Below are 55,221 nucleotides of genomic sequence, written 5' to 3'. Positions count from 1 at the left end.
AGATCGCCAACACCGGAGCGCCTTTGGCCGCGGCCTCCTGCAGACCGGGATACCGCGTCAGGTGCCGTGTCGCGAGGCGCTGCGCATAGTCCTCGGCGCCGCCGAGCGTGTACAGGTCCAGCGTCGACGGCACCGGGTCATCGAGCGTGATGTTGACGACCTCGGCGTCGATACCCCGCAGCCGCAACCGTTCTCGCAGCACCACCGAATTGCCGCCGTCGCCGTAGGTGCCCATCACGTCGGGCAGCACCAGCCCGATCCGCACCGCCGATTCACGCACGCGACATCGTCCTGTTCGACACCCGCGACAGGGCCCTGTTCAGTTGCAGGAACGCGGTGTAGTTGGCGACGACCTCGACCCGCCCCGGCGGGCACGACTTGATCGCGTCAATCGCGCTGTGCACCAACGTGTGCGCCACTCCCGCATACCCCAGCCGCACGGCCAGATCGGTGCCGCGCTCACCCGAGGCCACCACCGGACGGCTCTTCGAGTGCTCCACGAAATGCTCGAAGTCGACGTCCCACAACCACGACAGATCCTCGCCGTCGGGCACCTGACCGTTCACCGCGATCACCACAGAACCCGCGTCGGTGTCGACCATCGACAGCGCTTCCTGCCAGCCTGCGGGGTTCTTGGCCAACAGCATCCGCACAGTGTGCTCGCCGAGCCGTACGGTGCTGTATCGCCCGGCGACCTCGTCGACACCTGCGGCCGCCGCCACCGCAGCAGCGGGGTCGGCGCCCATCGCCACCGCGGCGGCCACCGCCTGAGTTGCGTTGCCGCGGTTGACCTTTCCCGGTAGCGTCAACTGCATCGGCAGCGAAAGCCCGTCGGGCCCACAGATGTTGGTGTCGTCGTACCACCACTGCGGGGTGGGCCGCTTGAAGTCCGTTCCCGTCGAATGCCAGTGCGTGCCGTCGCGCACGATGATCTCGCCGCTGCGGGGACAGCTCACCGAATCCATCGCCCAGCTGCCACCCGCGGCGACCCACACCACATTCGGGCTGTCGTATGCCGCCGACGTCATCAGCACGTCATCGCAGTTGGCGACGACGACGGTGTCGGGGTGCCGCGCGAGTCCGGCGCGCAGCGTGCGCTCGATGTGGTTGATCTCGCCCACCCGGTCGAGCTGGTCGCGGGACAGGTTCAGCAGCACGATGACCTTCGGGTTGACCGCGTCGGAGACGTGCGGCACATGCATCTCGTCGACCTCGAGCGCCGCCAACTCCGCGTCGCGGGCGGCCGCCAGCGCGGAGACCAGACCCGCGTCCATGTTGGCGCCTTCTGCGTTGGTGGCCACGGCCTGCTGCGGGCCGAGCGTGCTGAGCGCGGCGGCCAGCATGCGGGTGGTCGTGGACTTGCCGTTGGTGCCCGTGACGATGGCCGTGCGGCGGCCCTCACCGAGTTGGCGCAGGATCGATTTGTCCAGCGTCATCGCGACGAGGCCGCCGATCATCGCGCCTGCGCCGCGGCCGGTCACCCGCGACGACCAGCGTGCGGCGGATCCGGCCGCAAGCGCGATTCGTCCGCGTGCGGTGACCATTCCCGGCATTTTATGTGCCCGACACGCGGAGCCATCGGCCGAGCCTTGTCGGATGCCCGTGCGATTCTGACCCTTGTGAGCCATACCGGGGCCGACAGTAGCCAGCCGAGCGGCTCCTGGGGCAGGCCCGCCGCGGAGCCCGGCGCCGGCTGGGCCGTCGTCGACGTGGAAACCTCTGGATTCCGCCCCGGCCAGGCCCGCATCGTCAGCGTCGCGGCGTTGGCCCTCGGGGACGACGGCAACGTCGAACACAGCGTGTCCTCGCTGCTGGACCCCGGCGTCGACCCCGGGCCGACGCACGTGCACGGCCTGACCGCCGACATGCTGGCCGGTAAGCCCACATTCGCCGACATTGCACCGGCGCTCGTCGACGTGCTGCGCGGCCGCACCCTGGTCGCGCACAACGTGGGCTTCGACTACGCGTTCCTGGCCGCAGAGGCCGAACTGGCCGCCGTCGAACTGCCCGTCGACAGCGTCATGTGCACCGTCGAACTGGCCCGCCGGCTGGATCTCGAGGTCGAGAACATGAGACTGGAGACGCTGGCCAAGCACTGGGGCATCAGCCAGATGAAGCCGCACGACGCGCTCGACGACGCGATGGTGCTTGCGCAGATCCTCAAGCCTGCGTTGGTACGGGCGCGCGAGCGCAGGGTGTGGCTGCCGTTGCGGCCGGTGCAGCGGCGCCGCTGGCCCAACGGGCTGGTCACCCACGACGAGGTGCGCCCGCTGAAGATGATCGCCGCGCGGCTGCCGTGCCCGTACATGAACCCCGGCCGTTTCGTGCGGGGCCGTCCGCTCGTGCAGGGCATGCGGGTGGCGCTGTCGGCCGAGGTCACGCGCACCCACGAGGAGCTCATCGAGCGCATCCTGCACGCCGGCCTGGCCTACACCGAGGCCGTGGACCCGGAAACGTCGTTGGTCATCTGCAACGACCCCGCCCCCGAGCAGGGCAAGGGCTATCAAGCCCGCGAGCTGGGCATTCCGCTCTTGCCCGACGCCGAGTTCATGGCGAGCCTCGACCGCGTCATCGGCGGCACCGGCATCGAGGAGTTCACCGACCACACCCTCACCGGCGGGCAGTACGCGCTGTTCTGACCGGCCGTTGTCAGCAATACGCGATAAGGCCGAACTCCAGGCGGCCGCAGTGAAGTCGGCGACACTCATGTTCGAGGCCGCCGGCTTCACCGCGGCGCCGGAGAGGATTAACGTATTCAGCAGGCTGCTCAACGGCTTTGTGTTCAGCAACCTCACCCTGCCGCCCGAACCGGGCGCGCAGAATGCCGCCGGTCTTGTGGACCGACTGCTGAGCGTCTTCCTCGATCGGGGGGCTAGCGCGACGCGCGATTGACCGCCGACACCACCGCTCGCAGCGACGCAGTGGTGATCGACGTCGCGATGCCGACGCCCCACACGGTCTTACCGCCGACGGACGCCTCGACGTAGGCGGCCGCCTGCGCCTCTTCGCCCGCCGACAACGCGTGCTCGGAGTAATCCAGCACGGAGATGTCAAAACCGATGGCGCCCAACGCATCGACGAATGCGGCGAGCGGACCGTTGCCCGCCCCGACGATCTCGCGTTCCTCGCCGTTGACTTTGACGACGGCCTCGATTCTGTCGGTGCCGCCGTCGACCTCCGAGGCGGTCACCTTCTGCCGTACTCGCTCCAGCGGCCGCACCGGGGCGAGGTACTCCTCGAAGAAGACGTCCCACATCTCCTTCGGCGAGATCTCGCCGCCCTCGCCGTCGGTGATCCGCTGGATCGCCTGGCTGAACTCGATCTGCAGCCGACGCGGCAGCGCCAGCCCGTGGTCGGCCTTCATGATGTAGGCGACGCCGCCCTTGCCGGACTGCGAATTCACCCGGATGACGGCCTCGTACGTGCGGCCGACGTCTTTCGGGTCGATCGGCAGATACGGCACCTGCCAAACGATGTCGTCGACGTCCTTGCCGATGGCGTCGGCGTCGACCTTCATCTGATCGAAGCCCTTGTTGATCGCGTCCTGATGGCTGCCGGAGAACGCGGTGTAGACGAGATCGCCGCCGTACGGGTGGCGTTCGGGTACCGGCAGCTGGTTGCAGTACTCGACGGTGCGCCGGATCTCGTCGATGTTGGAGAAGTCGATCTGCGGGTCGACACCGCGGGAGAACAGGTTCAGCCCCAGCGTGACCAGGCAGACGTTGCCGGTGCGCTCACCGTTGCCGAACAGGCAGCCCTCGATGCGGTCGGCGCCGGCCTGGTAGCCCAATTCGGCTGCGGCGACGGCAGTTCCGCGGTCATTGTGCGGGTGAAGGCTCAGGATGATGGAGTCGCGAGGGGTCAGATGCCGGTGCATCCACTCGATCGAGTCGGCGTAGACGTTGGGCGTGGCCATCTCGACGGTGGCAGGCAGGTTGACGATCAGCGGCACCTCGGGGGTGGGCTGGATGATCTCGGCGACCGCGTTGCAGACGTCGACGGCGTACTCCAGCTCGGTGCCGGTGTAGGACTCGGGGCTGTACTCGAACCGCCACTTCGTGTCGGGGTACTTCTTGGCCTGCTCGACGCACATGCGCGCGCCGTCGGTGGCGATCTTCTTGACCGCCTCGCGGTCGGCGCGGAACACCACGCGCCGCTGCAGGATCGACGTCGAGTTGTAGAAGTGCACGATCGCCCGCGGCGCACCCTCGCAGGCCTCAAAGGTCCGCTCGATCAGCTCGGGCCGGCACTGCGTCAGCACCTGGATCGTGACGTCGTCGGGGATGACGCCCTCAGTGATGATCTCGCGGACGAAGTCGAAGTCGGTCTGGCTGGCCGACGGGAAGCCGACCTCGATCTCCTTGTAGCCCATGCGCACCAGCAGTTCGAACATGCGGCGCTTGCGGGCCGGGCTCATCGGGTCGATCAGCGCCTGGTTGCCGTCGCGCAGGTCCACGGCACACCACAGCGGCGCACGGTCGATGACCTTGTCCGGCCAAGTGCGGTCGAAAGGAACCGGCCCTGTGCTGAACGCCGGGCTTCCGCCCGGCACCTCGTCGGCGAAACTGCGATAACGGCTGACCGGCATCGCCGATCCGCGCTGGGTGTTCCATGCAGGCTGGCCGGGGTTCGGCGGGCCAGCGGGCTTGGTGATCTGGCGTACGGACGCGAAGGCGTCGGGGGAATCCGGGGTTGATTTCGAGAAGGTGGTCACGATGGTTGCTCCGGGAGTAAATGGGACCTCGACCGGCGCATTACGACTACCCGCGACGGGAAGCCGGTCTGGATCAGACCCCGCCGCGGCTGTCGAGGAGGAGCACCCGCTGCACGCGGCCAACTGTACTCCGCACCCCCGCGCCCCACAAAATGCGGGTCACCATGCGCCCTATCTGGGCTTTTGCCTGGCCGCCCTGCCGCGAGCGCTCACCTGTGTACGGTTCGGGGCCCGAATTCTGTACCTAGCTCAGCGCTCACCGGGGCTAAGAAGCTAGATCTGCGAATCCGGGAACGCGATCACCGACAGGAAGCGGATCGGCACCTCGATGAGGTCGACCGGGCCGTGGGCGCCCTCGCCGTCGATCTGCAGCGAATCGCCCGGCTCCAGGCGGTACACCGAGCGGCTGTGGCTGTAGTCCATGACGCCCTCGAGCATGTAGATGAACTCGGTGCCGGGATGCTGAAACAACGGGTAGGTCTTGCTCTTCGCCGACAGCGTGACCTGCAGGCATTCCAGCCGCTTGTGCTCGCCGCGCAGCGACCCCAGCAGCTGGTACTCGTGGCCCTCCTTGGTCCCGTTGCGCACGATGCGCGCGCCCGTGCCCGCCTTCACGAACGCCGCAGGCCGTTCCACCTCGGCGCCGCGGAACAGGCTGGTGACCGGCACGTCGAAACCCTTCGCCAGCAGCGCCAGCGTGGACAGGCTGCACGACGTCTGGGCGTTTTCGATCTTGCTCATCATCGCCTTTGAAATGCCCACGCGCGCAGCCATTTCCGCGACGGTCAGACCCTGCTGCAACCGCAGCTGACGCACGTTGCGGCCGATCGCGGCCTCGAACTCGAGGTCCTCCACCGGCGCGTGCGGATCCCGGTCGCGGGCGATGCCGGACTGGTTGCGCAGCAGCGGGATTTCACTCATGACCGCTTGTCTACCGCATCTGGCCCGCGCCGACATACGGGTACGGCGTCGTGAGCAGGTCGTTTTCGGCGAACCGGGACAACCGGAAGTCGGTCTCCGGGATCCGCGGGTCGGTGCTGTGGCCGTCGATGACCAGGTCGGCGACCAACTTGCCGACCGCGGGCGAGATCTTGAAACCGTGGCCGCTGAAGCCGGCCGCGACGATCAGCCCGTCTAGCGGGGTCCTGCTGATCACGGGGTTCCAGTCCGGCGTGACGTCGTAGCAGCCGGCATAGCTGGTGCGGATCGCCGCGCCGGTGAACCCAGGGAAGCGGGTGCTGACCTTGTCGACCGTGAGGTCGACGAACGCCTCGGTCGCGCGGTTGAGGTAGTTGTCCGGGTCAGCCTCCTCGACGTCGGACAGGTCGCTGTTGCCGAACAGGATGTCGCCGCCGACCTCGGGTCGGAGGTACTGCAGCGAAACCAGGTCGGAGAACACCGGCACGCGGCCGATGTCGACGCCCGGTGCGATGGTGACGATCTGCTCGCGGACCACGCGGATCGGCACGTCGATGTCGTAGGGGGCGAGCAGCGGCCTGGTCCACACGCCGGCGGCGACGACGACGGTGCCCGCCGAGACCACGCCGCCGTCGGCCAGCCGGACGCCCGTGACCGCGTCGCCGTCGACCAGCAGTCCGTTTACGGTGGCGCCCTGCCGGATCTGCACCCCCGCCGCGCGCGCCGCGATCGCGAACGCCTGCGCGGTCTGATAGGCGTCGCCGTAGCCGCCGCGGGCCTCCCAGCCGAACGCGGCGAACGGCGACAGGTCGGCGAACGGCCACATCTTCGCGACGTCAGCGCGGTCGATCTCCTCGGTCTGCACGCCGACGGCTCGTTGTGCGGCAAGGCTTTTGCGCATCTCTTCGACATTGGGCTCGCCGACGCCGACGACGTAGCCGGTCTGGCGGAAGCCGATATCGTCGCCGAAGATCTCATGCGCCTGCTCGAAGACCTCCAGCCCGACCGTGGCCATCGCGGCCAGCGAGCTGACTCCGTAGTGGCAGCGCACGATGCCGCTGGACTTTCCCGTCATGCCGGATGCGACGGTATTGCGTTCGGCGACAATAACATCGGTGACGCCGCGCCGACTCAACGCCCACGCCGCAGCGGCGCCCTCGATGCCGCCGCCGACGACGACGACATCGGCTGTTTCGCTCATCGCGACCCTGGAATCCAGTCGGTGCCCGCCAGAGGAACCCGGGCCATCGCGGCCGCCTCGATCGTCACGGCGACCAGATCCTCCGGCTCGAGGTGGCACACGTGGGCCTTGCCGCAGGCGCGCGCGATGGTCTGTGCCTCCATCGTCAGCACGCGCAGATAGTTGGCCAGCCGCCGCCCGCCCTCGACAGGATCGAACCGCGCGGCCAGCTCCGGGTCCTGCGTGCTGATGCCCGCCGGGTCGGTGCCGTCCTGGAAGTCGTCGAAGAAACCCGCCGCGCTGCCGAGCTTTTGGTATTCGGCCTCGTATCGGGGGTGGTTGTCGCCCAACGCGATCAGCGCGGCCGTGCCGATCGCGACAGCGTCGGCGCCCAACGCGAGTGCCTTGGCGACGTCGGCGCCGCTGCGGATGCCGCCCGACACGATCAATTGAACGGATTTCTTCCCCGTCCCTTCGCTCGCCCCGGCCCGATGCACCCCGAGCTCGGCCAGCGCCTGCACCGCCTGCGGGACCGCGGCCAGCGTCGGGATGCCGACGTGTTCGATGAACACCTCCTGCGTCGCAGCGGTGCCGCCCTGCATGCCGTCGACGACGACCACGTCTGCGCCCGCGTGCACGGCCAGTTTCACGTCGTAGTAGGTGCGGGTTGCGCCGACCTTGACGTAGATGGGCTTCTCCCAGTCGGTGATCTCGCGGAGCTCGTTGATTTTGATGGTCAGGTCGTCGGGTCCGGTCCAGTCGGGATGCCTGCACGCCGAACGCTGATCGATGCCTTCGGGCAGCGTGCGCATCCCGGCGACGCGCGGCGAGATCTTCTGGCCGAGCAGCATGCCGCCGCCGCCCGGTTTGGCGCCCTGGCCGAGCACCACCTCGATCGCGTCGGCCTTCCGGAGGTCGTCCGGGTTCATGCCGTAGCGCGACGGAAGATATTGGTACACCAGGTATTTGCTCTGGCCGCGCTCCTCCGGAGTCATCCCGCCGTCGCCGGTGGTGGTCGACGTGCCAACCTCGCTCGCACCACGGCCCAGCGCCTCCTTGGCGGGGCCGGACAGCGCGCCGAAGCTCATGCCGGCGATCGTGATCGGAATATCCAGGTGCAGCGGATGTTTGGCGTAGCGATCGCCGAGGACAACGTCGGTGTCGCAGCGCTCGCGGTACCCCTCCAGTGGGTAGCGCGACATCGACGCACCCAGGAACAGCAGGTCGTCGAAGTGGGGGAGTGGGCGTTTGGCGCCCCATCCGCGGATGTCGTAGATGCCGGTTTCGGCCGCGCGCTGTATTGCCGCGATGGTCGGCCGGTCAAAGGTGGCCGATTCGCGCAGTCCCAGGCGGGCGCGGTCATCGATCGAATAGCTCATCAGTAGCTCGCAGCGTTGTCGACGTGGAAGTGGTACAGGGCGCGCGCTGATCCGTAGCGGGTGTAGGCGCTGGTGTCGTCGTCCTCGAAACCGGCTGCCTTCAACAGGTATTCGAGCTCCTGGTGATGCTCGGCGGTCATCTCCTTGGCGACACAGTCCGCGCCGAGGGAGGCGACTTCGCCGCGCACGTAGATGCGCGCTTCGTAGATCGAGTCGCCCAGCGCCTCGCCCGCATCACCGCGGACCACCAGCCGGCCCGCCTGCGCCATGAAAGCGCTCATGTGTCCGACGTTGCCGCCGACGACGATGTCGACCCCTTTCATCGAAATCCCGCACCGCGCAGCGGCATTGCCTTCGATAACGAGCAGTCCGCCGTGGGCGGTGGCACCTGCCGACTGCGACGCGTTGCCTTTCACCCACACCGTGCCGCTCATCATGTTCTCGGCGACGCCGGTGCCCGCATTCCCGGTGATGGTGACCTCGGCCTGCTGGTTCATCCCCGCGGCGTAGTAGCCGACGTGACCGTCCACGGTGATCTTCACCGGCGCGTTGACGCCGACGGCGACGTTGTGTGCGCCGTCGGGATGGCCGATGAGGAAATCGCCGGACAGGTCTGGCGCATGCAGTGCCGCGTTGACGTCGCGCAGCGGCATCCGGCGCAGGTCGTAGCCGACTACCGTGTCCATGCGTAGACCACCTCCGGTTCCGGCTCCCAGATCACGGCGTCCTCGACTCCGGGAAGGCCTGCAAGAGCGCGGTATTCGCTGCCGACGGCCACCCAGTTGGCGGTTTCGGCGATCACGGCCGGTTTGCATGCGATCGCGTCGCGCACCACCGCGAACGAGTCCCGGTTGGACACCAGCAGCGTGTAGAAGCCGTCGAACGTCGCGCAGAGTTCCTTCAGCGCGGACTCGACGTCGCGGCCGTCGGCCAACTGCTTGGCGACGAACCGCGCGCCGACTTCGGTGTCGTTCTCACTGTCGAATTCGACGCCGGCCGCACGCAATTGACGTCGGATCGTGGCGTGGTTGGCGAACGAGCCGTTGTGCACCATGCATTGCTGCGGGCCCACGGTATAGGGATGGCAGCCCGCCGGGGTCACCGCCGACTCGGTGGCCATCCTGGTGTGGCCGACGCCTTGCCAGCCCTGCGCCTTGGTCAGGCCCCACGCCTCGGTCAACGCGCGCGGATGGCCGACGCCCTTGAGCACGGCCATGTCCGCGCCGAAGCCCGCGATCAACGCGGTCGGGTAGGCGGCCCTGACTGCGGCGAGCAATTCGGCGGAGTCCGCGTCGGCGGTCAACAAGTACGCAGCGTCGACGGCAGAAACCGACACATCGCAGCCGGTCTGCGCGCTGACGGTGGCCGCGACGGTTTCGGCGTCGTCGGCGACGTCGACCACCGAGACGCAACCGCGCCCCGGCGGCGACCAGGTCGGGTCGCCGTACACCGCGACTCCGGTCGAGTCGCTGCCGCGGTTGCCCATCTCGCAGAGCATCCCCGTCAACAGTTCACCCAGCCTCGGGTAGAGCTCAGGGTTGCGTAGATGCAACCCAACGATCCCGCACATGAATTGACTCCTCAAGTGTTTCGCGTCTTTAGAAGGCGGTGAGGTAGGTGTCGATCTCCCACGGCGTCACGGCGCTGTGGTAGTCGAAGAACTCCTCGCGTTTGACCTTGACGAAATAGGCGGCCACGCCGTCGCCGACAGCGTCGAGCACGCCGGTGATGACTGGGTCGGCCTCCAACTCGTCGACGGCGTGCAGCAGGGTGGGCGGCAGCGGTCGTGCCGTCGTTGCCGCGCCCACGGCGCCGGGGTCGGCGCTGCGTTTGATCCCGTCGATGCCCGCACCCAGCGCGGCCGCGATGGCAAGGTATGGGTTGGCCGACCCGTCGCTGCCGCGCAGTTCGATGCGGGTGGAGTCAGGAACCCTGATGTAGTGGGTGCGGTCGTTGCCGCCGTACGTCGGCGTCCGCGGCGCCCACGACGCGCCCGACGACGTGGAGGTGGCGCCGGTTCGCTTGTAGGAGTTGACCGTTGGAGCCACCACCGCCTGCAGGGCGCAGGCGTGCTCGAGGATGCCGCCGACGAAGCCGTACGCGGTGTCGGACAGGCCGAGGCCGCGCGAGTCGTCGTCGGCGGGGAAGACCGGTGTGCCGCCGCTGGTCAGCGACAGGTGCAAATGCAGTCCGCTGCCGGTCTTCTCGGAGAACGGCTTGGGCATGAAGGTGGCCACCATGCCGCGTTCGGCGGCGATCACCGACAGCAGGTAGCGCAGTGTCACCACGCGATCGGCGGTGGTCAGCGCGTCGGCGAACTGGAAGTTCTGCTCGAACTGGCCGTTGCCGTCCTCGTGGTCGTTGGCGTAGTTCGACCAGCCGAGCTGGTTCATCGCCGCGGAGATCGCGGTGAGGTGGTCGTACATCCGCGTGACGCCGCGCGCGTCGTAGCAGGGTTGCGCGGCGGTGTCGGCGGCGTCGGCGACCGCAAGGCCGCCGTCGCCGTTGCGGCGCAGCAGGAAATACTCCACCTCGGCGCCCACCCACGGTTCGAAACCGGCGTCGGCGGCCTGCTGGATCAGCGCCTTGAGGATGACTCGCGGCGCGTACGGCCACGGCTTGCCCTCGACGTGCGGATCGCAATGCACGATCGCGAGGCCGTCCTTGATGAACGGGATGGGCAGAAACGAGGCCGGATCCGGAATCGCCATCATGTCAGGGTCTTTCGGCTCCTGACCCATCGCCCCGACGGCATAACCGGCGAACCCGACGCCTTCGGTGGCGAGCAGGTCGACGGCCTCGACGGGAACCAGTTTCGCGCACGGCTTTCCGCGCAGGTCGACGAACAACGCGAGGATGAATTTCGTTGCTGACTGCTCAGCGAGTGTGGCGAGGTCGGTGGACATCACTGCACCTTGTCTCGAGTTCGGAATTGATCGCGGCCTCCCGACGGCCGATCACTGGCAGTAGACGCTGTTTCTGTTACGTAGACTGCGTCGCCGTGTTGCGGGCACGTTACGACTCGGCGGCGGCCCGCTAGAGTGGCCGCGATGAGACTGGATCGGCGCTGGTGGGTCGCCATTGCCGTGGTGGTGGTCGTGCTCGTGGCGCTCGGGGTGTCGCAGACCGGCCTGTTCGGGCGCTCGTCGCAGGAGTGCGCACCGGTGAAGGACATGCTGGCCTTCAACCGCGAACAGTCCCAGCAGATCGAGTCCAAATTCGGTGACGCCGAGGGAGTTCCGACGCCCGCCGAGGACATCGCCTATCAGGCGTGGGCGGACGGCCTTGCCGAACGCGCGGGCAAGATCACCGCGCCCGACCTCGCCGGAACCGCGACGCAACTGGCCTACCTGGCCAACGAGTTCGTCGGGACGCTGCCCGAGATTCGCGCTCAGTCCGCGTCGCGGGCACCTGGCGCGCCGGCCCCGCCCGCTGCCTACGAGGCGATGGCGCTCAACGGCCAGATCCTCGAGAAGATCAAGGCGCTGGCCGACGCCTGCAAATGACCGGCGGTAAGACCGCTTACAGTGCATCTCATGTGCACACGTGTGGTCTATCTGGGCACCGGTGAGCGAATCGTCACCGGCCGGTCGATGGACTGGAAATACGAGATCGCAACCAACCTGTGGGCCTTCCCGCGCGGAGTGAAGCGCACCGGCCAGGCCGGTCCCGATTCGGCGGAGTGGACCGCGAAGTACGGCAGCGTGGTGGCGACGGGCTACGACATCTGCACGACCGACGGCGTCAACGAAGCCGGCCTGGCCGCCAACCTGCTGTGGCTGGCCGAAAGCCAGTACCCCGCCAACACCGGCGACCGGCCCGCGATGGCGCTGTCGCTGTGGGCGCAGTACGTGCTGGACAACTTCGCCACCGTCGCCGAGGCGGTCGCCGCGCTGACGGCCACGCCGCTGCGCGTGGTAACGGCGCAGGTGCCGGGCGAGGACCGGTTGGCCACTCTGCATCTGGCCATCTCGGATGCCGGCGGCGACAGCGCCATCGTCGAGTACATCGACGGCGAGCAGGTCATCCACCACAGCCGCGAATACCAGGTGATGACGAACTCGCCGACCTTCGACAAACAGCTGGCGATCAACGAGTACTGGCGCGAAATCGGCGGCACCGTGATGCTACCGGGCACCAACCGCGCCGCCGACCGCTTCGTGCGGGCGTCGTTCTACGTCAACGCCGTGGAGCAGACCGCCGACCCGGTGCTGGCGGTCGCGGCGGTCTTCTCGGTGATGCGCAACGTGTCGGTGCCCTACGGGATCTCGACGCCCGATGAACCCAACATCTCCAGCACCCGGTGGCGCACCGTCGTCGATCACACTTCGCTGCGCTACTTCTTCGAATCGGCGTTGGCGCCCAACACGTTCTGGGTCGATCTGAAGAACCTGGATTTCACCGAGGGCGCGCCGGTGAAGAAGCTGGACCTCGGCGACGCGGAGCGCACGATCTACGCGGGCGACGCCAGCGCAGCGTTCGAGGTGGCCGAACCGTTCACCTTCATGGCCGTGGCCTGATCACTACAGCGCCAGCGGCTTGCCCCAGCCGCCGGAGAACGCGACCTCCTCGAGCGGCAGTCGCTGTCGGCCGCGGGCGTCGCGTTCGACGATCTCCTGCGGCGCGTTGTCGTAGTCGCCGAGCGAGCCGACGGCGACGACGGCCACCGGCCGCACACCGGCCGGGATGCCGAACGCCTCGACGGCGCCGTCGGCGTTGAACCCGGCCATCGGGTGCGCGATCAGGCCCCGCGACACCGCCTCGATGCTCAACTGCGCGATCGCCGCGCCCGCGTCGACCGCCGCATACCGGGCGGTGCGCTCGTCTTCGCCCTCGTCGATGCAGACCAGGATCAGCGCGCCCGCGGCATGGGCGTAGCGGTTGCCCTTCTTCAGCAGTTCGGTGATCGCGGTGAACGTCGCATCGCCGCGCCGCCCCACGATGAACCGGACCGGCTGCCGGTGCCCCCAGGTCGCCGCCCACCGCGCGGCCTCCAGGACGGCCACCAGCTGCTCGGTGTCCAGCACCGCGTCGGGGTCGAACATCCGCGGACTCCACCGCGCGGCGATGGGCGGGTGAATCGGCACCCGGGTGGTGGCGTGCCGACTGGTCGGGCTATCGGTCACGTGACGACGCTACCGGCCGAAAAATTCGAGTGCGCGCAGCCCTTATCCTTGGTGGGATCTTCTCCAATACCCGAAAGGTTTCTTACAGTGGCGCTCGTCGTACAGAAGTACGGCGGATCCTCGGTGGCCGACGCCGAGCGGATCCGCCGCGTCGCTGAGCGCATCGTCGAGACCAAGAAGCAGGGCAACGACGTCGTCGTGGTCGTCTCCGCCATGGGCGACACCACCGACGACCTGCTTGACCTGGCCAAACAGGTGTGCCCCGCGCCACCTGCCCGGGAAATGGACATGCTGCTCACCGCCGGTGAGCGAATCTCCAACGCGCTGGTTGCGATGGCTATCGACTCGCTGGGCGCCCAGGCCCGCTCGTTCACCGGGTCGCAGGCGGGCGTGATCACCACCGGCACCCACGGCAACGCCAAGATCATCGACGTCACGCCGGGCCGGTTGCAGTCGGCGCTGGACGAGGGCCAGATCGTGCTGGTCGCCGGGTTCCAGGGCGTCAGCCAGGACAGCAAGGACGTCACCACGCTGGGCCGCGGCGGCTCGGACACCACGGCGGTCGCGCTGGCGGCCGCGCTGAAGGCCGACGTGTGCGAGATCTACACCGACGTCGACGGCATCTTCAGCGCCGATCCGCGCATCGTGCCCAACGCGCGCCACCTCGACACCGTCTCGTTCGAGGAGATGCTCGAGATGGCGGCTTGCGGGGCGAAGGTGTTGATGCTGCGCTGCGTGGAATACGCCCGCCGGTACAACGTTCCGATTCACGTTCGGTCGTCGTACACCGATAAGCCAGGAACAATCGTCAAAGGATCGATCGAGGACATCCCCATGGAAGACGCCATTCTGACCGGAGTCGCGCACGACCGCAGCGAGGCCAAGGTCACCGTCGTCGGGTTGCCCGACGTTCCTGGCTATGCCGCGAAGGTGTTCCGCGCGGTGGCCGACGCCGACGTCAACATCGACATGGTGCTGCAGAACATCTCGAAGGTGGAGGACGGCAAGACCGACATCACCTTCACCTGCTCCCGCGACAGCGGACCGGGCGCGGTCGAGAAGCTGACCTCGCTGCAGGAGGAGATCGGCTTCACCAAGGTGCTCTACGACGATCACATCGGCAAGGTGTCGCTGATCGGCGCAGGCATGCGCAGCCACCCTGGCGTCACCGCGACGTTCTGCGAGGCGCTCGCCGAGGTCGGCGTGAACATCGACCTGATCTCCACCTCCGAGATCAGGATCTCGGTGCTGATCAAGGACACCGAACTGGACAAGGCCGTCGCGGCGCTGCACGAGGCGTTCGGCCTCGGCGGCGACGAGGAAGCGGTCGTGTACGCGGGCACGGGACGGTAGGAGCGAGAATCAATGGTCAACATCGGTGTCGTCGGCGCGACCGGACAGGTCGGCCAGGTGATGCGCACGCTGCTCGAGGAACGCGACTTCCCCGCCACCTCGGTGCGGTTCTTCGCGTCGGCCCGCTCGCAGGGCAAGAAGCTGTCGTTCCGCGGGCAGGAGATCGAGGTCGAGGACGCCGCGACCGCCGACCCGTCCGGGCTGGACATCGCGCTGTTCTCCGCGGGCGCGACGATGTCGCGGGTGCAGGCGCCGCGGTTCGCCGAGGCAGGCGCCGTCGTCATCGACAACTCGTCGGCGTGGCGCAAGGACCCCGACGTGCCGCTGGTGGTGAGCGAGGTCAACTACGAGCGCGACGCCCGTAATCGACCAAAGGGCATCATCGCCAACCCGAACTGCACGACGATGGCCGCCATGCCCGTGCTCAAGCCGCTGCACGACGAGGCGCAGTTGGTGCGCATGGTGGCCTCGACGTATCAGGCCGTCTCGGGCAGCGGAATCGCCGGTGTGGAAGAGCTTTTCAGCCAGGCCTCCGCGGTGGTCGGCGACAGCAAGCAGTTGGTGGCCGACGGCAGCGCGCTGGCGTTCCCGCCGCCGAACAAGTACGTCGCACCCATCGCGTTCAACGTGGTGCCGCTGGCCGGCTCGCTCGTCGACGACGACTCCGGCGAGACCGACGAGGACCAGAAGCTGCGCAACGAGAGCCGCAAGATCCTCGGCATCCCAGAGCTTTTGGTGAGCGGCACGTGTGTGCGGGTGCCGGTGTACACGGGCCATTCGCTGTCGATCAACGCCGAGTTCGCGCAACCCCTGTCGCCGCAGCGGGCCCGTGAACTGCTCGCCGATGCGCCCGGCGTGAAGCTTGTCGACGTGCCCACGCCGCTGGCCGCCGCCGGCGTCGACGAGTCGCTCGTCGGCCGCATCCGCCAGGATCCCGGCGTGCCCGAGGGCTGCGGCCTCGCGCTGTTCGTGTCCGGCGACAACTTGCGAAAGGGCGCCGCGCTGAACACCATTCAGATCGCCGAATTGCTGGCCGCCGAACTCTGACCCGCATCCTGCCTTGCCGCGAAACGGAATCTACGCAGGCCGTTACTCGCAGTTTCTCTGCTGGAATGCCGTTTCGGCGCTGGTTGCGACGTGTTTGACGGCGGCACCCGTCGCGCACGCGGAGCCGTCGCCGATACCCGCACCGGTGCTGCCGCCGCTCGCGCCTGGGCAGGTGCTGCGCATCGGGCCTACGGCCGGAACCGGCACGCCGACACGGGATTACGGCATCGGTGCCACCGACTTGTGCGAGTTCATGGAGTTCCCCAGCGGCATCCTGCAGGTGTGCGGGGACAGTTTCGCCGGCCAGGGCGTCGGGTTCGGCGGCTGGTACTCGCCGATCGCGTTGCACGTGGAGACCGACTCCATCGACGACCCCGCCGGAGTGCGCTACGACGGCGTGTTCGGCATCGACAAGCCGTTGCTGGCCGATCCGGCGGAGCCCGGCGCCTCGCAGCTGCCCGCGGGCGTGGTGCAGATCAACCGGGAGAACTACATGTTGGTGACGGTCGCGAAGGATCTGCGGCCGCTGAACTCGCGGTTGGTCAAGCCCGACCCGGCGCGCGGCGGGTGGCCGACGGTGCCGGGTTCGCTGCGCGACGCGTCGTACGAAGGCGGCAGGCAGAGCCAGATCAGCGGCTACTACGACCCGATCCCCGCGCCGGATTCGGAGACCGGATGGGTCTATATCGTGGCCAACAACTTCGACCGCAGCGGCCCCGTCGTGCTGTATCGCGCCAAGCGCGAGACGTTCACCGACCGGTCCACCTGGCAGGGCTGGAACGTCGAGAGCGGCTGGGACAACCCCCCGACTCCGCTGTGGCCGGACCGGATCGGCGAGATGAGCATCCGCCAGATCGACGGCAAGACGGTGCTGTCCTACTTCAACGCCACCACCGGCAACATGGAGGTGCGGGTGGCGGAGAATCCCACTCAACTGGGCACCGCGCCGGTGACCACCGTCGTCTACGCCAGCGACTGGCCCGAACCCGCCGAGGTGCTGCCGCCGCCGGAGGTCAACCGATTGGCCCAGCCCTACGGCGGCTACATCTCGCCGGGGTCAACGCTCGACGAACTGCGCGTGTTCATCAGCCAGTGGAACACCGGGCCGCGCGCCAACGCGCCGTATCGGGTCATCCAGTTCGCCGTCAACCCGCTCAAGCCCTGGGACTGACGCGTCAGCGCCAGCGCGGCGGCTGAAACTCGGTGCGGCCGTCGGCCGCTACCGCGGTGAAGGCCTCCCGGGCCAACCGCAGCCACTCACCGAAATCGTCGGCGGTGGCGTTCGTCAAAGCGTTCTGCGCTTCCATGGGATCAATCGTCATGATCACGAGGCGCTGGGGTAATAGCCACCAAGCCACAACTGCCCGACCGCGGGACAGGTTTTCCTATCCGTGCGGTAAGTCCGTGCGGTAAGTCCGTGCGGTGAGCCGCTCCGCGGAAAGCCCCCTTACGATTCGGGCACCGAATCCCGGCCCGCCGCCTTCGCCCGCACCCGCTGGTGCACGGTCAGCAGCAACCGGTCGAATGTCGAACGCGGCGGCAGTGTCTCGTCGTAGTGCAACGTGCGCACGTCGGCGACCAACTGCTCTGCCAACGCGCGCAGCTTGACGTTGGTCTCCTGGGAACGCCACTTGAGCAGGTCGAACGCGGCGTCGGCGTGAATCCGGTAGACGAGCATGAGGATGCCTTTGGCCTGCTCGATGGTCGCGCGGTTCTCCGTGATCTCGGCGACCGCCTCGGTAATGATCGCCGCGCGCGTTTCCTCTGACGGCGTGACATCGATGAAGAAGCCCTGGGTGCCGATCACCTGTCCGGAGTTGTCGTGCATGCGTTCGCCGATGACGACGACCTCGCGGGTGTCGCCGGACACGGTGACGATGCGGTGTCTGGTGCTGAACGGCTTGCGGGTGCGCCGGATCTCGTCCAGCGTCGCGGCCACGTGCTCGTAGTCGTCGGGATGCTTGTGCGACAGCACAAGTTGGGTCGTCGGCGTGACGGTGCCTGGTTCATAGCCGTAGATGCGGGCCACCTCGGGCGACCATTCCCAACGTTCGTCTTCGAAGTAGAAGCGGTACCAACCGAAACGCTGAGGAGCCCCGCCGGTAAGCGCCTGTTCGACCAGCGAATCCTCGCTCATGGCTCCCCCACCGCAATGGTCATGATCAGATTTTTACACGGCGGGTCTTTCATAGCTGATTCATAAGTAATTCAAGAGAAGCGCATCGAATGCCTTTGCAGGCTTTGAGGTATGAGCGAACCAACCGGAACACCTGACGAATCGACAACCCAGCCGACCCCGGCTACCACCGCCCCGCCGCCACCACCGCCCGCCTACGTCGCACCCGAGCTGCAACCGCGGCGCTCACGACTGACCGCCGTCGCCGCGTGGGTCGGCATCGTGGCCGGGATCGTGTTCATCGTCGCCGTCATCTTCTTCAGCGGCTTCGTGCTCGGCACGCACTCGGCCAAGGGTGGCGGCCACCATCGTGGCGATCGCGACTTCGCGATCATCCATCGCGGCGGACCGCCGATGTTCCCGATGGGACCGGGGTTCGGCCACCACCGACGCGACTTCGGCCCAGGCTTTGAACGCCCAGGCCCCGGCTTCGAACGGCCCAGCCCCGGCGCCTCCGAGTCGCCGCAGTCGCCCACCCCGTCCACAACGGCGCCAAGGCCCTGATCAAGCGCACCACAGGGCGGTTTTCTTGACCGATTCCAGAATGCGCGGATACTGGACAATGTGACCGCCGCGCGTGAAACCGATCCTCAGACGATGCTGCGAGCCGCGGGGTTGCGGGTCACCGCGCCGCGCGTCGCGGTGTTGGAAGCTGTTGCGGCAAAACCACATTCGACTGCTGACGACGTGGCGGGCATGGTCCGTCAGACATTGGGGTCGGTGTCGACGCAAGCCGTCTATGACGTGCTGCGGGCATGCGTCGACGCCGGCCTCATCCGCCGTATCGAACCCGCAGGGTCGTCGGCCCGCTACGAGACCCGAATCGCCGACAACCACCACCATGTGGTGTGTCGCAACTGTGGCCGCATCGCCGACGTGGACTGCGTCGTCGGCGAATCACCCTGCCTTCACCACACAAAAGTCGACGGCTTCGAAGTCGACGAGGCAGAGATCGTGTTTTGGGGTACTTGCAATGAGTGTCGTGCGGGCGGAACCGCCTGACCGGCCGCCCAACCACAGTACCAACCACAGTGAGGAGAAGGGGAGGATGGCTGAGAATCCCACGACGAATCCCGCGACGAAGTTCACGACGACCGATTCCGGTGCCCCGGCCCCCAGCGCCGAGCACTCGTTGACCGTAGGGCCGGACGGTCCGATCCTGCTGCAGGACCACTACCTGATCGAGCAGATGGCCAACTTCAACCGGGAACGCATCCCGGAGCGCCAACCGCACGCCAAAGGTGGCGGTGCCTACGGCGTGTTCGAAGTGACTCAGGACGTCAGCCAGTACACGCGAGCGGCGTTCCTGCAGCCCGGCGTGAAAACCGAGATGGTGGCGCGGTTCTCGACGGTGGCCGGCGAACGCGGCAGCCCAGACACGTGGCGTGATCCACGCGGTTTCGCGCTGAAGTTCTACACCAGCGAAGGCAACTTCGACATGGTGGGCAACAACACCCCGATCTTCTTCGTGCGCGATCCGATGAAGTTCCAGAACTTCATCCGCAGCCAGAAGCGCCTGCAGAGGTCGAACCTGCGTGACCACCACATGCAGTGGGACTTCTGGACGCTGTCGCCGGAGTCGGCGCACCAGGTGACCTGGCTGATGGGCGATCGCGGCATCCCGAAGACGTGGCGCCACATGAACGGCTACTCCAGCCACACCTACAGCTGGATCAACGCCAACAACGAGTTGTTCTGGGTCAAATACCATTTCAAGACCGACCAGGGCATCGACTTCCTGACACAGGAGGAAGCAGATCGCCTCGCCGGTGAGGACGCCGACTACCACCAGCGCGACCTGTACACGGCCATCGAGGAGGGCAACTTCCCGAGCTGGACGCTGTATGTGCAGATCATGCCGTTCGAGGAGGCCAAGACCTACCGGTTCAACCCGTTCGACCTGACCAAGGTGTGGCCGCACGGCGATTACCCGCTGCACGAGGTTGGCAAGATGACGCTGAACCGCAACGTCACCGACTACCACGCCGAGATCGAGCAGGCCGCGTTCGAGCCGAACAACCTGGTGCCCGGCACCGGTCTGAGCCCGGACAAGATGCTGCTGGCCCGCGGGTTCTCCTACTCCGACGCGCACCGCGCCCGGCTCGGGGTGAACTACAAGCAGATCCCGGTCAACGAGCCGCGCGTCGAGGTCCGCGCCTACTCCAAGGACGGCGCGATGCGCATCCGCAACGTCACCGACCCGGTGTACACGCCGAACTCGATGGGCGGGCCGGAAGTCGACCCGAGGCGCGCCGCCGAGGTGCACTGGGCATCCGACGGCGACATGGTGCGCGCCGCCTATTCACTGCGCCGCGACGATGACGACTGGGGTCAGGCGGGCACCCTGGTCCGCGAGGTGCTCGACGACGCTGCGCGAGATCGCCTCGTGCACAACATCGTCGGCCACGTGTCGAAGGGTGTGCGCGAGCCCGTGCTGTCGCGGGTGTTCGAGTACTGGCGCAACGTCGACCCCGATCTGGGCAAGAAAGTCGAGGAAGGTGTGCGCGCGAAACTCGACGGCAACGGCGCGTAGCCGATTACCTAGGCCAATTATCTAGGCCAACCGACGGACGCCCCGGTCATCCCCGCAGCCCATGGTGACCGGGGCGTCTTGCCGTCTGGCCGTCTGCTGGCATGATCAAGCCCATGAGCATCGAAGTCATTTTCACGTCAGAGTCCACCGCAACCGGAGGTGGCCGCGACGGCCACGTGAAGTCTTCGAGCGGCCGCATCGATCTGGACACCCGGCCGCCCAAGGAGGCGGGCGGCAGCGGCGAAGGCACCAACCCCGAAGAGCTGTTCTCGGCCGGCTACGCCGCATGCTTCCTCGGCGCGCTGCGCCTCGTCGCCCGCAACGAGAAGATCGATCTCGACGACGCCACCGGCATCACCGCGCAGGTCGGCTTCGGCAAGGATTCCGACGGCGGCTTCGGCATCAACGCGCACCTGATCGGCTATCTGCCCGGGCTCGAGCAGAGCCAGGCCGAGGAGCTGATGAAGAAGGCCCACGAGGTCTGCCCATACTCGAAGGCCACCCGCAACAACATCGACGTCAAGCTGTCCGCGAAGGTCTGACCACATGCGAACCGCCGCCCTCGCCGGCGTCGGTCTGGCGGTCGGCCTCGCTGTGGCCGCCCCCGCGGACGCCCGGCCGTCTGATCCCGGCGTGGTGAACTACGCCGTGCTCGGCAAGGGATCTGTCGGCAACATCGTCGGCGCGACAATGCGGTCCGAGTCGATGATGGACGACCCGGTCCAGACGTTCTGGGTCGACAACCCGGTGTGCAACAACTGGGCCGACATCGGCTTGCCGGAGGTCTACCTCGACCCCGACCTGGCGTCGTTCAACGGCGCGGCGACGCAGGAGTCGCCGACCGATCAGACCCACTTCGTCAAGCAGGCCGTCGGCGTGTTCGCCACCAACGAGGCCGCCGAGCGAGCATTCCACCGCGTCGTCGACCGCACCGTCGGATGTTCGGGTCAGACCACGGCCATGCATCTGGACAACCTCACCACACAGGTGTGGTCGTTCACCGGCGGTCCGGCGACGGCCACCGAGGCCGACTGGGTGAAGCAGGAAGCCGGCACCGACCGGCGCTGCTTCAACACCACCCGGCTGCGGGAGAACGTTCTGCTACAGGCGAAAGTGTGTCAGCCCGGCAACGGCGGACCCGCGGTGAACGTGCTGGCAGGCGCGATGCAGAACACATTGGGCCAATAGCTCGCGGCGATTTCGGCCAGACGTCATCGTCTCGTCACCGAAAATGGACGGGAAATTGTCAGTGGGCTCGCCCAAGATGGACGAAAGGCCGCGATCGTCCAGACCCGGGAAGGGTGGCTGGCATGACCCACACCGTCTCGACCGACCTGGCCGAAGGTCACGGTCCTGACGTCGATCAACTCGAGCTGACCAGCGCCAACAGTGCGGCCCGCCAGATCGGCGAGATGTGTCTGGCCGACGGTCCGGTCGGCCGGGTGGGCCTGGAGGTCGAGGCGCATTGCGTCGACCTGAAAAATCCCGCGCGCCGCCCTGACTGGGCCGAGTTGACCGCCGCCATCGCCGGTGTCGGACCACTGCCCGGCGGCAGCCGCATCACCGTCGAGCCCGGCGGCGCCGTCGAACTGTCCGGCCAGCCCGCCGACGGCGCGCTGCCCGCGATCAAAGCGATGGCCGCCGACCGGGCGGTGCTGCGCGCGGCGTTCGCCGAGGCGGGCCTGGGCCTGGTGCTGCTGGGCGCCGATCCGCTGCGCCCGGCCAAACGCGTCCATCCCGGCGACCGCTACTTCGCGATGGAGAAGTTCTTCGCCGCCAGCCAGACCGGCGCCGCGGGCGCGGCGATGATGACCTCGACGGCCTCGGTGCAGGTGAACCTCGAGGCAGGCCCGCGGGAGGGATGGGCAGCCCGGGTCGGGCTTGCCCATGCTCTCGGCCCGACCATGGTGTCGCTGGCGGCGCACTCGCCGCTGCTCAGCGGGCGGTTCACCGGCTGGCGCAGCTCGCGCCAGTGGGTGTGGAGCCAACTCGACGCAGCGCGGTGCGGGCCGATCCTCGGCGTCGGCGACGACCCGGCCGGCGACTGGGCCCGCTACGCGATGAAGGCGCCGGTGATGCTGGTGCATCCCACGCCGGAGGTCGACGCGGTCGCCGTCACCGACTGGGTGCCGTTCGCCGACTGGGCCGACGGGCGGGTGTTGCTCGGCGGCCGCCGACCCACGCCTGCCGACCTCGAATACCACCTGACGACGTTGTTCCCGCCGGTGCGTCCCCGGCGATTCCTGGAGATCCGCTACCTCGACAGCGTCCCGGACGCTTTGTGGCCCGCAGTGGTTTTCACGCTCACCACCCTGCTCGACGACCCGGCCGCCGCCGACATCGCCGCCGAGGCCACCGAACCCGTCGCGACGGCGTGGGACCGCGCCGCCCAAACCGGGCTCGGCGACCGGCTGTTGCACAAGGCCGCCACCCGATGCGTGCAAGCGGCCGCCGACCGCGCACCTGCCGAACTCACGGAATCGATGCAACTGCTGGTGCGTTCGGTTGAACAAGGCCGAAGCCCGGCCGACGACTTCTCCGACCAGGTGGTGGCCAACGGGATCGCCGCCGCGGTCACCGATCTGGCCCGAGGGGATTTGTGACTGAACGCGAAACACTGGCACTCCAGCTGACCAAGGCGCGTAAGCGCACCTTACGGCTGGTCGAAATCGACGACGCCGAGCTGCGCCGCCAGTACGACCCTCTGATGAGCCCACTGGTCTGGGATCTCGCGCATATCGGGTGGCAGGAGGAGCTGTGGCTGCTTCGCGACAACGACCCGCGTCGGCCCGGCATGCTGGCACCCGATGTGGAGCGGCTCTACGACGCCTTCCAGAACCCCCGGGCCAGTCGCGTCGACCTGCCGCTGCTGCCACCGTCGGACGCCCGCACCTACTGCGCGACGGTGCGTGACAAGACGCTCGGCGTCCTCGACGCGCTGCCCGACGACGACCCCGCAGCGGCATTCAACTTCGGGCTCACGGTCAGCCATGAGAACCAGCACGACGAAACCATGCTGCAGGCGCTGAATCTGCGCTCGGGCCCACCGCTGCTCGACCCCGGCACACCGCTGCCGCACGGCAGGCCCGACGTGGCCGGAACCTCGGTGCTGGTGCCGGGCGGGCCGTTCCTGCTCGGCGTGGACGCCGTCACCGAACCGCTCTCGCTGGACAACGAGCGTCCCGCGCACTGGGTCGACGTGCCGAGCTTCCGCATCGCGCGCGTGCCGGTCACCAACGGGGAGTGGCAGCAGTTCATCGACGACGGCGGCTACCGGGAGCGGCGCTGGTGGTCCGAGCGCGGGTGGGCACACCGCAAACAGGCCGGCCTGGTCGCGCCGCAGCTCTGGAACGGCGACGGCACCCGCACCCGTTTCGGGCACGTCGAAGACATCCCCGCCGACGAGCCGGTCCAGCACATCACCTACTTCGAGGCCGAGGCCTACGCGGCATGGGCGGGCGCGCGGCTGCCCACTGAGATCGAGTGGGAGAAGGCGTGCGCATGGGACCCCGCCACCGGTGCGCGACGCCGATTCCCTTGGGGCGCATCCGAACCCACTGACTCCCTGGCGAACCTCGGCGGTCACGCGCTGCGGCCCGCGCCGGTCGGCGCCTATCCCGCCGGTGCGTCGGCGTACGGCGCCGAACAGATGCTTGGCGACGTATGGGAATGGACGTCGTCGCCGCTGCGGCCGTGGCCCGGTTTCACCCCGATGCTCTACGAGCAATACAGCCAACCGTTCTTCGACGGGGACTACAAGGTGTTGCGGGGCGGCTCGTGGGCCGTCGCCGCCGACATCCTGCGGCCGAGTTTCCGCAACTGGGACCACCCGATCCGGCGGCAGATCTTCAGCGGCCTGCGATTGGCTTGGGACGCCTGATGTGTCGGCACCTCGCCTGGCTGGGTGAGCCGCGTTCAGTGGCGTCGCTGGTGCTGGATCCCCCGTATGGCCTTCTCGTGCAATCGTATTCGCCGCGGCGGCAGAAGCACGGCCTGATGAACGCCGACGGCTGGGGCGTCGGATTCTTCGACGACGACGGTGTCGCGCGACGCTGGCGCAGCGCCGCACCGCTGTGGGGCGACGCGTCGTTCGCGTCGGTGGCGCCCGTGCTGCGCAGCGGATGCGTGGTGGCCGCGGTGCGGTCGGCCAGCGTCGGCATGCCGATCGAGGCGTCGGCGTCGGCGCCGTTCAGCGACGGGCGCTGGCTGCTGTCGCACAACGGGCTGGTGGATCGTGCGGTGCTGCCCGCGTCGTCGGCGGCCGAATCCACCAACGACAGCGCGCTACTGGCCGCCTTGATATGCAGCCGCGGGCTCGACGCGTTGGCCGACACCATCATTGAGGTCGCCGCGGCCGATCCCAATGCGCGGCTGAACATCCTGGCGGGCAACGGATCTCAACTCCTTGCCACCACATGGGGCGACACCTTGTTTGTGCTCCGCGGAGACGACGGTGTGGTGGTGGCCAGCGAACCCTTCGACGACGACAACCGCTGGGTCGAAGTTCCCGACCGGCACCTGGTGACCGCCACCGACTGCGGTGTGGAGTTGACCGCGCTGAAAGGATCGGCATGACCCTGTCGCTGTCCAACTACCTGGCCGCCGACTCCGCCGCCGTGGCTCTGCGCCGCGACGTGCGCGAAGGCCTGACGCAGACGCCGAAGTCGTTGCCGCCCAAGTGGTTCTACGACTCGGTCGGCAGCGACCTGTTCGATCAGATTACCCGGTTGCCGGAGTACTACCCGACCCGGTCCGAGGCCGAGATCCTGCGCGCGCGTGCCGCGGAAATCGCCGCCGCGTCCGGTGCGGACACCTTGATCGAGCTCGGCAGCGGCACCTCGGAGAAGACCAGGCTCCTGTTGGACGCCCTTCATGACGCAGGCGCGTTGCGCCGGTTCATCCCGTTCGACGTCGACGCCGGTGTGCTCCAGGCGGCAGGCTCGGCCATCCTCGACGAGTATCCGGGCATCGAAATCGACGCCGTCTGCGGGGATTTCGAGGAGCACCTCGGCAAGCTTCCGCGGGTGGGCCGCCGGCTGGTGGTGTTCCTCGGGTCGACGATCGGCAACCTCACGCCGGGTCCGCGGGCCGATTTTCTGTCGACGCTGTCGGACACGCTGCAACCTGGCGACACGCTGCTGCTGGGCACCGACCTGGTCAAGGACACCGACCGGTTGGTCCGCGCCTACGACGACAGCGCCGGTGTCACCGCGCGGTTCAACCGCAACGTGCTCGCGGTGGTCAACCGCGAACTCGACGCCGACTTCGACCTCGACGCGTTCGACCATGTGGCCCGGTGGAATCCCGCCGAGGAGCGCATCGAGATGTGGCTGCGCGCGTCCACCGCGCAGCGGGTCCACGTCGCCGCGCTGAACCTGACCGTCGACTTCGCCGCCGGCGAGGAGATGCTGACCGAGGTGTCGTGCAAGTTCCGCCCCGACGGCGTCACGGCCGAACTGGCCGCAGCGGGCCTGCGCCGCACGCACTGGTGGACCGACCGGGCCGGCGACTTCGGTCTGTCGCTGTCGGTCAAATGAGTGCGCTCGCCGAACGCTGGCGGGCCGCACGTCCGAAAGTCGCCGGGCTGCACCTCGACAGCGGTGCCTGCTCGCGGCCGAGCTTCGCCGTCATCGACGCCGTCGCTCAACACATGCGCCACGAAGCCGAAGTCGGCGGATACGTCGCCGCGGCGGCCGCCGCGCCCGCGCTCGACGCAGGCAAGTCCGCCGTCGCCGCGCTCACCGGGATGACGGCCGACGACGTCATCTACACCACGGGCTCCAACCACTCGCTCGACCTGCTGCTGAGCAGCTGGACCGGGCCGCGCACCGTGGCCTGCGTGCCGGGGGAGTACGGCCCGAACCTCGCGCTGATGGCAGCCAACGGATTCGACGTGCGGGCGTTACCGGCCGACGGGTCCGGTCGGCTGCTCGTCGACGCCACCGCCGCCATGCTGGCGGCCGATCCGCCGGCAATCGTGCACCTGACCGCGCTGGCCAGCCACCGCGGCATCGCCCAGCCCGCCCGTGAGTTGGCCGAGACGTGCCGCGGCCTCGATGTGCCACTGGTGATCGACGCCGCGCAGGCGCTCGGACACCTGGACTGCGCCGTGGGAGCCGACGCCGTCTACTCGTCGTCCCGCAAATGGCTTGCGGGCCCGCGCGGCGTCGGCATGCTCGCGATCCGGCCCGCGCTGGCGCAGCGGCTGCGGCCGCGGCTACCGCCCGCCGACTGGAACCTGCCCATGACCGTGCTGCAACGGCTCGAACACGGCGAGACCAGTCTCGCTGCGCAGGTGGGTCTTTCGGTCGCGCTGGGCGAATATCTCGCGGCCGGCGCGGAGACCATGCGCGCCGCACTGGCCGCCGTCGGCAAGCTCACCCGCGAGGCGCTGGCCGATGTCGACGGCTGGCGCGTCGTCGAACCCGTCGGCGAGCCGACGGCGATCACCACGCTGGCACCGACCAATGGCGCCGACCCGCAGCGGGTGCGGGACTGGTTGGTCGCCGAGCGCGGCATCGTCACCACCCACGCCGAGGTGCAGCGCGCGCCGTTCGAACTGGCCGCGCCCGTGCTGCGGCTGACCCCGCACGTCGACACCAGCGCCGAGGACCTCGCTACCTTCCGCGACGCGCTGGCCGACGCGACCGAAGAGGTGTGACCGCTACGCCGTGTGCACCACCAGCGTCGCGCGGTAGTCGCCGAACGGGATCGTCTCGCCCGGGGTGCGCGGATGCGGCTGCAACGCCGTCAACTCAACGCGATACCCGCCCACCTCCACCGTCTGCCGATTCTGGCCGGGCGCCGGGTTGGTGTTGAATTCCGTTGTGACGGGCGGACTTCCGGGCGGTTGCACGAGCACGGCGATGCGGGCCTGACCCGACCAGAAGCACTGCACCTCGGTCGGGCAGCGGGAATCCTCCAACACGTCGGTGAACTGCACCCGCAGGCCGTCCCCGATGGCTTCCTGACCGCCGCCGAGCGTGAACCCCTGACCCAGACCGAATTCGACGGGATCGGCGGCCGCAGCGGGCATGGCGTAAAGGCCTGCCGCGACGGCGACAACGGCCACCAGCATCCGGATCGCGGCCATCAACTGCTGATGTCCCATGTGTGCACGGGTTCGTTGCTGTGCATCCGCTCGCAGTACAGCCGCAGCATCTCGGCCAGCGCCTTGGGCCGCGCCATCCCGCGCTCCTGCAACGCCCGCACGGTCTCGACCTGCCACACCGCGCCGTTGCGCCCGGTCTTCGCGCGGCCCTCGATCACGCCGAGATAGCGGTCGGCGACCTCGTCGGCCACGCCCCAGCCGCGCAAACCCTCGCGCGCCAACGGGATTAGCTGCCGCAGCACAAGCTCGTCGGGCGTCACCTCGCCCATGCCGGGCCAGTACAGCCTGGCGTCCATGCCGTGCTGGGCGGCCTCGAGGAAATTCTGGTGTGCCGCAGAGAAACTCATCTTCGTCCACAACGGCCGGTCCTCCTCGGACAAGGTCCGCAGCACGCCGTAGTAGAACGCCGAGTTGGCCATCATGTCGACCACCGTCGGGCCCGCGGGCAGCACACGGTTCTCCACCCGCAGATGTGGTCGCCCGTCCACGACGTCATACACCGGCCGGTTCCAGCGGTAGATCGTGCCGTTGTGCAGCCGCAGCTCCGCCAGCTTCGGGGTGCGGCCCTCGGCCAGTTCTGCGACCGGGTCCTCGTCGGACATCTCGGGCAGCAGCGACGGGAAGTAGCGCACGTTCTCCTCGAACAGGTCGAAGATCGACGTGATCCACCGCTCGCCGAACCAGACGCGCGGGCGCACCCCTTGCGTCTTCAACTCGTCGGGCCGGGTGTCGGTGGCCTGCGTGAACAGCTCGATGCGGGTCTCGGCCCACAGTTCATGGCCAAAGAAGTACGGCGAGTTGGCGCCCAGCGCCAGTTGCGGACCGGCCAGCACCTGCGCGGCGTTCCAGTACTTCGCGAAATCCGCGGGGGACACCTGCAGGTGCAGTTGCATGCTGGTGCACGCCGATTCGGGTGCGATGGAGGCGGTCTGCAGGCTGAGCCGCTCCGGACCGGCGATGTCGATCTGGATGTCCTCGCCGCGCGCGACGAAAATCGAGTCGTTGAGCGCCTGATACCGCGTCGACTCGCTCATCCACTCGCCGGCAAGGTGTTCGGGCATCAGCGTCGGCAGAATTCCGATCATCACGATGTGCGCGCCCTGCGAGTTCGCCTTCTTCTCGGCGGCATTGAGGCTGGCCCGCACATCGGACTCCAGCTCCAAGGCGGCCCGCCCGGGCAGCGGCCGCGGCGGCACGTTGAATTCGATGTTGTAGGCGCCCAATTCGGTTTGATATGCGGGGTCGGCGATCGACCTCAGCACCTCGGAGTTGCTCATCGCAGGCTGATAGTCGGAGTCGACCAGATTGCACTCGATCTCCATGCCCGTCAGCGGGCGTTCGAACTCGAAACTGGACTGGGCCAGCATCGTCTCGAAGACGTCCAGGCACAGCTGGACCTTGCGCCGGTACTCGCGGCGGTGCGCACGGCTGTATTCGGTGCGCTCGACCTCTTCGCCCACACCGCCGATGGAACAGCGTCGGTGACGCGCGCGCAAGCGAATCTGCATAAATTGCCGCGCGACGGGTAGCCCCCGGCGATGGAAGTCACCGTCACCTTCATCGGCAACGCCACCACGCTGATCTCCGGTGGCGGGGTCACCCTGCTGACCGACCCCAATTTCCTGCACCAGGGCGAGCATGCCTACCTGGGCTACGGGCTGCTGTCCCGGCGGCTGAAGAACCCCGCCGTCGACATCGACCAACTGCCCGAAATCGAGGCGGTGGTGCTGTCGCACATGCACGGCGATCACTGGGACCGCAGGGCCACCACCGAACTCGACCATGAAATGCCCATCTTGACCACGCCGCACGCCGCGAAACGGCTCGGCCGCCGCGGGTTTGTGTCGGCGTTCGGCCTGTCGACGTGGCAGACCCACAACATCGTGCGCGGCGACACGATCGTCAACGTGACCGCGCTGCCGGGCAGGCACGCCCGCGCGCCGGTGCATCGCTTCCTGCCGCCGGTGATGGGCAGCATGATCGAGTTCAGCAGGGGTGAGAAGACCCGTCGCCTCTACGTCTCCGGCGACACCCTGCTGGTAGACGAGCTCGACGAGATTCCGCTGCGGTTTTCCGCCGTCGACCTCGGAGTGCTGCACCTCGGCGGCACCCGGCTGCCGTTCGGCAGGCACCTGCCGTTCGGGCTGACCGTCACCATGGACGGCCGCCAGGGCGCCGAGCTCGTCAACAAGCTCAAGCTGCCGAAGATGATCCCGGTGCACTTCGACGATTACGGTGTGTTCGCCTCACCGCTGTCCGACTTCGTCGACGAGATGAAACAACGCGGAATCGCCGACCGCATCGTCGAATTGGAGCGCGGATCCTCGGTCACGATCTGACGGGCGTCCCCAATGGCAGTAGTTTCGAAGGTTGCGTCACGTGTTCGTGGAACAACCGCGTGGAACAACTGCGTGGAACAACGCAAACCATCGAAGGGGGTCTCATCGCGATGACCGAGTCCGAGAACACCACCGAAATGCCGACACCGCCCGGCACCCCGCCCAGCACGGCACCCAGCGGGCCGCCTCCGCCGCCGCCCGGTCCGCCGCCGCACAACGTGGGCTGGGCGGTCGCCTCCGTGTTGTTCTTCTGGCCGCTGTCGTTCTCCGCGTTCACCCACGCGTTCAACGTGTATCCGCTGTGGGCGGCGGGCAACTACGCCGGCGCGCAGTATGCGTCCGACCGGGTGCGCAGGCTGGGCCAGCTGTCGCTGTGGATCGCCGGCGGGCTGCTGCTGTTGCTGGTGATCTTCTACGCGATCTTCCTGCTGGTGATCATCTCCAACGGCGCCGACTGGGGCGGCGGCCACCGCATGCGCTATCGGGACTGACGCCTGCGCACCACCGCGATCTGCGGGCTGATCAGGCCGCCGCGCAACTCGATGTCGGCCGACGCGTGGTCGGCGAGCGCGCGCAGCGCCGACGGGCTGTAGGTGCGCAACGAGCTGATCACACCGTCGTGCACGAACGGGATCCACGGCGCGAACGGCAGCATGGTCGCCAGCCGCACGATGTGCAGCGGCGACGGCGGCCGCGGCAGGTCGATGATCAGCAACTTGGTCGCGACCCGGGTGCCCTCGGCGAGCACGCGGGCGGCCAGCGACGGCGGCAGGTGGTGAAACGACAGCACGAAAACCGCCAGGTCGAAGCTCCCGTCGGGAGCGTCGATCGCCGTCGCGTCGATCTCACGGACGGTCGCCCGGGGATGTTCGCCGAGGTCACCTGCGGCGATCGCCTTCACAGACACCGGTTCGACGTCGGTGACGGTGAGTTCGGCGGTGGGGTGCCAGTCGAGCAGTTTGCGCGACAGCCCGCCGTGGCCCGCACCGAGTTCGAGGATCTTCGGGTCGGGCACCTCGGCCACTTCGTCGAGGGCGATGCGGGCGAACTTCTCGGTGTTGCCGAACGCCTCGCCGGTCCACTCCAGCGCCCGGATCACGCTGCGCTTGGTCTTCTCGTCGACGTCGTCGCGGTCGAGATACTCCAGGCGGTCGGTCTCCAGCAGCCGGTCCACGCACGATGCGTTCGGGCCGCCGCGGGGCATGCGGTCAATGTCGACGAGTGCGCGAGCCATGTAGTCCATCATGGACGACTGGAGCCGTCAAGAGGGGAGCAGGTAGTTGGCAGAGTTTGTGGCAGCGATCGACCAGGGCACCACCAGTACGCGCTGCATGATCTTCGACCACGACGGCGCCGAAGTAGGCCGCCACCAGCTTGAGCACGAGCAGATCCTGCCGCAGGCCGGCTGGGTCGAGCACAACCCGGTGGAAATCTGGGAGCGCACCGCATCAGTGCTGACGTCGGTGCTCAACAAGACGAAGCTGGCGGCCAATGACCCTGCGGCGCTTGGCATCACCAATCAACGCGAGACGTCGCTGGTGTGGAACCGCAAGACCGGACGGCCGTATTACAACGCGATCGTGTGGCAGGACACCCGCACCGACCGCATCGCGTCAGCGCTGGACCGCGACGGCCGCGGCGACGTCATCCGGCACAAGGCGGGTCTGCCGCCCGCCACCTACTTCGCCGGCGGCAAGGTGCAGTGGATCCTGGAGAACGTCGAGGGTGTTCGCGAGGACGCCGAGAAGGGCGACGCGATCTTCGGCACGGCCGACTCGTGGGTGGTGTGGAACCTGACCGGCGGGCCGCGCGGCGGCGTCCACGTCACTGACGTCACCAACGCCAGCCGCACGATGCTGATGGACCTCGAGACGCTGGACTGGGACGACGAGTTGCTGTCGTTCTTCGGCATCCCGCGGCAGATGCTGCCCGAGATCAAGCCCTCGTCGTGCCCGGAGTCCTACGGCATCACCCGCGACGAGGGACCGCTGCGCGGGCAGGTGCCGCTGACGGGCATCTTGGGCGATCAGCAGGCCGCGATGGTCGGGCAGGTCTGCCTCGACGCGGGCGAGGCGAAAAACACCTACGGCACCGGCAATTTCCTGCTGCTCAACACCGGCGAGAAGATCGTGCGGTCGCGCAACGGGCTGCTGACGACGGTGTGCTATCAGTTCGGCGACGCGAAACCCGTTTACGCCCTTGAGGGTTCGATCGCCGTCACCGGTTCGGCCGTGCAGTGGCTGCGCGACCAGCTGGGCATCATCAGCGGCGCGGCGCAGAGTGAGGCGCTGGCGCGGCAGGTGGAGGACAACGGCGGGATGTATTTCGTGCCTGCGTTTTCCGGGTTGTTCGCGCCCTACTGGCGCTCCGATGCGCGTGGCGCGATCGTCGGGCTGTCGCGGTTCAACACCAACGCGCATCTGGCTCGGGCCACGCTGGAGGCGATCTGCTATCAGAGCCGCGACGTCGTCGACGCGATGGAGGCCGACTCCGGTGTGCACATGGATGTGCTGAAGGTCGACGGCGGCATCACCGCCAACGACCTGTGCATGCAGATCCAGGCCGACGTGCTGGGCGTCGATGTCGTGAAACCCGTTGTCGCCGAGACGACTGCGCTCGGTGCGGGCTATGCGGCGGGACTGGCCGTCGGCTTCTGGGAGAACCCCGACGATCTGCGGTCCAACTGGCAGGAGGACACGCGCTGGACGCCGAACTGGAGCGAGGAGCAGCGCGCCAAGGGGTACGCGGGTTGGCGCAAAGCGGTGGAGCGCACTTTCGACTGGGTCGACGTCGAGTGATTTCGGCGCGCTCAGGTGCGCTGAGCGCCCGTTAGCGCGCCGAAATCGCTATGCTGCGTCGTCGAGTTCGCGTCTGGCGGCGTCGTCCAACTCGATGTCGGCGACCGCGGTGTTCTCCTCCAGGTGCGCCAACGATGACGTGCCGGGGATCAGCAGTATGTTCGGTGCGACCGAAAGCGTCCACGCCAGGGCGATCTGCGCGGGCGTGCGCCCGAGTCGGGCCGCCTCGCGCGTGACGGCCGGATGGCCGAGCACCGGATTGTCGGCGACGAACGCGGACCCGAGCGGGAAGAACGGCACGAACGCGATGTCGTGCGCAACGCACGCGTCGAGCACCGGTTGAGAGCTGCGGTCGACGAGGTTGTAGGCGTTCTGCACGCAGACGATCTCGGTGCGGTCCAACGCGATCTGCAGATGCTCAAGCGTGATGTGGCTCAGACCGATTCCGCCGATCAACCCTTCGTCGCGGGCCTTGATCATCGCGTCGAGTTGCCGCTCGAACAGTTCGCGGTTCACCGGGGCGGGCGCATGGCCTTCTGCTTCGGCGTCGTGCGCGCGAATGTTGGCCGCGGCCAGCTTGTCGGTGCCAAGCGTGCTGAGGTTCTCCTCGAGGCTGGCCCGCAACTGGTCGGGTTCCTGCGCAGGCAGCCAGGCGCCGGCGTCGTCGCGGCGCGCGCCGACCTTGGTGACGATCGCCAGGTTCGGCGGATAGGGGTGCAGCGCCTCGCGAATGAGTTCGTTGGCGACGTTGGGTCCGTAGAACTGCGCGGTGTCGATGTGGTTGATGCCCAATTCGATAACCCGGCGCAGGACGGCGAGCGCCTGTTCTCGATCGCGGGGCGGGCCGAAGACCCCGGGACCCGGCAGCTGCATGGCGCCGAATCCGACGCGACCGACACGAAAAGAGCCCAGCGGGAAAGTGGTGTTCGGCATGTAACTTTCGTACACCATTCCCGCTGGGCTTATTCCGACCGGCACGCAATAGTGAGGGTTTACTCCGTCTCGCCGAGGATGTTGTAGATGTCGCGGCGGGCATTGTTGAGGATGTCGCCAATGCGCTGCTGCTGGTCCTCGCTGGCGGTGTAGGCGGACTGCGCCACCGCGCCCATCAGCTGGCCGACGGCGGTGCGCAGGTTGAGATGGCCGGGGTTGACGCCCTCAGCGATCTCCTCCCAGGGCGGCGTCTCAACCTTCTCGGCCGCGGCGCGGCCCTCGTCGGTGAGCTCGAAAAGCCGCTTACTGCCCTCACTTTCGGTGCCGACGATGAGGCCCTCGTCGACCATCAACTGCAGCGTCGGGTAGACCGAACCAGGGCTGGGTCGCCACAGATCGCCGCTGCGCTCGGAGATCTCTTGGATCATCTCGTAGCCGTGCATCGGACGGTCGGCCAACAGCACGAGGATCGCGGCGCGCACGTCGCCGCGCTTGCCGCGTCGGCCGCCGCGCGGACCGCGCCCGCCGGGGAAGCCGAAGCCGCCGCGCGGGTCGAAGCCGAAACCGAAGCCACCGCCGCGGCCCGGCCCGAATCCGAACCCGGGGCCGAAGCCGGGTCCGAACGGGCCGTGCCGGTCGGCAGCGTGCTCACGAAGGTGCTCGCGGAGTTCGTGACGGGCCTGGCGCCGCTGCTCGTGCAGTGCGCGGCGCTGCTGCGGGCCGAACCCGAAGCCGAATCCGCCGAGCGGTGGGGTCAATGGGTCTCCCTTGGAGAAAGGGGAGAAAGTCATGGAGAAAACCTCTCGTCCAGGGAAGCGCCCCCTGCGCTTCCGATACGTCAACGATATATCGGAAGCTATCGTGATGCAACGCCGAGCGGTCGTTCAGTACTTCACGGGGATGTTGAACGAGTCGCCGCCGTGCTCGCACTCGACGTCGACGTTCCAGATCGTGCCGGTCTGGATGCCGGGGAACCACAACTTGTGAACGGCGTTGGCCTGCAGATAGAACGGCACGTCGTAGACGGGCAGCGGCGGCAGGACGCCCGGCGGCACGAACGCCGGCTCCGCGGTGTACTGGCACCAGCCGCTGCTCGGGCTCGGGCCGACCGAGACGACGTGCACGCTGACGCCCAGCGCGTCGCTGAATGGAACGACAGCGGCTTCTGCATTGGCAGTTCCGGTGCCCGAGAACAGAATTGCGGGCAGCGTTGCCGCGGCGAAGCCGACTCCGGCCACGACGGACTTGGTGCGGGACTTGCAGGATGTGGTGTTCATGATGTGCTCCTTTGCCTGATCGCGACCCCCTGTGGGTCGCTCTCATGGGTAGGAGCGGCGGCGCGGCCCGCGCCTTACGTTTTTTCGCGAGCCAGTTCTGGCATGTCGGATCCCGACGACTCCGCAGGCCGGCGCCGGTCGAGCTCGGCGATCACCCAGCGTGCCCAGTCGGCCTGCATCGCGTTGACCCGCAGGCCGTACTCCAGGGCCGCCCTCGCGAAGAACGAACTGGCGTCGTCGTCCCAGTCCAGCGAATCGTTCAACGCCTGCAGCCGTTCGACCTCCGCGTCGGAGTGTTCGGCGAGGGCGATCATGTGACGGCGTGCCTGCTGCGGTGGGACCTCGCCGAGCAGAAAGACCCGCAGCAGTGCCGAACTACGCTGCGGCGGATCGTCTTCGGGGTGCAGCACCCACCGCTGAAGTTCTTCACGGCCGGTGTCGGTGATGCGGTACTCCTTGCGCCCGCGGGGGCCGACGGCGCTCACCTCGATGAGCCCGGACTCTGCCAGCTTGTTGAGCTCGCCGTAGAGCTGGCTCTGGGTCGCGGGCCACACATTGGCCAACGACTTCTCGAACAACTTCAGCAGGTCGTATCCGCTGCCGGGCTGCTTGGCCAGCAGCCCGAGCGCGGCGATTCGCAAGCTCACATTCAGAATGCTACCTCCCACTCTTGACATGTCAGAACAGACATGTCAGATTTGGCGCATAGCGATAGGAGACCTCATGACCGAAACGACCTCCGACACCTCGGCTCTGTTCGGCACCGGCGAGTTCTTTACGCGGGGCAACTACGCCCCGGTCGCCGACGAGCTCACCGCGTTCGACCTGCCCGTCGAGGGGGCGATCCCGCCCGAGCTCGACGGCTGGTATCTGCGCAACGGGCCCAACCCGCGGCAAGCGACCAAGCACTGGTTCACCGGCGACGGCATGATCCACGGCGTGCGGATCGAGCGCGGCCGCGCCGCGTGGTACCGCAACCGCTGGGTCCGCACCGAGAGCTTCGAGAACGACTTCCCGGTCTACAACGCCGACGGCACCCGCAACCTGCACTCCAGCGTCGCCAACACCCACGTCGTCAACCACGCCGGCAAGACGCTGGCGTTGGTCGAGTCGTCGTTGCCCTACGAAATCACCAATGACCTGGAGACGTTGGGCGCCTACGACTTCGGCGGCAAGCTCGTCGACTCGATGACGGCGCACCCGAAGATCTGCCCGACGACGGGGGAGCTGCACTTCTTCGGCTACGGCAACATCTTTCAGCCGCATGTCACCTATCACCGCGCCGACGCCGACGGGCAGCTGACGATCAACCGGCCGCTCGACGTGCCCGCGCTGACGATGATGCACGACTTCGCGCTGACGGCCGAGCACGTCATCTTCATGGACCTGCCGATCGTGTTCAACATCGAGGTGGCCATGAAGCACGAAGGCGACATGCCCTACCGCTGGGACGACAACTACGGCGCCCGCCTCGGCGTGCTGCGCCGCGACGACCCCTTCGGTACCGTCCGGTGGTTCGACATCCAGCCATGCTACGTGTTCCACGTCGCCAATTCCTATGTCGACGGCAATTCGATTGTGCTGCAGGCGATTTGCTATCCTCAGCTGTGGCGCAACGATGGCGGATTCGACGTCGACGGCGTGCTGTGGAGTTGGACAATCGACCTGCAGACCGGCAGGGTCACCGAGCGCCAGCTCGACGACCGCGCGGTGGAGTTCCCCCGCATCGACGACCGGCTGGCCGGGTTGCCCGCCCGCTACGCCGTGTCGGTCGGCGAGACGGAGTTGGTCCGCTACGATCTGACCACGGGCGCCGCCGTCGAGCACCGCTTCGGCAGTGGTGACTCAGCGGGCCGCCCCGGCGAGGCCGTGTTCGTCCCGTCGACGAGCGGACCCGCCGACGAGAGCAGCGGGTGGTACCTCGGATACGTCTACGACCCCACCCGCAACGGCAGCGACCTGGTGATCCTCGACGCCGCCGACTTCTCCGGCGACCCGGTGGCCAGAATCAAGTTGCCGCAACGGGTTCCGTACGGCTTCCACGGCAACTGGATCAGCGCCTGACGATCACGCCGACGTCGCACGGTGCGCGTTCGGGCTGACGCCGTACGCCCGCTTGAACGCGCTGCTCAACGCGAACGGCGTGCTGTAGCCGACCTGCTTGGCGACCGCGGCGATCGTCGCATCGCTCGACCGCAGCAGGTCGGCCGCCAGCGCCAGACGCCAGCCGGTGAGAAACGCGATCGGTGGCTCACCGATCAGATCGGTGAAGCGACGCGCGAACATCGCTCGCGAACACCCAACGGCGGCAGCCAGATTCGCCACTGTCCACGGGTGCGCCGGATTGTTGTAGATCAACCGCAGTGCGGGCCCGACCACCGGATCATGCTCGGCGTGCCACCACGGCGGTGCGTTGTGTGCGCGATCGAACCAGGTGCGCAGCACCGAGATCAGCAGCAGATCGAGCAGTCGGTCCAGATAGGCCTCCTGACCCCGGCCGTCGCGGCCCGCCTCGTCGGCCAGCAGGTCCACCAGCGGCGTGTCCCATTCGCCGGCGTGTAGCACCAGCACGGCAGGCAGTGCGTCGAGCAACCTGGCGCTCACCTCGCTGCGGCCTTCGTAGGCGCACACGATCGACCGACTCGCCCCCGTCGGGCTGTTGCCCCACGTCCGCACGCCGAGCGACATCTCGAAATGCAGGTCTTCGCCCGACAGCGTGGTGCAGCGTTGACCGGGGTGAATCACGATCGTCGGCTCGGTGGCCGGATCGTCGGCCACCACGTAGTGCTGGGTGCCGCGGGTCAGCGCGACGTCGCCTGCGCCCAGCCATTCCGTGTCGCTGTGTTCGCCGACGATGGCGGCGCTGCCGTGGGTCTGGCAGATCAACACCAGCGGCGCTTCGTCTTGTATGCGCATCGACCACGGCGGGTCGAGGCTCATCCGCAGCACGAACGCACCGCGTGCCCGTACCCCGTCGAGCAGTCCGACGACGGCGTCCACGTGACGAGCGTATCGCCGGTCGACCTACCGTGGCCCGTATGCCGCGAGGAAGGCATCGACGCCCGCCCTGGCATACGTGTCCACATCGAGGTCCGCCAATACCTTTGGTGCACCGTCGAACAGCGCCTGGTCGATGGGTCTGCCCACAACGAGGAACGCGAAATGCTCTGCGGCGAGCGAAGGTTGGGGTGCATGTAGCAGGCCGCGCTGATGCAGACGGCCGAAGGCATCTGACAGCGCAGCGAGGGTGCGTTGCGGCGCGTGCTGGTAATAGAGCCGCGCGAGTTCGGGCAGCCGGTTGGCCTCGCCGATCACCAGCCGGCGCAGTTGCACGACGGACTCGTCGAGCACAGCGCGCAGATAGTCGCCGGCAAGCGACGCCAGGTCAGCCTCGACGTCCGCGCTGTCGGCCAGCGCGGCGATGCGTTCCCCGAACGAGCCGACGGTGGTGTCCAGCGCGTCGGTGACGATCGCGAACAACAGTTCGCGCTTCTCGCCGAAGTGCTTGTAGACGGTCTGCTTCGACACCGCGGCCGTCGCGGCCACCTGGTCCATGCTGGTGCCTTGGTAGCCGTTGGCCAGAAAGAGTTGCTGGCCTGCGGACAGGATCGTCGCTCTCTTGCGGGCGGAACGTGCGGGCAGGGTCATCGCCCTCAGAGTACTAGACAGTCTAGTTCCACACGATTACAGTACTGCACCGTCTAGTCCCGACTACGGGGAGAACAGCCGTGACCACCACACCCTGCCCGCCGCTGGCCGACCGCATCACCAAGTCCCTGCTCGGCTATGGCGTGATCGCCGGCCCCATCTACGTGGTCGCGGTGGCCGCACAGGCGGCGACCAGGGAAGGCTTCGATCCGACGCGCCACGCCGCCAGCCAACTCGCCAACGGTGACCTGGGCTGGATACAGATCGCCACCTTCCTGGTCACCGGCGCGATGACCGTCGCGGCGGCGGTCGGCATCCGCCGCGCGCTCGGTCCGGGCCGATCGTCGGCGTGGGCGTCGGGGCTAATCGGCGCGTACGGCGGCGCCCTGGTGCTGGCGGGGATATTCCGCGCGGATCCGTCCGACGGCTTCCCGCCGGGGACGCCGGCGGGCATGGCCGAGCCGTCGTGGCATGGGATGCTCCACTTCATCGTTGCGGCAATCGGTTTCGCGTGTCTCGTCGCGGCCTGCTTCGTGTTAGCCACCTACTTCTCCCGCAACGGTGCGGCCGGTTGGGCGGTGTTCTCCCGTCTCACCGGCGCGGTGTTCGCGGCCTCCTTCGCCGTCATGGCATCCGGCGTGGGAGGCGCGGCAGCGATCCTGCTCTTCACCGCCGCCGTGGTGTTGGCCTGGGCCTGGCTGAGCGCGGTCTCGGCCAGGTTGTACGCAACGGTCGGCGTCGCCTAGACGCGTGCGTATGTAAACCGGACGATCGACGATGGATCGTCTCGCCCGGAGCCGATTGACTACGGGACATGAACGTAAGCCCTGTTGTCGTCCTGACCAGCATCGCCGCCGTCGCCTGCGCCGCCGCCGGCGGCATGATGTACGTCTTCTCCACCTTCGTGCTGCGCGGCCTTGACCGCACCGGCCCAGTCACCGCGATCACCGCGATGCGCGGCATCAACGTCGTCGCCAACTCCAGCGCGGCGTTCCTGCTGGCGTTTCTCGGCTCGGCCGTCCTGTCGGCCGCGGTCGGCGTCGCCGCCATCGTCCAGATCCGCCAGGCCGGCAGCGTGTGGCTGCTGGTCGGTGCCATCCTCGGCGTTCTCGGCGCCGTCATCACGATCGCGTTCAATGTGCCGTTGAACAACCATCTCGACGCCGTCGATCCGTCAACCCTTTCGGTCGCCGACGCCGCACGCGAATGGCAGGCCTATGTCTCGTCCTGGATCGCGTGGAACCACACCCGCACCGTCACCGCGATCGTCGCGTCGGCGCTGATGCTGATCGGACTGCGCTACCGCTGAGCGCTCAGCTCGGGGGTGCGAAGCCGCCGCGGCCGTCGGAGGAGGAGGCAGGCGGTGTGGCCGGATGTGCCGGGGGAGGCGGCGGTGCCCATTGTGGGGGCGGCGTCCATTGCGGCGGCGGTGGACCTTGGGGCGGTGCCTGGCCGGTCTGCGGCTGCAGCCGTTGGAGCTCGCGGCGGTGCCGTTCGGCGAGCACAGCGGCCAGCACATACTGCGGCGGCACGCCAGCCGGCGGTGGCGGCGATATCCGGCTCACCACGTCACTGGCGATGCGATGCGCCATCTGGTCGCGCAGGTGCGGCTCCAATTGCGGTGCCCGAGCGAGGAATTGACGCGCCAGCTCGGCTTGCTCGGGATTCAGTCCGGACAGCTGCAATGACGACGCCCACCACGCCAGTTGCGGAGGCATCGCCGGTGGCGGCGGCAGCTTGGGGCCGCGTTCGCTGATCACCACGGTCCCTGCGAACACATCGCCGAGGCGTTTGCCCCTCGGCGAGAGCAGGCTGCAGATCACCGCGGGCGCGCCGAACAGCATCCAGATCTCCACGACCGACGCCAGCGCGCGAAACAGGGCCTGACGGAAGCGTTCCGGCCCGCCGTCGTCGGAGACCACCCGCAAACCCAGCGTCATCTTGCCCAATGTGCGCCCCCGCGTTGCGATTTCGAACACCAGCGGATAACCGACCACCGTCAACACGGTGAAGATCACCAGAATCGCACCCGACAGCGCCGGATCGAACTGGCTCAGCGTCGCCGCCCACAGCGCGATACCCGCCAGGTAGCCGATGAGCATCACCGCGATGTCGATCAGCGCCGACAGCGCCCGCACGGGGAGCTGGGCGATCTGCACATCGAGGACGACGGCGTCGCCGGTCACCACCTGTTCTGCCGGCCCGACCATAAAAGCCTACGGTACTTGACCCGCGACCGGCGAATCTGTTGCTGTGGCGGCGGGGGTCGGCGACGGCGTGACGGGGTCTTGACAGGTAGATGTCCGGCGCGTTGAATCCACACCATTCAGCGGTTTAAAAAACCACTGAGTGGGGGAAAACAACGTGATTGAGCGAGAGACGTCCGGCCAGATGCTGGACCGATTCTTGAGCGTGCTGAGCTGCTTCTCGGTTCACGCGCCGGTGGCTTCTGCCGCCGAGATCCGCGAGCGCACGACGCTTCCGCCCACCACGACCACCCGACTGATCCGGTTGCTGCTCGACCGTGGCGTGCTGAGCCAGACCAAGCGCGGATACAAGCTCTCCCTGAGGTTTGTCGGTTGGGCCGAGGTCGCGAAAGCGGGTTCGGACCTGGTGGAGGCGTCGACCCCGATCCTTTCCGAGTTGCGCGACCGCTCCGGCGAGTCGACGGGACTCGCGCTGCTGGACAAGGACTGTCGGTACGTCATCAACAACTGCTCGTCGAAGAAGTCGATCGTGTTCCACACCGAGATCGGTCAGACGCTGCCGCTCTACGCCGGATCCGGCGGCAAGGTGCTCCTCGCGTTCAGTGACCCGCCCCCAACCGTCGAGCGGCTGAAAAAGCTTGCCAGCGGGACCATCACGAGCCGCGCGAAACTCGAGAAGGAGCTTGAGCTGATCCGCAAGCGCGGCTGGGCGTACGCGCAGAGCGAGCGTGAGGACGGGTTGAACTCGGTTGGCGCGCCGGTGCTCGACGCAGGCGGGTTGATCGGCTCGATGACCATCGGCGGTCCGGCGTTCCGGATGGGTGAAGACCGCGCCGAAGAACTCGGCCTGATGGTGCTCGACGCGGCCCGCGAGCTCTCGCTGGCCATCGGTTATCAGGGCAAATATCCACCCGTGCGAGAGGCGAACGACACCAACGACACGAAGAAGCACGACAAGCACGAAAAGTTAAGAGACTAGGGAGAATATCGGTGGAAGCTCGTCGCAAACTCAATGACCAGATCGCGTCCGGCACGCTCACGGTGGCGCCAGGCGTGTACGACGGTCTGACCGCGGCCCTCGCGAAGCGCCGGAACTTCAACGCGGCCTACATGTCCGGTGCCGCCGTCGCGGCCTCACTGGGGCTGCCGGATCTCGGACTGACGAGCCAAAGTGAGATGGCCGCCCGGGTGGCGCTGCTGACCGGTGTGCTCGGAGACGTCCCGCTCATCGCCGATGCCGACACCGGGTTCGGCGACATCATCAATGCGGTGCGGACGGTCCAGCTGTACGAGCGCGCCGGGGTATCGGCGATCCAGCTGGAGGACCAGATGTTCCCCAAGAAGTGCGGACATCTGGATTCGAAGGAAGTCATTGCACCAGAAGACTTTCAGCGAAAGATCGAAGCTGTCGTCGAAGCGCGCACCGACGATCGGATGCTGGTGATCGCGCGCACCGACGCGCTCGCATCCCACGGCTTCGACGACGCTGTTGCGCGGGGCCGAAAGTATGTCGAGGCGGGCGCCGACATCATCTTCATCGAGGCGCCGCAGACCGAAGAACAGATCGCCACGATCCCCGGGCTGATTCCGAAGCCGACCCTTTTCAACCTGGTGGCGCGCGGCAAGACGCCGCCGGTGTCGCTGGACTCGGTGAAAAATGCGGGCTATTCGATCGTGATCGCGCCCGGACTCGCGTTCGGCGCCGCGGCCGATGCCGTCGACAGCGCACTGGCGACCCTGCAAAGCGGAGACACCGACACGGGCCGTCAGTGGGGACCGAACGAACTCTTCCGTGCCGTCGGCCTGGACTACTGGGACGAGGTCGGCAAGCGCTTCGCTGCGGGAACCGTAGGGGTCTGACATGGGGTCGACCATCATCGAGCAACTGCTGGGGCGCGCGTCGGAGAACCCTGCACCGAAGCCCGGCGACACCGTCGTCGTCGACGTCGACATGACGGTGCTGATCGACCTGCAGTTCCAGCATGACCGCCTGCATCACGTCCTGCGGGTGCACGACCCGGACAAGCTGGCCGTCGTCATGGACCACGCCGTTCCCGCGCCGTCGATTCGCGACGCCTCGGGGGGAGAGCGGGCACGGGATTTCGCCCGGACGCACGGCGTCAGCAGGTTCTACGACATAGGCAGGCACGGCATCGTGCACCAGGTGATCGCCGAGCAGGCTCTTGCACTGCCCGGGCAGAACCTCGCGTGCACCGATTCGCACACGTGCGCTGCGGGAGCGTTGAACGTCGCCGCGCGCGGCCTCGGCCCGGCGGAGGTCCTGCAGATCGTGTGCACCGGCAAGACATGGCACATGGTTCCGCCGACGATCCGCTATGACCTGGTCGGGCAGAAGCCGGACCACATCAACGGCAAAGACATCTTTCTGCACATCGCAGGCGAATACGGTGACGCGACCGATCACGCCATCGAGTACGGCGGGCCGGGCCTGTCCAGTGTGCCGATGTCGGACCGCCGAACGATCGCCGCGCAGGGCGCGGAGGTCGGGGCCGACTTCTCGGTATTCCCGGCAGACGAGGTATGCCTGGAATCGCTCGGGGCCAAAGCGGGAGAGGCACATCCCTGCAACGGCGATGACGACGCGGAGTACGCGGAACGCCGGACGGTCGACCTGTCCTCGCTGGAACCGATGGTCTCGAAGCCGGGCACAGTGATCAACAACTCGCTGCCGGTGCGCGCGTTGGGGGAGAAGCCGATCCATCAGGCGTTCATCGGCTCCTGCGCCAACGGCCAGCTCGAGGACCTGCGGGTCGCGGCCAGCATCCTCGACGGGCAGAAGGTGAAAAGTGGTGTCCGGCTGATCGTCACGCCTGCCTCGCAGCAGGTCTACCTCGACGCCGTATCGGAGGGTTACGTCACTTCGATCATCTCCGCCGGCGGCGTTGTCACGAACCCGACATGCGGCGCCTGCTTCGGATACCACATGGGTGTGCTCGGTCCGGGCGAAGTCTGCGTGACCGCCAGCACACGAAATTTCAGAGGCCGCATGGGAAGTCCGGACGCAGAGATCTACATGGCCTCGCCGGCGACCGTCGCGACGTCCGCGATCGCCGGACACATCACCGCACCTGGAGGTGTCTGATGCCTACAGCGACAAACGAACTCGTGTTGTCAGGTCGGTCGTGGGTGTTCGGCGACCAGGTCACCACTGACGACATGTTCCCCGGATATGCCATGCGGCTGCCGATTGCAGACGCCGCGCATGAGATGTTCAACGCCTCGCGCAAGGGCTGGCCCGAGTTGGTGCAGGCCGGCGACATCGTGGTCGGCGGCGTGAACTTCGGACTCGGCTCGAGCCGCCCGGTCGCGCTGCTGTTTCGTGAGCTCGGCGTCGGCTGTCTGCTCGCCGAGAACTTCAACTCGCTGTTCTTGCGCAACTGCATCAATTACGGGCTGCCGATTCTCGCGGTACCGGGGATTTCCTCCGCGGTCACCGAGGGTGACGAGCTGACCGTCGACGTCGTCAACGCGACCGTAAAGAACCGTTCGACCGGGGCGTTCCTCGAGTCGAAGCCGTACCCACCGTTCCTCATCGAGATCCTGCAGCGCGGTGGCTTGCTGCAACGACTCGAGGAGGACGGGTATCTGCGACCGGGTAGTACCGATTAGGAGCATCGAAATGTCAACCACGCGAAGCGTTTTTGCCACTCTGGCTTCCGCCGCCGTGATCGGGCTGCTTGCCGGGTGCTCGGGAAGCGAATCCAAGGACGCCAATCCCGACGACCCGGTCAAGATCGACATCACGGTCACACACGACACCGAGCCGTTCTCGGTTCCCTGGCTCGTCGCAATCGATCAAGGTTTCTTCAAGAAGCGCGGGGTCGAGGTCGGCCAGATCGTGCCGGGCAAGGGCGGCGCATCGACGATCCAGAACCAGCTCTCAGGCGACCTCCCGATCGCCGACACCAGCTTCCCGGCGGTGGTGGACGCCAAGTCCAGCGGCGCCGACCTCGTCATCGTCGGCGGTGCCGTGCAGTCGTTGGCGGGCAACGACTTCTACACACTGGCCAACAACAACGCGGTCAACACCGTCGCGGACGTCAAAACCTGGTCGTTCACCAGGGAAGGCTCGGTCACACAGCAGCTGACCTACCTGTTGCCCGACGCCGAGGGGGTCGACCCCAACACCGTCGAGCGCACGGCGGCAGGCGGTCTCGGCGAGGGCCTTGCACTACTTGAGGGCGGCGACGTGGATGCGGCCGTCGTGCCGATCGCCGAAGCGTTGAAGAACAAGGACGCCTACAAGCTGGTGGTCTCGGCCAAGGAAGTGATTCCGAACTTCCAGCAGACGGTGATGACGACGACGCCCGAGTACGCCGAAGACCATCCGAATGTGATCAAGGCGATCACCGCGGGCTACGACGAAGCTGTCCAGTGGACCAAGGACAATCCCGAGCAGGCTGCGGCCATCTGGGCCAGGCACACCAAGGAAGACAACGCGGTCGCAGAGCAGATCGTCGAAGATTATCTGCGATCCAATTACTGGGGCGTCGGCTTCAACGCCGAGGCCATCGCCAACGCGCTGAAGGGTTTCCAGCTCGTCGGCAAGGACGCCTCGAAAGTCGACCTGTGCGAGCTGTTCGATCCGCAGTACCTCCCCGAAGGTGCTTCCACCAAGGCCGCCGAGAACTGCTGACATGTCTGTCCACAAAGGAGTGCGACGATGCAAACAACCGCGGAGATGACGATGGCCGAGCAGATGTCTGTAAAGCAGATCGTCGACGTATCCGGTTGCGTTCAGCGGTTCGGCGAACTGCACGCGCTCGGCCCGATCGATCTGACGATCCAGGCCGGTGAGTTCGTGTCCATCGTCGGTCCGAGCGGGTGCGGAAAGTCGACGCTGCTGGAATTGGTTGCGGGACTTCAAGACCCGGCTGAGGGTCGCATCTCCGTGGCGGGTGAGCCGCTGCGCGGTCCGCGTGACCGGACGGCGATCGCGTTCCAGGAGTCCGCGACGCTGCCCTGGCGAACGGTGCGCGACAACGTCGCCTTCGCGCTCGAGGTGCGGGCGGTGCCGAAGGCCGAACGCAGAAAGCGTGCCGACGAACTCATCCGCACCGTGGGGCTCAGCGGCTTCGAAGACCACTATCCGTCGCAGCTGTCCGGCGGGATGCGTCAACGCGTCGCGATCGCGCGCTGCCTGTCGATGGATCCGGACCTGATCCTTGCGGACGAGCCGTTCGGCGCGCTCGACGAGCAGACACGGCTGCTGATGTCGTTCGAGTTGATGCGCGTGGTCGAGGAGTTGTCCTGCGGGGTGCTGGTCATCACCCACAGCATTCAGGAGGCGGTGCTGCTGTCGGATCGCGTGCTGGTGATGAGCGCGCGCCCGGGCACGGTATTGGACGAGATTCACGTCGATCTGCCGCGGCCGCGCGATGAGCACACGCTCGCCTCGCCGAGGATGGCCGCGCTCACGGAGGGGATCTGGGCTCAGCTCAAGGACGAGGCAGGCAAGGCCATGGAAGCGACGGTGCGATGAGCGGCGCGGCAACCGCGACCGTCGCACCGGCCAAGGCTGCCAGATCGACGCGTTCGGCGGTGCCCGGTTATGTCCGGCCGCCGGCGACGCGCGCGTTGGCGATGCCCGCAGGCGTGTGGCGACTGATCCTGATCGTCGCCTTCTTCGGCGGCATCGAGGTGCTCGCGCAGTCGGGAGTGGTTCCGCGGTTGTCTCTCGTACCGGTCACCGAGATGATCGTGCAGGCCGGTGAACTGCTCGCCGACCCCGAGTTCGTGGTGAACGACCTGTTGCGCAGCGTGGGCGTCGTCGTGGTCAGCTTTGTCACGGCGTCGGTGCTCGGCGTGGCCGTCGCTTATCTGATGTGGCGCAGCGCCGTCGTCCGCGCCGCGCTCGAGCCGTATTTGAGCGTCTTCTATGCGGTACCGACGTTCGCGGTCTACCCGATCCTCGTGGTGCTGTTCGGAGTCGGCGTCTGGCCGATCGTGCTGCTCGCCTCGACATTCAGCATCGTCGTCGTCATCCTGAACGCCCTGGCCGGCTTCGACTCGGTGCCGGAGGTGGTCACCAAGCTGGAGCGATCGCTGAAACTCAGCCGGTGGCAGTCGTTTCGGCTGGTGCTGATGCCGTCGGCCATGCCCGACATCGCCGCGGGTGTCAAGCTGTGTATGGCGTACTCGGTAATCGCGACGCTGGCAATGGAATTCATTCTGGCTTCGGACGGTCTCGGCAACTTCATCGCATACGCGTATGACAGTTTCGCGGTCGCCGACATGTACGCCGCGATCCTGATCGTCGGGGTGCTCGCTCTCGTCGCGAACCTGGGGATCTCGGCGGCACTGAACCGGCTCGATTGGAGGCGGCGATGACTGCAATTGGAAAGGAATCGGCAACCTCGCCCACGGCCACGGCGCCGCGGTCGACGCATCGGCTCCTCCCGCCCGTCGTACTTCTGGTCCTGCTTGTCGCGGCGTGGTGGATAGCTGCCATCCTGCTCGACAGCGCGGTCTTTCCCACACCGGTCGAGTCGGTGTCGACGCTCGGCAAAGAGCTCGCCGACAGCGGTTTTCGTGAGAGTGTCGGCTCGACGGTGTGCAACCTCGCGATCGCTTATGCGTTGGTGGTGGCCGTCGGCGGCGTGCTCGGCGTGCTGGTCGGGCTGAGCGCATTCTGGAGCCGGACGCTGTCGCCGTTGCTCTTCTCGCTCAACAGCATCCCGAAGATCGTGCTCTACCCGATCTTTCTGCTGTTCCTCGGTCTCGGAGCGCTCAGCCAGGTCTCGTTCGCGTTCTTCCAGGGGCTGCTCCCGATGTTTCTGATCATGCTCGAGGGCAGTGCGAGCGTGAACCGGCTTCATCTGAAGCTGGCGGCGAGCCTGCAGATGAGCTACCCGGCCTTGCTGCGCAAGATCGTCTTGCCGCAGCTCGTGCCGACGCTGCTCACCTCGATGCGGGTCAGCTTCGGGCTGACGTTCGTCGGGCTCATCCTGGCCGAGATGTTCTCCGGAACCACCGGGCTCGGCTTCGAGCTGCTGCGCAACGTGACCCAGGTCAGGATGGCCAACATCCTCGGCGAGGTGCTGTTGATCACGGTGATCGCGTTGATCCCGACCATCGCCCTGAAGTACTTCGAATTGCGCGTGAAACGCGCGTATTAGCCGCGGCAGCGAACGCCGCATCGGATCGAAACTAGGATCGGTCGGGTGGATGTCGACGCGTTCGTGCTCGCCCATCGCCAGACGTGGAACCGGCTCGAAGAGCTGGTCAAGCGGCGTCGGCAGCTGACGGGCGCCGAGGTCGACGAGCTGGTCGAGCTGTATCAGCGGGTGTCGACGCACCTGTCGATGGTGCGGTCGGCGTCGGGCGACTCGGTGCTGGTCGGCCGGTTGTCGTCGCTGGTGGCCCGGGCCCGCTCGGCGGTGACCGGCGCGCACGCGCCGCTGTGGAGCGAGTTCGTCCGGTTCTGGACGGTGTCGTTCCCGGTCGTCGCCTACCGCGCGTGGCGGTGGTGGGCAGGCACCGCGATCGGATTCCTTGCGGTCACGATCATCATCGCGATGTGGGTCGCGGGCAACCCTGAAGTGCAGGCCACCGTCGGAACACCAAGCGAGATCGAGCAATTGGTGAACCATGACTTCGCCGACTACTACAGCGAGCATCCGGCCGGGTCGTTCGCGTTGCAGGTGTGGACGAACAATGCGTGGGTGGCCGCCCGGTGCATTGCGTTCGCGCTGCTGCTGGGCATTCCGATCCCGTACCTGTTGTTCCAGAACGCCGCCAACCTCGGTGTCATCGCCGGCCTGATGTTCGACGCGGGCAAGGGCGACATCCTGCTGGGTCTGCTCACCCCGCACGGCCTTATCGAGCTGACGGCGGTGTTCCTGGCCGGAGCGGTCGGCATGCAGTTGGGATGGTCAGTGGTCGCGCCAGGTGACCGGCCCCGCGGGCAGGTGCTGGCCGAGAAGGGCAGAGCAGTGGTGTCGGTCGCGATCGGGCTGGTCGCGGTGCTGGCGGTGGCCGGGCTGATCGAGGCCCTCGTCACCCCGTCGCCGTTGCCGACGTTCGCGCGGGTCGGCATCGGTGTGCTGGCCGAGGTGGCGTTCCTCGGCTACGTCATCCACTTCGGCCGTAAGGCGGTGGCGGCTAAGGAAACCGGCGATATCGACGAGGCGCCTGACGTCGTGCCGACCAGTTGACTCAGAGCGGGTGACCTCACAGCCGTCCGGTGGCCTTCATCGCCAGGTAGTGATCGGCCAGCGCGGGCGCCAACTCCTCGGGTGGCGCGTCGACGACGTCGACGCCGTGGCCGCGCGGCCGCGACGCGATCGTCCGCCGGTCGTTGCGGGCGCGTTCGGCGGCGGCGGCGTCATACACCTGTGCGGCATCGGCGCGTCCCGCCGCGAGCTGGTCCACACGGGGGTCGCTGACCGCGGCAAGCAGCACCTGATGCTTGGCCGACAGCTGCGGCAACACCGTCATCAATCCCTCGTCCAGCGCCGAGGCGTTCAGGTCGGTCATCAGCACGACAAGCGCGCGCCGGCGAACGCGCCGCTGCACCGCCGCCACCATCGCGGTGGCGTCCGACTCGACGAGCGCAGGCTCCAGCGGGGCCATCGCGTTGACCAACTGCGCCAGCAGTTCCGTGCGTGAGGCGTTGAACACGCTGGCCCGCGTGACCCTGTCGTGGGCGAGGAAGTCGACGTGGTCGCCAGCGCGGGATGCCAACGCCGCCAACAGCAGTGCGGCATCCATTGACCAGTCCAGCCGCGGCCAGCCGCCCGGGTCCGACCGCGTCGGGTCGACGCCGACGCGGCCCGCCGAGGTGCGTCCGGTGTCCAGCACGATGACTACGCGGCGGTCGCGTTCGGGCCGCCAGGTGCGCACTACCACGTCGCCGCGCCTCGCGGTGGCCCGCCAGTCGATGGAGCGGACGTCGTCGCCGATGACATACTCACGCAGCGAGTCGAATTCGGTGCCCTGCCCGCGGATGAGCACCGGCACCGCGCCCTCCAGCTCACGCAGCCTGGCCAGCCGCGACGGCAGATGCTTGCGAGACAGAAACGGCGGCAGCACACGGATCCGCCACGGCACCCGGTGTGAGGTCTGTCGGCCCGCGAGACCCAGCGGCCCGATCGACCGCGCCGTCACAAACGCCGACTCCTGATCGCCGCGACGCACCGGACGCAATCGGGTGTCGAGTTGAATGCGTGCTCCCGCAGGCACATTCACCGAATGAACGCGAGGTTCGGCGCGGGCGCTTGGCGACCACGCGTCGCGGATCTGGCCGCGGAACGGGCGGGATCCGACGTTGTCGATCATCAACTTCGCGGCCACCGGTTGGCCGAGGCGTGCGGCCGTGTCGCCGAACCGCGTGAACCGTAATCGGCGCGTGCTGGCGGCCAGCGACACGTCGACAGCGACCGCGCTCACCAATGCCGCGAACAGCACCAGGAATGCGGTTGCCGGCCAAGGCGATACCGCGATCGGCAGCACGCAGATCAGCGCGACCAGGCCGGTGCGGCCGGTGAGAACCACTATCGGGGCACCGGCACCGCGGCCAGGATGCCGTCGAGCACACCGTCGGGGGTGGCGCCCTCGAGCTCGGCCTCCGGTCGCAGCGCAACTCGGTGTCTCAGCGTCGGCCGCGCCATCGCCTTGACGTCGTCGGGCGTGACGTAGTTGCGGCCCGACAGCCACGCCCACGACCGCGCGGTGGCCAGCAGCGCCGTCGCGCCGCGCGGCGAGACGCCCAGCTGCAGCGCAGGCGAATGCCTTGTCGCGCCGACGATGTCGACGATGTAGGCCAACACCTCGTCGGCCACCAGAACTTCGCGCACGGCCGCCCGCCCCGCGGCCAGTTCGGCGGGACCGGCGACGGCTTGCACGGTGGACAGGTCGCGCGGATCGAAGCCGCGGGCGTGCCTGCTGAGTATGGCGATCTCTTGATCGCGCGGCGGCAGCGGCACATTGAGCTTCAGCAGGAACCGGTCGAGCTGCGCTTCGGGGAGCTGATAGGTGCCCTCGTACTCGATCGGGTTCTGCGTCGCCGCGACGATGAAAGGGTCTGGCAACGGCCGCGGCTCACCTTCGACGCTGACCTGACGTTCCTCCATCGCCTCCAGCAGGGCGGCCTGCGTCTTCGGCGGGGTCCGGTTGATCTCGTCGGCCAGCAGCAGGTTGGTGAAGACGGGGCCCGCGTGAAACTCGAACTCCGCGGTGCGCGCGTCATAAACCAACGACCCGGTGACGTCGCCCGGCATCAGGTCCGGGGTGAACTGCACCCGCTTGAAATCCAGCTGCAGCGCCGCGGCCAGCGTCCGCACCAGAAGCGTCTTGGCGACCCCGGGCACGCCTTCGAGCAGCACGTGGCCTCGGCACAGCAGCGCGATCACCAGGCCGCTGACCACCGCGTCCTGGCCGACGACCACCTTGGCGATCTCTGTGCGCAGCGCCAGCAGCGCATTGCGCGCCGCGTTCTGGTCGGTTGTCGATGTGGCGGGCTGAGTCACGACTGGGCGACCTGCCTTTCGATGTCGTCGAGCGCGTGGGCAAGGTTAACGAGGTCGGTGTCGGTGCTCGGTGGCGGACCGTACAGCACGTGCCAGACGGCGCGCGGGTCCCGGCCGGTGCGTTCGACCACGGTTTGCACGACGGCCGCCGGGCTGGCGTCTGCGCCGAGTCCGAGTCGGGGCACGGTGCGCTGCAGCGTGGCGGTCCGCAGCGCGTCGGCGGCCCGGTCGCTCGCGCGGCGCGAGCGGTAGAGGCGCCCACGGCCCTCGACGGTTTCCGAGGCGCGCACCACCACGGGCAGCCGCTCTGCGACAAGCGGTCCGATGCGTCGCCCCTTGGCCAGCGCGACCAGCAGCACGACCAAGCCCAGCTGAATGACGATCCAGACGACCTGATCGGGGATGAGATCGAAAATCGATGCGCCACCGGTTGTTTCGCCCTCGCGCTGTTGCGGGGCGTACCAGATGAGCCTCGGTTTGGCTCCGGCGAGGTTCATCGCCAGCGCGGCGTTGCCCTCCTTCAACAGACCCGAGTTGGTCATGAAATCGCTGCTGCCGACGACGGTCACCGTGCGGCCCGCGTCGGTGTAGCGCACCAGCGCGCCTTCGTAGCACCGCGTCACGGGCACATCGCCGGAGGCGACGTAGGTGTCGCTCCCGCCGAACTGCACATCGCCGGCTCTGGTGGCTTCGCGCAGATCGCAATCGGGAGAGCCGCCGACGCTGCCCCCGTCGTCACGACGGATCTCCGGCGCCAGGATCTCGCGGGTGCGCGAAACCGGCTCGACGATGAGCCTGTCGCCGGGAACCGCCGCAAGGCGGCGCAACACATCCTCGCTGACGAGGTGAATCGTCTGCACCGTCATCACCAGGCTGTCGGGGGTGGCCGCCCGTTCCACCGCGGCGATGTCGTCGGCGACGACGACGTCGACGCCGTGGTCGCGTAGCAGGGCGACCAACGCGTGCGCGCCCTCGGAAGAGGTTGCCTCGGGGTCCATCCGGCCACCCGGCCGCGGAGCCGTGAAGACGGCGGTCAATGTCGCGACGGCGATCACCACTACCAGCACCATGAGCACCCAGCGACTGGCCCGCAGGCGTTGCCGCACAGTGGGATTGACCGCGGTTTCGGTCATCGGACCGCCGTCCAGGTGTCCGCGGCGGCGGCAGGTGCGGCAACAGCGGCCGACGCGGCCGTGCGCGAACGCAGATGCCCGTCGAGTTCGGCGATCATCCGGTAGGCCGCCTCGGTGCCGGGACGCTCGCCGTAGGTGACGTCGTTGAAAGCGGTTGCAGCGCGCATCAAGTCGGCCGCCAGGTCGGGAAGTGCGGCCCCGGCGTCGGTCGCCAACTCGGTCGCGGTGCGGCCAGGAACGGGGTCGAGCACTCCGTTCTCCTCGAGCTGGCGGGCGATCGCTCTGAGACGGTGACGGATGGCGGCCGCCCAGTTCCCCTGTACCGCATACTGTTCGGCCGTCGCGCGGTGCTGCGCGGCGGTCAGGTCGTGCGAGTCGAACAGCACGGGCTCGCCGCCGCGGTTGGTGCGCATGGCACGCCGAGCGACCCGCACGGCCACCACGATCGCGACGGCCAGAATGATGGCCAGCACGCTGACGGTGAACCATCCGCCGGGCACTGACGAACCCTCCTGGACGATGCGATAGATCAAGTCGTTCAGCCAGTCCGAGATGCGTTCGGTCAGCGACTCTTTCGGATAGATCGGCTTGGCGAGCTCGCGCTGTGCCGCCTCGTGGGCGGCGTCACGGTCGATGTCTATTGCAGGCACGTCAGGTTTGTCGGGTGAGCCACAGGTGGTCGGTCGAACCCGGTGGTGCTCCAGGCGGCGCGCTCGCCGCACCGGTCTGCAGGACGAGGTCGAACGCCTCGGCGCGGATTCGTCGGTCGGTGTATAGCAGAACCACCGCGCCCGCGGAGAAGGGGGCGGTGATGATCTGGCCGATGGCCCCGCCCACGGCGACGAGCACGAGCGCGAACAGGATCATCGGCGTCGACTCGGAGCCGAACAACAGGATCTGGCCGGTCAGGCTGAACGGAATGCTCACCGCGAACGCGACGACGCCAGCGACGATCGTGGCCAGCAGCCGGATCCCGAACACTCGCCAGAAGTCGCCCCGCACCAGCCGTACCGAACGCGCGATCGACGGGAAGACACCGAGTCGTTCCAGCACGATCAGCGGCGGCGCGAAACTGAGCACCGTCCACAGGTACACCAGCAACGCGACCAACCCGAGGCCCAGTGGAATCGCCAGGATGAACGCCACCACGCCGCTCAACTCCGCCGCCAGCGCGACGACGAATACGACGACGAAGACCGGGATGGCCACCGCCAGCAGCCACAGAAGCGTGTAGCCGATCAGGGGCAGCAACCGGCCGCGGACTCGCTCCCACGCCTCCCCGATGGTGATGCCCGCACCGAACACGGCCCGTCCGACGATGACCGTGAGCATGCCGCTCAGCACGATGGACGACAGCAGCGTGGTGACGAATCCGGCGATACCGGACGCCGACGACCCCAGCGCCGCTGCGCTCGACGCCTCCTCGCCGCGCAACACTCCCCACTCGCCGGTCGCGGCCAGCGGACCGATCTCCAAAAGCAGCACGACGAGTTGCGCGATCACCACGACGATGGTCGTCAGCCCCAGGGTGGCCTTCGGGTTGGCCCGAATGTAGGCGAACGCGCCGTTGAGGATGTCGGTCATCGTCAGCGGGCGCAGCGGGATGACTCCCGGTTTGAGCGCCTGTGGGCCCCACTGCCCTGCGCTCGGTGCGCCGTAGCCGGGGTAACCCGGGTAACCCTGATAGCCGGGCGGCGGATAGCCCGGCGGCGGATAGCCCGGCGGCGGATAGCCCGGATAGCCCGCATAACCGGGATAGTTCGGATAGCCCGGCGGCGGATAGCCCTGGTAACCGGGCGGCGGGTAGCCCTGGTAACCGGATTGGGAATCACCGGGATACGGCGGCGGGTACCCCGGGTTGCTCATGGCCACCATCCTGTCGATCACCGAGCAAATTGACAACGTGACGGACGCGGCGCGCCGCGCGACGTCGGCGGCCACGGCTACGGTGACCGCATGCCGACCGAGATCACCGTGCAGGGCACGTCTTCTGTGCGCCACGCGCCCGAACGTGGCACCGTCCACGCCACCATCTCCTATGAGGGACCGTCGATGCAGCCCGTCTACGACCGGACGGCGCGGGACTTGGCCGCGGTGAAAGAGTCGGTCATCGCGCTTCATACCGACGACGGCCCGGTCACCTGGTGGTCGGCGCAGGATCTGCGGACGTGGTCGAGCAGGCCGTGGAATCAGGACGGCAAGCAGCTTCCGCTCGTCTATCACGCGCAGGTCCGCGTCGACGTCAGATTCCGCGACTTCACCGCCTTGTCGCGCTGGGTTGCCCAACACACCAACGAGACAGAGGGTTTCGGGGTTGGGCGGGTGGAGTGGACGCTCACCGATGACCGCAGGAAAGAGCTGCTTCGGCAGGTCCGCACGGAGGCTGTGCAGGACGCGGCGCGACGCGCCCAGCAGTACGCCGACGCCCTGGACCTCGGCGCCGTGCGGCCCGTCGCGATCGCCGACGCCGGGATGCTCGGCTCGGGGATGGCGCGCGGCCGCTCGGCCGAAATGGATCTGATGGCGGCTCCCGGCTCTGCGCCGGATGTCGAACTGGCGCCCGACGAGATCAAGGTGTCGGCGGCGGTCGACGCACGATTTGTCGCCGGCTGACGCGGTCGGCGGCGGTAGCGTCGAGGCCATGGCGGAACTCAAAGACCGGCTGCGGGCGGACCTGACCGCCGCGATGAAATCGCAGGACCGGTTGCGCACGGCCACCCTGCGGATGCTCTTGTCGGCGATCCGTACCGAGGAAGTGTCCGGCAAGCAGTCGCGGGAACTGACCGATGCCGAGGTCATCAAGGTGTTGTCCCGAGAGTCCAAGAAACGCGGTGAGGCGGCCGAGATCTACACCCAGAA

The 55,221-nt window shown here is 67.6% G+C and carries 61 protein-coding genes (1 of these 61 only partly in view); 34 read left to right on the top strand and 27 right to left on the bottom strand.

What is annotated here, in order from left to right; translation table 11 throughout:
- On the bottom strand, positions 1 to 280 hold the start of the coding sequence (locus tag CQY20_RS11240; protein ID WP_097940158.1) for a type 1 glutamine amidotransferase. Its footprint begins 437 nt before the window's first position; the window shows 280 of its 717 coding nt (coding positions 1–280); it begins with the start codon at positions 278 to 280; its stop codon lies off the left edge, out of view.
- Positions 273 to 1,544 (bottom strand): Mur ligase family protein, encoded by a 1,272-nt coding sequence (locus CQY20_RS11235; protein WP_097940157.1) that lies wholly within the window; start codon positions 1,542 to 1,544, stop codon positions 273 to 275. Before CQY20_RS11235 ends, CQY20_RS11240 begins: the two co-directional genes overlap by 8 nt.
- A 75-nt stretch (positions 1,545 to 1,619) precedes the next feature.
- Between CQY20_RS11235 and CQY20_RS11230 the strand changes: the two genes are divergently transcribed.
- Positions 1,620 to 2,639, top strand: a complete 1,020-nt coding sequence (locus tag CQY20_RS11230; protein WP_234816200.1) for a DEDDh family exonuclease — start codon at positions 1,620 to 1,622, stop codon at positions 2,637 to 2,639.
- Positions 2,640 to 2,688: 49 nt separating this feature from the next.
- Entirely contained in the window at positions 2,689 to 2,892 is a 204-nt protein-coding gene (locus CQY20_RS11225) for a hypothetical protein (protein WP_234816199.1), read from the top strand.
- Here CQY20_RS11225 and leuA read toward each other — a convergent pair.
- From leuA to glnT, 7 genes are all read right to left on the bottom strand, one after another.
- Positions 2,873 to 4,714 carry a 2-isopropylmalate synthase gene (leuA, locus tag CQY20_RS11220; protein ID WP_097940155.1) on the bottom strand — a complete coding sequence of 614 codons (1,842 nt, stop codon included), beginning with the start codon at positions 4,712 to 4,714 and terminating at the stop codon, positions 2,873 to 2,875. The two genes, CQY20_RS11225 and leuA, sit on opposite strands and share 20 nt — an antisense overlap.
- A gap of 273 nt (positions 4,715 to 4,987) precedes the next feature.
- Complete coding sequence (locus CQY20_RS11215) at positions 4,988 to 5,635, bottom strand: type II toxin-antitoxin system RelB family anti-toxin (RefSeq protein WP_163701140.1); 648 nt, start codon at positions 5,633 to 5,635, stop codon at positions 4,988 to 4,990.
- Positions 5,636 to 5,645: 10 nt separating this feature from the next.
- Positions 5,646 to 6,833, bottom strand: a complete 1,188-nt coding sequence (locus CQY20_RS11210) for an NAD(P)/FAD-dependent oxidoreductase (RefSeq protein ID WP_097940153.1) — start codon at positions 6,831 to 6,833, stop codon at positions 5,646 to 5,648.
- The gene (locus CQY20_RS11205) at positions 6,830 to 8,191 is read right to left on the bottom strand and encodes an FMN-binding glutamate synthase family protein (RefSeq protein WP_097940152.1); all 1,362 of its coding nucleotides are present in this window, start codon (positions 8,189 to 8,191) and stop codon (positions 6,830 to 6,832) included. Before CQY20_RS11205 ends, CQY20_RS11210 begins: the two co-directional genes overlap by 4 nt.
- Positions 8,191 to 8,877 (bottom strand): GltB/FmdC/FwdC-like GXGXG domain-containing protein, encoded by a 687-nt coding sequence (locus CQY20_RS11200; RefSeq protein ID WP_097940151.1) that lies wholly within the window; start codon positions 8,875 to 8,877, stop codon positions 8,191 to 8,193. The genes CQY20_RS11205 and CQY20_RS11200 overlap by 1 nt, the downstream gene beginning before the upstream one ends.
- Complete coding sequence (locus CQY20_RS11195; protein WP_097940150.1) at positions 8,865 to 9,761, bottom strand: class II glutamine amidotransferase domain-containing protein; 897 nt, start codon at positions 9,759 to 9,761, stop codon at positions 8,865 to 8,867. Before CQY20_RS11195 ends, CQY20_RS11200 begins: the two co-directional genes overlap by 13 nt.
- A gap of 28 nt (positions 9,762 to 9,789) precedes the next feature.
- The gene (gene glnT / locus CQY20_RS11190; protein ID WP_097940149.1) at positions 9,790 to 11,097 is read right to left on the bottom strand and encodes a type III glutamate--ammonia ligase; all 1,308 of its coding nucleotides are present in this window, start codon (positions 11,095 to 11,097) and stop codon (positions 9,790 to 9,792) included.
- Positions 11,098 to 11,241: 144 nt separating this feature from the next.
- Here glnT and CQY20_RS11185 point away from each other — a divergent pair, with 144 nt between their 5' ends.
- Both CQY20_RS11185 and CQY20_RS11180 read left to right on the top strand, forming a co-directional pair.
- A complete protein-coding gene (locus tag CQY20_RS11185; protein ID WP_097940216.1) occupies positions 11,242 to 11,697 on the top strand; it encodes a hypothetical protein in 456 nt (151 codons plus the stop codon).
- Between the two features lie 30 nt (positions 11,698 to 11,727).
- Positions 11,728 to 12,711, top strand: a complete 984-nt coding sequence (locus CQY20_RS11180; protein WP_097940215.1) for a bile salt hydrolase — start codon at positions 11,728 to 11,730, stop codon at positions 12,709 to 12,711.
- Between the two features lie 3 nt (positions 12,712 to 12,714).
- Here CQY20_RS11180 and CQY20_RS11175 read toward each other — a convergent pair whose 3' ends face one another.
- Positions 12,715 to 13,317, bottom strand: coding sequence for a nitroreductase family protein (locus CQY20_RS11175; protein WP_097940148.1), 603 nt, complete (start codon positions 13,315 to 13,317; stop codon positions 12,715 to 12,717).
- A gap of 87 nt (positions 13,318 to 13,404) precedes the next feature.
- Between CQY20_RS11175 and CQY20_RS11170 the strand changes: the two genes are divergently transcribed.
- From CQY20_RS11170 to CQY20_RS11160, 3 genes are all read left to right on the top strand, one after another.
- Entirely contained in the window at positions 13,405 to 14,670 is a 1,266-nt protein-coding gene (locus CQY20_RS11170) for an aspartate kinase (protein ID WP_097940147.1), read from the top strand.
- A 12-nt stretch (positions 14,671 to 14,682) separates the two neighbouring features.
- Positions 14,683 to 15,717, top strand: a complete 1,035-nt coding sequence (locus CQY20_RS11165) for an aspartate-semialdehyde dehydrogenase (protein ID WP_097940146.1) — start codon at positions 14,683 to 14,685, stop codon at positions 15,715 to 15,717.
- 79 nt (positions 15,718 to 15,796) lie between these two features.
- Positions 15,797 to 16,888 carry a DUF4185 domain-containing protein gene (locus CQY20_RS11160; protein WP_163701428.1) on the top strand — a complete coding sequence of 364 codons (1,092 nt, stop codon included), beginning with the start codon at positions 15,797 to 15,799 and terminating at the stop codon, positions 16,886 to 16,888.
- Positions 16,889 to 16,892: 4 nt separating this feature from the next.
- Here the strand turns inward: CQY20_RS11160 and CQY20_RS34795 are convergent, their stop codons facing one another.
- Positions 16,893 to 17,039, bottom strand: a complete 147-nt coding sequence (locus tag CQY20_RS34795; protein ID WP_163701143.1) for a hypothetical protein — start codon at positions 17,037 to 17,039, stop codon at positions 16,893 to 16,895.
- Between the two features lie 125 nt (positions 17,040 to 17,164).
- Entirely contained in the window at positions 17,165 to 17,854 is a 690-nt protein-coding gene (locus CQY20_RS11155; protein ID WP_097940144.1) for a PAS and ANTAR domain-containing protein, read from the bottom strand.
- Positions 17,855 to 17,965: 111 nt separating this feature from the next.
- On the opposite strand from CQY20_RS11155, the gene CQY20_RS11150 reads away from it, so the two are divergent.
- The 10 genes from CQY20_RS11150 to egtE all read left to right on the top strand — a co-directional run bounded on the left by CQY20_RS11150 (position 17,966) and on the right by egtE (position 27,087).
- Entirely contained in the window at positions 17,966 to 18,397 is a 432-nt protein-coding gene (locus CQY20_RS11150) for a hypothetical protein (protein WP_174814710.1), read from the top strand.
- Between the two features lie 93 nt (positions 18,398 to 18,490).
- The gene (locus CQY20_RS11145; RefSeq protein ID WP_097940213.1) at positions 18,491 to 18,895 is read left to right on the top strand and encodes a Fur family transcriptional regulator; all 405 of its coding nucleotides are present in this window, start codon (positions 18,491 to 18,493) and stop codon (positions 18,893 to 18,895) included.
- A 46-nt stretch (positions 18,896 to 18,941) separates the two neighbouring features.
- Positions 18,942 to 20,426 carry a catalase gene (locus CQY20_RS11140; RefSeq protein WP_097940143.1) on the top strand — a complete coding sequence of 495 codons (1,485 nt, stop codon included), beginning with the start codon at positions 18,942 to 18,944 and terminating at the stop codon, positions 20,424 to 20,426.
- Between the two features lie 113 nt (positions 20,427 to 20,539).
- Positions 20,540 to 20,968 (top strand): organic hydroperoxide resistance protein, encoded by a 429-nt coding sequence (locus tag CQY20_RS11135; protein ID WP_174814711.1) that lies wholly within the window; start codon positions 20,540 to 20,542, stop codon positions 20,966 to 20,968.
- A 4-nt stretch (positions 20,969 to 20,972) separates the two neighbouring features.
- Positions 20,973 to 21,614, top strand: coding sequence for a sensor domain-containing protein (locus CQY20_RS11130; protein ID WP_097940141.1), 642 nt, complete (start codon positions 20,973 to 20,975; stop codon positions 21,612 to 21,614).
- A gap of 122 nt (positions 21,615 to 21,736) precedes the next feature.
- Positions 21,737 to 23,029, top strand: coding sequence for an ergothioneine biosynthesis glutamate--cysteine ligase EgtA (gene egtA / locus CQY20_RS11125; protein WP_097940140.1), 1,293 nt, complete (start codon positions 21,737 to 21,739; stop codon positions 23,027 to 23,029).
- Positions 23,026 to 24,306: an ergothioneine biosynthesis protein EgtB gene (gene egtB / locus CQY20_RS11120; protein ID WP_097940139.1), complete on the top strand. Its 1,281-nt coding sequence runs from the start codon at positions 23,026 to 23,028 to the stop codon at positions 24,304 to 24,306. Before egtA ends, egtB begins: the two co-directional genes overlap by 4 nt.
- Positions 24,306 to 25,001, top strand: a complete 696-nt coding sequence (egtC, locus tag CQY20_RS11115) for an ergothioneine biosynthesis protein EgtC (RefSeq protein WP_097940138.1) — start codon at positions 24,306 to 24,308, stop codon at positions 24,999 to 25,001. The genes egtB and egtC overlap by 1 nt, the downstream gene beginning before the upstream one ends.
- Entirely contained in the window at positions 24,998 to 25,963 is a 966-nt protein-coding gene (gene egtD, locus CQY20_RS11110; protein WP_097940137.1) for an L-histidine N(alpha)-methyltransferase, read from the top strand. Before egtC ends, egtD begins: the two co-directional genes overlap by 4 nt.
- On the top strand, positions 25,960 to 27,087 hold the full coding sequence (gene egtE / locus CQY20_RS11105) for an ergothioneine biosynthesis PLP-dependent enzyme EgtE (protein WP_097940136.1): 1,128 nt from the start codon (positions 25,960 to 25,962) through the stop codon (positions 27,085 to 27,087). Before egtD ends, egtE begins: the two co-directional genes overlap by 4 nt.
- 3 nt (positions 27,088 to 27,090) lie before the next feature.
- Here egtE and CQY20_RS11100 read toward each other — a convergent pair whose 3' ends face one another.
- Together CQY20_RS11100 and CQY20_RS11095 are read right to left on the bottom strand one after the other, a co-directional pair.
- Positions 27,091 to 27,537 (bottom strand): hypothetical protein, encoded by a 447-nt coding sequence (locus CQY20_RS11100; RefSeq protein ID WP_234816198.1) that lies wholly within the window; start codon positions 27,535 to 27,537, stop codon positions 27,091 to 27,093.
- Complete coding sequence (locus CQY20_RS11095) at positions 27,519 to 28,997, bottom strand: glutamate-cysteine ligase family protein (RefSeq protein ID WP_097940211.1); 1,479 nt, start codon at positions 28,995 to 28,997, stop codon at positions 27,519 to 27,521. Before CQY20_RS11095 ends, CQY20_RS11100 begins: the two co-directional genes overlap by 19 nt.
- A gap of 78 nt (positions 28,998 to 29,075) precedes the next feature.
- Between CQY20_RS11095 and CQY20_RS11090 the strand changes: the two genes are divergently transcribed.
- Positions 29,076 to 29,876 (top strand): MBL fold metallo-hydrolase, encoded by an 801-nt coding sequence (locus CQY20_RS11090; RefSeq protein ID WP_097940135.1) that lies wholly within the window; start codon positions 29,076 to 29,078, stop codon positions 29,874 to 29,876.
- 110 nt (positions 29,877 to 29,986) lie between these two features.
- The gene (locus CQY20_RS11085; RefSeq protein WP_097940210.1) at positions 29,987 to 30,367 is read left to right on the top strand and encodes a CD225/dispanin family protein; all 381 of its coding nucleotides are present in this window, start codon (positions 29,987 to 29,989) and stop codon (positions 30,365 to 30,367) included.
- Here the strand turns inward: CQY20_RS11085 and CQY20_RS11080 are convergent.
- Entirely contained in the window at positions 30,355 to 31,119 is a 765-nt protein-coding gene (locus CQY20_RS11080) for a class I SAM-dependent methyltransferase (RefSeq protein ID WP_097940209.1), read from the bottom strand. The genes CQY20_RS11085 and CQY20_RS11080 overlap by 13 nt on opposite strands.
- A gap of 37 nt (positions 31,120 to 31,156) precedes the next feature.
- Here CQY20_RS11080 and glpK point away from each other — a divergent pair, with 37 nt between their 5' ends.
- The gene (glpK, locus tag CQY20_RS11075) at positions 31,157 to 32,674 is read left to right on the top strand and encodes a glycerol kinase GlpK (RefSeq protein ID WP_097940134.1); all 1,518 of its coding nucleotides are present in this window, start codon (positions 31,157 to 31,159) and stop codon (positions 32,672 to 32,674) included.
- A gap of 48 nt (positions 32,675 to 32,722) precedes the next feature.
- On the opposite strand, the gene CQY20_RS11070 is transcribed toward glpK, so the two are convergent.
- The 4 genes from CQY20_RS11070 to CQY20_RS11055 form a co-directional block, all read right to left on the bottom strand.
- Positions 32,723 to 33,607, bottom strand: coding sequence for an oxidoreductase (locus CQY20_RS11070; RefSeq protein ID WP_097940208.1), 885 nt, complete (start codon positions 33,605 to 33,607; stop codon positions 32,723 to 32,725).
- A gap of 59 nt (positions 33,608 to 33,666) precedes the next feature.
- Positions 33,667 to 34,398, bottom strand: a complete 732-nt coding sequence (locus CQY20_RS11065; protein WP_097940133.1) for a PadR family transcriptional regulator — start codon at positions 34,396 to 34,398, stop codon at positions 33,667 to 33,669.
- 93 nt (positions 34,399 to 34,491) lie between these two features.
- A complete protein-coding gene (locus tag CQY20_RS11060; protein ID WP_097940132.1) occupies positions 34,492 to 34,884 on the bottom strand; it encodes a hypothetical protein in 393 nt (130 codons plus the stop codon).
- 74 nt (positions 34,885 to 34,958) lie between these two features.
- A complete protein-coding gene (locus CQY20_RS11055; RefSeq protein WP_097940131.1) occupies positions 34,959 to 35,531 on the bottom strand; it encodes a PadR family transcriptional regulator in 573 nt (190 codons plus the stop codon).
- 76 nt (positions 35,532 to 35,607) lie between these two features.
- Between CQY20_RS11055 and CQY20_RS11050 the strand changes: the two genes are divergently transcribed.
- A complete protein-coding gene (locus tag CQY20_RS11050) occupies positions 35,608 to 36,948 on the top strand; it encodes a carotenoid oxygenase family protein (protein WP_097940130.1) in 1,341 nt (446 codons plus the stop codon).
- A gap of 3 nt (positions 36,949 to 36,951) precedes the next feature.
- Here the strand turns inward: CQY20_RS11050 and CQY20_RS11045 are convergent, their stop codons facing one another.
- Both CQY20_RS11045 and CQY20_RS11040 read right to left on the bottom strand, forming a co-directional pair.
- Entirely contained in the window at positions 36,952 to 37,884 is a 933-nt protein-coding gene (locus CQY20_RS11045) for an AraC family transcriptional regulator (RefSeq protein WP_097940129.1), read from the bottom strand.
- Between the two features lie 24 nt (positions 37,885 to 37,908).
- Complete coding sequence (locus CQY20_RS11040; RefSeq protein ID WP_097940128.1) at positions 37,909 to 38,532, bottom strand: TetR/AcrR family transcriptional regulator; 624 nt, start codon at positions 38,530 to 38,532, stop codon at positions 37,909 to 37,911.
- An 80-nt stretch (positions 38,533 to 38,612) separates the two neighbouring features.
- On the opposite strand from CQY20_RS11040, the gene CQY20_RS11035 reads away from it, so the two are divergent.
- Positions 38,613 to 39,278 (top strand): DUF998 domain-containing protein, encoded by a 666-nt coding sequence (locus tag CQY20_RS11035; RefSeq protein ID WP_097940127.1) that lies wholly within the window; start codon positions 38,613 to 38,615, stop codon positions 39,276 to 39,278.
- Between the two features lie 68 nt (positions 39,279 to 39,346).
- Positions 39,347 to 39,841 (top strand): anthrone oxygenase family protein, encoded by a 495-nt coding sequence (locus CQY20_RS11030; protein WP_097940126.1) that lies wholly within the window; start codon positions 39,347 to 39,349, stop codon positions 39,839 to 39,841.
- Between the two features lie 4 nt (positions 39,842 to 39,845).
- Here the strand turns inward: CQY20_RS11030 and CQY20_RS11025 are convergent, their stop codons facing one another.
- Positions 39,846 to 40,670 carry an RDD family protein gene (locus tag CQY20_RS11025; RefSeq protein ID WP_234816197.1) on the bottom strand — a complete coding sequence of 275 codons (825 nt, stop codon included), beginning with the start codon at positions 40,668 to 40,670 and terminating at the stop codon, positions 39,846 to 39,848.
- A 226-nt stretch (positions 40,671 to 40,896) separates the two neighbouring features.
- Here CQY20_RS11025 and CQY20_RS11020 point away from each other — a divergent pair, with 226 nt between their 5' ends.
- Genes CQY20_RS11020 through CQY20_RS10980 form a run of 9 tightly spaced genes read left to right on the top strand, consistent with a single transcriptional unit; the run spans position 40,897 to position 48,916 of the window.
- Positions 40,897 to 41,718, top strand: a complete 822-nt coding sequence (locus tag CQY20_RS11020; protein WP_234816196.1) for an IclR family transcriptional regulator — start codon at positions 40,897 to 40,899, stop codon at positions 41,716 to 41,718.
- A gap of 11 nt (positions 41,719 to 41,729) precedes the next feature.
- Positions 41,730 to 42,599 (top strand): isocitrate lyase/PEP mutase family protein, encoded by an 870-nt coding sequence (locus CQY20_RS11015; protein WP_097940124.1) that lies wholly within the window; start codon positions 41,730 to 41,732, stop codon positions 42,597 to 42,599.
- A gap of 1 nt (position 42,600) precedes the next feature.
- Entirely contained in the window at positions 42,601 to 43,842 is a 1,242-nt protein-coding gene (locus CQY20_RS11010; RefSeq protein ID WP_097940123.1) for a 3-isopropylmalate dehydratase large subunit, read from the top strand.
- Positions 43,842 to 44,369 (top strand): LeuD/DmdB family oxidoreductase small subunit, encoded by a 528-nt coding sequence (locus CQY20_RS11005; RefSeq protein ID WP_097940122.1) that lies wholly within the window; start codon positions 43,842 to 43,844, stop codon positions 44,367 to 44,369. The genes CQY20_RS11010 and CQY20_RS11005 overlap by 1 nt, the downstream gene beginning before the upstream one ends.
- A gap of 10 nt (positions 44,370 to 44,379) precedes the next feature.
- The gene (locus CQY20_RS11000; RefSeq protein ID WP_097940121.1) at positions 44,380 to 45,396 is read left to right on the top strand and encodes an ABC transporter substrate-binding protein; all 1,017 of its coding nucleotides are present in this window, start codon (positions 44,380 to 44,382) and stop codon (positions 45,394 to 45,396) included.
- 51 nt (positions 45,397 to 45,447) lie between these two features.
- Positions 45,448 to 46,242 (top strand): ABC transporter ATP-binding protein, encoded by a 795-nt coding sequence (locus tag CQY20_RS10995; protein WP_097940206.1) that lies wholly within the window; start codon positions 45,448 to 45,450, stop codon positions 46,240 to 46,242.
- On the top strand, positions 46,239 to 47,090 hold the full coding sequence (locus tag CQY20_RS10990) for an ABC transporter permease (protein WP_097940120.1): 852 nt from the start codon (positions 46,239 to 46,241) through the stop codon (positions 47,088 to 47,090). The genes CQY20_RS10995 and CQY20_RS10990 overlap by 4 nt, the downstream gene beginning before the upstream one ends.
- Complete coding sequence (locus CQY20_RS10985) at positions 47,087 to 47,878, top strand: ABC transporter permease (protein WP_097940119.1); 792 nt, start codon at positions 47,087 to 47,089, stop codon at positions 47,876 to 47,878. The genes CQY20_RS10990 and CQY20_RS10985 overlap by 4 nt, the downstream gene beginning before the upstream one ends.
- Positions 47,879 to 47,923: 45 nt before the next feature.
- Positions 47,924 to 48,916, top strand: coding sequence for a stage II sporulation protein M (locus CQY20_RS10980; RefSeq protein WP_097940118.1), 993 nt, complete (start codon positions 47,924 to 47,926; stop codon positions 48,914 to 48,916).
- Between the two features lie 16 nt (positions 48,917 to 48,932).
- Here CQY20_RS10980 and CQY20_RS10975 read toward each other — a convergent pair whose 3' ends face one another.
- The 5 genes from CQY20_RS10975 to CQY20_RS10955 are packed head-to-tail and all read right to left on the bottom strand — an operon-like array spanning position 48,933 to position 54,237.
- Entirely contained in the window at positions 48,933 to 50,255 is a 1,323-nt protein-coding gene (locus CQY20_RS10975; RefSeq protein ID WP_097940117.1) for a DUF58 domain-containing protein, read from the bottom strand.
- The gene (locus tag CQY20_RS10970; RefSeq protein ID WP_097940116.1) at positions 50,255 to 51,229 is read right to left on the bottom strand and encodes an AAA family ATPase; all 975 of its coding nucleotides are present in this window, start codon (positions 51,227 to 51,229) and stop codon (positions 50,255 to 50,257) included. The genes CQY20_RS10975 and CQY20_RS10970 overlap by 1 nt, the downstream gene beginning before the upstream one ends.
- Positions 51,226 to 52,362, bottom strand: a complete 1,137-nt coding sequence (locus CQY20_RS10965; protein ID WP_097940115.1) for a DUF4350 domain-containing protein — start codon at positions 52,360 to 52,362, stop codon at positions 51,226 to 51,228. The genes CQY20_RS10970 and CQY20_RS10965 overlap by 4 nt, the downstream gene beginning before the upstream one ends.
- Positions 52,359 to 53,012, bottom strand: coding sequence for a DUF4129 domain-containing protein (locus CQY20_RS10960; protein WP_097940114.1), 654 nt, complete (start codon positions 53,010 to 53,012; stop codon positions 52,359 to 52,361). Before CQY20_RS10960 ends, CQY20_RS10965 begins: the two co-directional genes overlap by 4 nt.
- Before the next feature lies 1 nt (position 53,013).
- A complete protein-coding gene (locus CQY20_RS10955) occupies positions 53,014 to 54,237 on the bottom strand; it encodes a DUF7847 domain-containing protein (RefSeq protein WP_371871119.1) in 1,224 nt (407 codons plus the stop codon).
- Between the two features lie 81 nt (positions 54,238 to 54,318).
- On the opposite strand from CQY20_RS10955, the gene CQY20_RS10950 reads away from it, so the two are divergent.
- Together CQY20_RS10950 and CQY20_RS10945 are read left to right on the top strand one after the other, a co-directional pair.
- Positions 54,319 to 54,975, top strand: a complete 657-nt coding sequence (locus tag CQY20_RS10950; protein WP_097940113.1) for an SIMPL domain-containing protein — start codon at positions 54,319 to 54,321, stop codon at positions 54,973 to 54,975.
- 28 nt (positions 54,976 to 55,003) lie between these two features.
- The coding region (locus CQY20_RS10945) for a GatB/YqeY domain-containing protein (protein ID WP_165789251.1) at positions 55,004 to 55,221 on the top strand (218 nt) is incomplete at its 3' end.

The organism is Mycolicibacterium agri (assembly GCF_002553505.1).
Lineage (GTDB): Bacteria > Actinomycetota > Actinomycetes > Mycobacteriales > Mycobacteriaceae > Mycobacterium > Mycobacterium agri.
This window is presented reverse-complemented; position numbering and strand designations above follow the sequence as displayed.

Excerpts from the sequence above, each read along its gene's own strand:
- CQY20_RS11235 (WP_097940157.1), bottom strand. The coding sequence starts at position 1,544 with ATGGTCACCGCACGCGGACGAATCGCGCTTGCGGCCGGATCCGCCGCA.
- CQY20_RS11215 (WP_163701140.1), bottom strand. The coding sequence starts at position 5,635 with ATGAGTGAAATCCCGCTGCTGCGCAACCAGTCCGGCATCGCCCGCGAC.
- CQY20_RS11210 (WP_097940153.1), bottom strand. The coding sequence starts at position 6,833 with ATGAGCGAAACAGCCGATGTCGTCGTCGTCGGCGGCGGCATCGAGGGC.
- CQY20_RS11205 (WP_097940152.1), bottom strand. The coding sequence starts at position 8,191 with ATGAGCTATTCGATCGATGACCGCGCCCGCCTGGGACTGCGCGAATCG.
- CQY20_RS11200 (WP_097940151.1), bottom strand. The coding sequence starts at position 8,877 with ATGGACACGGTAGTCGGCTACGACCTGCGCCGGATGCCGCTGCGCGAC.
- CQY20_RS11195 (WP_097940150.1), bottom strand. The coding sequence starts at position 9,761 with ATGTGCGGGATCGTTGGGTTGCATCTACGCAACCCTGAGCTCTACCCG.
- glnT (WP_097940149.1), bottom strand. The coding sequence starts at position 11,097 with ATGTCCACCGACCTCGCCACACTCGCTGAGCAGTCAGCAACGAAATTC.
- CQY20_RS11185 (WP_097940216.1), top strand. The coding sequence starts at position 11,242 with ATGAGACTGGATCGGCGCTGGTGGGTCGCCATTGCCGTGGTGGTGGTC.
- CQY20_RS11180 (WP_097940215.1), top strand. The coding sequence starts at position 11,728 with ATGTGCACACGTGTGGTCTATCTGGGCACCGGTGAGCGAATCGTCACC.
- CQY20_RS11165 (WP_097940146.1), top strand. The coding sequence starts at position 14,683 with ATGGTCAACATCGGTGTCGTCGGCGCGACCGGACAGGTCGGCCAGGTG.
- CQY20_RS34795 (WP_163701143.1), bottom strand. The coding sequence starts at position 17,039 with ATGACGATTGATCCCATGGAAGCGCAGAACGCTTTGACGAACGCCACC.
- CQY20_RS11155 (WP_097940144.1), bottom strand. The coding sequence starts at position 17,854 with ATGAGCGAGGATTCGCTGGTCGAACAGGCGCTTACCGGCGGGGCTCCT.
- CQY20_RS11150 (WP_174814710.1), top strand. The coding sequence starts at position 17,966 with ATGAGCGAACCAACCGGAACACCTGACGAATCGACAACCCAGCCGACC.
- CQY20_RS11145 (WP_097940213.1), top strand. The coding sequence starts at position 18,491 with ATGCTGCGAGCCGCGGGGTTGCGGGTCACCGCGCCGCGCGTCGCGGTG.
- CQY20_RS11140 (WP_097940143.1), top strand. The coding sequence starts at position 18,942 with ATGGCTGAGAATCCCACGACGAATCCCGCGACGAAGTTCACGACGACC.
- CQY20_RS11135 (WP_174814711.1), top strand. The coding sequence starts at position 20,540 with ATGAGCATCGAAGTCATTTTCACGTCAGAGTCCACCGCAACCGGAGGT.
- CQY20_RS11130 (WP_097940141.1), top strand. The coding sequence starts at position 20,973 with ATGCGAACCGCCGCCCTCGCCGGCGTCGGTCTGGCGGTCGGCCTCGCT.
- egtA (WP_097940140.1), top strand. The coding sequence starts at position 21,737 with ATGACCCACACCGTCTCGACCGACCTGGCCGAAGGTCACGGTCCTGAC.
- egtC (WP_097940138.1), top strand. The coding sequence starts at position 24,306 with ATGTGTCGGCACCTCGCCTGGCTGGGTGAGCCGCGTTCAGTGGCGTCG.
- egtD (WP_097940137.1), top strand. The coding sequence starts at position 24,998 with ATGACCCTGTCGCTGTCCAACTACCTGGCCGCCGACTCCGCCGCCGTG.
- egtE (WP_097940136.1), top strand. The coding sequence starts at position 25,960 with ATGAGTGCGCTCGCCGAACGCTGGCGGGCCGCACGTCCGAAAGTCGCC.
- CQY20_RS11100 (WP_234816198.1), bottom strand. The coding sequence starts at position 27,537 with ATGGGACATCAGCAGTTGATGGCCGCGATCCGGATGCTGGTGGCCGTT.
- CQY20_RS11090 (WP_097940135.1), top strand. The coding sequence starts at position 29,076 with ATGGAAGTCACCGTCACCTTCATCGGCAACGCCACCACGCTGATCTCC.
- CQY20_RS11085 (WP_097940210.1), top strand. The coding sequence starts at position 29,987 with ATGACCGAGTCCGAGAACACCACCGAAATGCCGACACCGCCCGGCACC.
- CQY20_RS11080 (WP_097940209.1), bottom strand. The coding sequence starts at position 31,119 with ATGGACTACATGGCTCGCGCACTCGTCGACATTGACCGCATGCCCCGC.
- CQY20_RS11070 (WP_097940208.1), bottom strand. The coding sequence starts at position 33,607 with ATGCCGAACACCACTTTCCCGCTGGGCTCTTTTCGTGTCGGTCGCGTC.
- CQY20_RS11065 (WP_097940133.1), bottom strand. The coding sequence starts at position 34,398 with ATGACTTTCTCCCCTTTCTCCAAGGGAGACCCATTGACCCCACCGCTC.
- CQY20_RS11060 (WP_097940132.1), bottom strand. The coding sequence starts at position 34,884 with ATGAACACCACATCCTGCAAGTCCCGCACCAAGTCCGTCGTGGCCGGA.
- CQY20_RS11050 (WP_097940130.1), top strand. The coding sequence starts at position 35,608 with ATGACCGAAACGACCTCCGACACCTCGGCTCTGTTCGGCACCGGCGAG.
- CQY20_RS11040 (WP_097940128.1), bottom strand. The coding sequence starts at position 38,532 with ATGACCCTGCCCGCACGTTCCGCCCGCAAGAGAGCGACGATCCTGTCC.
- CQY20_RS11030 (WP_097940126.1), top strand. The coding sequence starts at position 39,347 with ATGAACGTAAGCCCTGTTGTCGTCCTGACCAGCATCGCCGCCGTCGCC.
- CQY20_RS11010 (WP_097940123.1), top strand. The coding sequence starts at position 42,601 with ATGGGGTCGACCATCATCGAGCAACTGCTGGGGCGCGCGTCGGAGAAC.
- CQY20_RS11005 (WP_097940122.1), top strand. The coding sequence starts at position 43,842 with ATGCCTACAGCGACAAACGAACTCGTGTTGTCAGGTCGGTCGTGGGTG.
- CQY20_RS11000 (WP_097940121.1), top strand. The coding sequence starts at position 44,380 with ATGTCAACCACGCGAAGCGTTTTTGCCACTCTGGCTTCCGCCGCCGTG.
- CQY20_RS10995 (WP_097940206.1), top strand. The coding sequence starts at position 45,448 with ATGGCCGAGCAGATGTCTGTAAAGCAGATCGTCGACGTATCCGGTTGC.
- CQY20_RS10990 (WP_097940120.1), top strand. The coding sequence starts at position 46,239 with ATGAGCGGCGCGGCAACCGCGACCGTCGCACCGGCCAAGGCTGCCAGA.
- CQY20_RS10985 (WP_097940119.1), top strand. The coding sequence starts at position 47,087 with ATGACTGCAATTGGAAAGGAATCGGCAACCTCGCCCACGGCCACGGCG.
- CQY20_RS10965 (WP_097940115.1), bottom strand. The coding sequence starts at position 52,362 with ATGACCGAAACCGCGGTCAATCCCACTGTGCGGCAACGCCTGCGGGCC.
- CQY20_RS10955 (WP_371871119.1), bottom strand. The coding sequence starts at position 54,237 with ATGGTGGCCATGAGCAACCCGGGGTACCCGCCGCCGTATCCCGGTGAT.
- CQY20_RS10950 (WP_097940113.1), top strand. The coding sequence starts at position 54,319 with ATGCCGACCGAGATCACCGTGCAGGGCACGTCTTCTGTGCGCCACGCG.